Origin of the sequence: Fluviicola taffensis DSM 16823 (genome assembly GCF_943372375.1) — a bacterium.
GTDB lineage: Bacteria > Bacteroidota > Bacteroidia > Flavobacteriales_D > Crocinitomicaceae > Fluviicola > Fluviicola taffensis_A.
In genome coordinates, this window is record NZ_CALRYJ010000002.1 from 519,044 (window position 1) to 562,324 (window position 43,281).

Annotated in this window: 36 protein-coding genes (1 of these 36 running past the window's edge); 24 read left to right on the forward strand and 12 right to left on the reverse strand. The window is 40.9% G+C overall.

The window, feature by feature from the left end:
* Positions 1–405 carry the 5' portion of a GDSL-type esterase/lipase family protein gene (locus AAG807_RS05640; RefSeq protein ID WP_341901510.1) on the reverse strand. 306 nt of this gene lie to the left of the window's left edge, so 405 of the gene's 711 nt are visible here — the first part of the coding sequence; its start codon is at positions 403–405; the stop codon falls past the left edge of the window.
* A gap of 171 nt (positions 406–576) precedes the next feature.
* On the reverse strand, positions 577–1,962 hold the full coding sequence (locus tag AAG807_RS05645; protein WP_341901511.1) for a T9SS type A sorting domain-containing protein: 1,386 nt from the start codon (positions 1,960–1,962) through the stop codon (positions 577–579).
* Between the two features lie 165 nt (positions 1,963–2,127).
* Here AAG807_RS05645 and AAG807_RS05650 point away from each other — a divergent pair, with 165 nt between their 5' ends.
* The 12 genes from AAG807_RS05650 to AAG807_RS05705 all read left to right on the forward strand — a co-directional run bounded on the left by AAG807_RS05650 (position 2,128) and on the right by AAG807_RS05705 (position 14,498).
* The gene (locus AAG807_RS05650) at positions 2,128–4,146 is read left to right on the forward strand and encodes a dihydrofolate reductase (RefSeq protein WP_341901512.1); all 2,019 of its coding nucleotides are present in this window, start codon (positions 2,128–2,130) and stop codon (positions 4,144–4,146) included.
* Between the two features lie 278 nt (positions 4,147–4,424).
* On the forward strand, positions 4,425–5,528 hold the full coding sequence (locus AAG807_RS05655; protein ID WP_341901513.1) for a tocopherol cyclase family protein: 1,104 nt from the start codon (positions 4,425–4,427) through the stop codon (positions 5,526–5,528).
* Between the two features lie 180 nt (positions 5,529–5,708).
* Complete coding sequence (locus AAG807_RS05660) at positions 5,709–6,500, forward strand: WG repeat-containing protein (protein WP_341901514.1); 792 nt, start codon at positions 5,709–5,711, stop codon at positions 6,498–6,500.
* 16 nt (positions 6,501–6,516) lie between these two features.
* Complete coding sequence (locus tag AAG807_RS05665) at positions 6,517–7,026, forward strand: GNAT family N-acetyltransferase (protein WP_341901515.1); 510 nt, start codon at positions 6,517–6,519, stop codon at positions 7,024–7,026.
* A 155-nt stretch (positions 7,027–7,181) separates the two neighbouring features.
* The gene (locus AAG807_RS05670) at positions 7,182–7,709 is read left to right on the forward strand and encodes a GNAT family N-acetyltransferase (RefSeq protein WP_341901516.1); all 528 of its coding nucleotides are present in this window, start codon (positions 7,182–7,184) and stop codon (positions 7,707–7,709) included.
* A complete protein-coding gene (locus tag AAG807_RS05675; RefSeq protein WP_341901517.1) occupies positions 7,706–8,029 on the forward strand; it encodes a hypothetical protein in 324 nt (107 codons plus the stop codon). The genes AAG807_RS05670 and AAG807_RS05675 overlap by 4 nt, the downstream gene beginning before the upstream one ends.
* Before the next feature lie 37 nt (positions 8,030–8,066).
* Positions 8,067–8,642, forward strand: coding sequence for an ACP phosphodiesterase (locus AAG807_RS05680; RefSeq protein WP_341901518.1), 576 nt, complete (start codon positions 8,067–8,069; stop codon positions 8,640–8,642).
* Positions 8,643–8,679: 37 nt separating this feature from the next.
* Entirely contained in the window at positions 8,680–10,104 is a 1,425-nt protein-coding gene (locus AAG807_RS05685; RefSeq protein WP_341901519.1) for a transporter substrate-binding domain-containing protein, read from the forward strand.
* 28 nt (positions 10,105–10,132) lie between these two features.
* A complete protein-coding gene (gene miaA, locus AAG807_RS05690; protein ID WP_341901520.1) occupies positions 10,133–11,053 on the forward strand; it encodes a tRNA (adenosine(37)-N6)-dimethylallyltransferase MiaA in 921 nt (306 codons plus the stop codon).
* Between the two features lie 30 nt (positions 11,054–11,083).
* The gene (locus AAG807_RS05695) at positions 11,084–11,725 is read left to right on the forward strand and encodes an ATP-binding cassette domain-containing protein (RefSeq protein ID WP_341901521.1); all 642 of its coding nucleotides are present in this window, start codon (positions 11,084–11,086) and stop codon (positions 11,723–11,725) included.
* Between the two features lie 3 nt (positions 11,726–11,728).
* Positions 11,729–12,910: a hypothetical protein gene (locus AAG807_RS05700; RefSeq protein WP_341901522.1), complete on the forward strand. Its 1,182-nt coding sequence runs from the start codon at positions 11,729–11,731 to the stop codon at positions 12,908–12,910.
* A gap of 64 nt (positions 12,911–12,974) precedes the next feature.
* On the forward strand, positions 12,975–14,498 hold the full coding sequence (locus AAG807_RS05705; RefSeq protein ID WP_341901523.1) for a thioredoxin-like domain-containing protein: 1,524 nt from the start codon (positions 12,975–12,977) through the stop codon (positions 14,496–14,498).
* Between the two features lie 125 nt (positions 14,499–14,623).
* Here AAG807_RS05705 and AAG807_RS05710 read toward each other — a convergent pair whose 3' ends face one another.
* Complete coding sequence (locus tag AAG807_RS05710) at positions 14,624–17,140, reverse strand: PKD domain-containing protein (protein WP_341901524.1); 2,517 nt, start codon at positions 17,138–17,140, stop codon at positions 14,624–14,626.
* Positions 17,141–17,322: 182 nt separating this feature from the next.
* Here AAG807_RS05710 and AAG807_RS05715 point away from each other — a divergent pair, with 182 nt between their 5' ends.
* Positions 17,323–19,788 (forward strand): T9SS type A sorting domain-containing protein, encoded by a 2,466-nt coding sequence (locus AAG807_RS05715; protein WP_341901525.1) that lies wholly within the window; start codon positions 17,323–17,325, stop codon positions 19,786–19,788.
* Between the two features lie 64 nt (positions 19,789–19,852).
* On the opposite strand, the gene AAG807_RS05720 is transcribed toward AAG807_RS05715, so the two are convergent.
* The 6 genes from AAG807_RS05720 to AAG807_RS05745 all read right to left on the reverse strand — a co-directional run bounded on the left by AAG807_RS05720 (position 19,853) and on the right by AAG807_RS05745 (position 25,733).
* Positions 19,853–21,277 carry an MFS transporter gene (locus tag AAG807_RS05720; protein ID WP_341901526.1) on the reverse strand — a complete coding sequence of 475 codons (1,425 nt, stop codon included), beginning with the start codon at positions 21,275–21,277 and terminating at the stop codon, positions 19,853–19,855.
* 9 nt (positions 21,278–21,286) lie between these two features.
* Positions 21,287–22,510 (reverse strand): NAD(P)-dependent oxidoreductase, encoded by a 1,224-nt coding sequence (locus AAG807_RS05725; protein ID WP_341901527.1) that lies wholly within the window; start codon positions 22,508–22,510, stop codon positions 21,287–21,289.
* Positions 22,511–22,517: 7 nt separating this feature from the next.
* Positions 22,518–23,141, reverse strand: coding sequence for an HAD hydrolase family protein (locus tag AAG807_RS05730; protein WP_341901528.1), 624 nt, complete (start codon positions 23,139–23,141; stop codon positions 22,518–22,520).
* A gap of 59 nt (positions 23,142–23,200) precedes the next feature.
* The gene (gene aroF, locus AAG807_RS05735) at positions 23,201–24,199 is read right to left on the reverse strand and encodes a 3-deoxy-7-phosphoheptulonate synthase (RefSeq protein WP_341901529.1); all 999 of its coding nucleotides are present in this window, start codon (positions 24,197–24,199) and stop codon (positions 23,201–23,203) included.
* Entirely contained in the window at positions 24,196–25,197 is a 1,002-nt protein-coding gene (locus AAG807_RS05740) for a CBS domain-containing protein (RefSeq protein ID WP_341901530.1), read from the reverse strand. The genes aroF and AAG807_RS05740 overlap by 4 nt, the downstream gene beginning before the upstream one ends.
* Before the next feature lie 143 nt (positions 25,198–25,340).
* Positions 25,341–25,733, reverse strand: a complete 393-nt coding sequence (locus AAG807_RS05745; protein WP_341901531.1) for a DCC1-like thiol-disulfide oxidoreductase family protein — start codon at positions 25,731–25,733, stop codon at positions 25,341–25,343.
* Positions 25,734–25,940: 207 nt separating this feature from the next.
* Between AAG807_RS05745 and elbB the strand changes: the two genes are divergently transcribed.
* From elbB to AAG807_RS05780, 7 genes are all read left to right on the forward strand, one after another.
* Positions 25,941–26,627: an isoprenoid biosynthesis glyoxalase ElbB gene (gene elbB / locus AAG807_RS05750; protein ID WP_341901532.1), complete on the forward strand. Its 687-nt coding sequence runs from the start codon at positions 25,941–25,943 to the stop codon at positions 26,625–26,627.
* Positions 26,624–28,393 (forward strand): DNA mismatch repair protein, encoded by a 1,770-nt coding sequence (locus AAG807_RS05755; RefSeq protein WP_341901533.1) that lies wholly within the window; start codon positions 26,624–26,626, stop codon positions 28,391–28,393. The genes elbB and AAG807_RS05755 overlap by 4 nt, the downstream gene beginning before the upstream one ends.
* The gene (locus AAG807_RS05760) at positions 28,390–29,346 is read left to right on the forward strand and encodes a PHB depolymerase family esterase (RefSeq protein WP_341901534.1); all 957 of its coding nucleotides are present in this window, start codon (positions 28,390–28,392) and stop codon (positions 29,344–29,346) included. Before AAG807_RS05755 ends, AAG807_RS05760 begins: the two co-directional genes overlap by 4 nt.
* Positions 29,347–29,601: 255 nt before the next feature.
* The gene (pckA, locus tag AAG807_RS05765; protein ID WP_341901535.1) at positions 29,602–31,212 is read left to right on the forward strand and encodes a phosphoenolpyruvate carboxykinase (ATP); all 1,611 of its coding nucleotides are present in this window, start codon (positions 29,602–29,604) and stop codon (positions 31,210–31,212) included.
* A 329-nt stretch (positions 31,213–31,541) separates the two neighbouring features.
* Positions 31,542–32,285, forward strand: coding sequence for a subclass B1 metallo-beta-lactamase (bla, locus tag AAG807_RS05770; RefSeq protein WP_341901536.1), 744 nt, complete (start codon positions 31,542–31,544; stop codon positions 32,283–32,285).
* A gap of 5 nt (positions 32,286–32,290) precedes the next feature.
* Positions 32,291–32,866, forward strand: a complete 576-nt coding sequence (locus tag AAG807_RS05775; RefSeq protein WP_341901537.1) for a Crp/Fnr family transcriptional regulator — start codon at positions 32,291–32,293, stop codon at positions 32,864–32,866.
* 63 nt (positions 32,867–32,929) lie between these two features.
* Positions 32,930–33,373 (forward strand): carboxymuconolactone decarboxylase family protein, encoded by a 444-nt coding sequence (locus AAG807_RS05780; RefSeq protein WP_341901538.1) that lies wholly within the window; start codon positions 32,930–32,932, stop codon positions 33,371–33,373.
* Positions 33,374–33,569: 196 nt separating this feature from the next.
* On the opposite strand, the gene AAG807_RS05785 is transcribed toward AAG807_RS05780, so the two are convergent.
* Entirely contained in the window at positions 33,570–34,019 is a 450-nt protein-coding gene (locus AAG807_RS05785; protein ID WP_341901539.1) for a hypothetical protein, read from the reverse strand.
* 116 nt (positions 34,020–34,135) lie between these two features.
* Between AAG807_RS05785 and AAG807_RS05790 the strand changes: the two genes are divergently transcribed.
* The gene (locus AAG807_RS05790; RefSeq protein ID WP_341901540.1) at positions 34,136–34,477 is read left to right on the forward strand and encodes a hypothetical protein; all 342 of its coding nucleotides are present in this window, start codon (positions 34,136–34,138) and stop codon (positions 34,475–34,477) included.
* Positions 34,478–34,623: 146 nt separating this feature from the next.
* On the opposite strand, the gene AAG807_RS05795 is transcribed toward AAG807_RS05790, so the two are convergent.
* A complete protein-coding gene (locus tag AAG807_RS05795; RefSeq protein WP_341901541.1) occupies positions 34,624–35,223 on the reverse strand; it encodes a sigma-70 family RNA polymerase sigma factor in 600 nt (199 codons plus the stop codon).
* 324 nt (positions 35,224–35,547) lie between these two features.
* On the opposite strand from AAG807_RS05795, the gene uvrA reads away from it, so the two are divergent.
* Positions 35,548–38,334, forward strand: a complete 2,787-nt coding sequence (uvrA, locus tag AAG807_RS05800; protein WP_341901542.1) for an excinuclease ABC subunit UvrA — start codon at positions 35,548–35,550, stop codon at positions 38,332–38,334.
* Between the two features lie 363 nt (positions 38,335–38,697).
* Here the strand turns inward: uvrA and AAG807_RS05805 are convergent, their stop codons facing one another.
* Positions 38,698–40,239: a cation:dicarboxylase symporter family transporter gene (locus tag AAG807_RS05805; protein ID WP_341901543.1), complete on the reverse strand. Its 1,542-nt coding sequence runs from the start codon at positions 40,237–40,239 to the stop codon at positions 38,698–38,700.
* A gap of 200 nt (positions 40,240–40,439) precedes the next feature.
* On the opposite strand from AAG807_RS05805, the gene rho reads away from it, so the two are divergent.
* Positions 40,440–42,389, forward strand: a complete 1,950-nt coding sequence (gene rho, locus AAG807_RS05810; RefSeq protein ID WP_341901544.1) for a transcription termination factor Rho — start codon at positions 40,440–40,442, stop codon at positions 42,387–42,389.
* 48 nt (positions 42,390–42,437) lie between these two features.
* Positions 42,438–43,007 carry a DUF4199 domain-containing protein gene (locus AAG807_RS05815; protein WP_341901545.1) on the forward strand — a complete coding sequence of 190 codons (570 nt, stop codon included), beginning with the start codon at positions 42,438–42,440 and terminating at the stop codon, positions 43,005–43,007.
* The last annotated feature ends 274 nt before the right edge of the window (positions 43,008–43,281 follow it).

Genomic DNA, 43,281 nt, shown 5'->3' on the forward strand with positions numbered 1-43,281 from the left:
ATCAATCATGATCCGGACATTGGAAAGCGTTTCAGCTAACGGTGTTGACTGGCTGATATCATTTATTCCGATCATCAGGAAAATGACATGCGGTTTTTTGTTCAAGGCCAAATAAAGCGGAGCCACGGTATCCAATTCATAATGAAGGATTTCCTTGGTTTTATAGCCATCGAATCCCAAATTGAAGATATGCTTGTAACCGGTGAGCGTATTCCAATTCGTATCTGCACCCCAATAATGATTGATCCTTCTTGTTTCACTGTCTCCAAGCATCACAATCCTCAAATCGGCAATGGGTACTTTTCTTTTTTGCTCACACGAAGTAAAAATAACGATCAGACAAATCCCCATAATCAGCCTTCCGACTGACATTCCTTTGAAACACGAGCAGATTGTCTTAATCATTCATCATCGAATTGATCCCGATTTACAGGAACACTAAATTAACCAACTTCTCACTATTTCCCCTATTGATCAGGGAAAAAGTCATTCAGGCGCTTCATCTGTCTTTTCTTAAAGAACAAAAGGCTGCTCCCGGAAAAACGAAAGCAGCCTCAGGATGATTTTGGAATACCCCTAGTTTTTTATGATCCTGAAGAGTTGGTTTGAATCCACTGATCGGATAAAATAAGTTCCGCTTTTTAGGTTTTCAATAGAAATCTGCGATTTCAGCTGCACTTCAAATCGGTTGATGATTCTTCCTCCGATATCCGACAATTCAAAAGCCTGCGGATTCAAAGAAGTTGTTTGGATCGTCACCAGTCCATTGGTAGGATTCGGATAAACGGTAAACAGCGTTTCAACCGATTCATTCAATCCATTCGTTCCGTTTGTGATAACCTGGCTAGTACTTCCATAGCATACGGAAGCGTCGGAAACCCGCACTTCATAGGTTCCATTTCCGTATTGTTGCGTATCAATGGAGTTTGATTGTTCCCCATTCAAAACTACTCCATTCAAATACCAGGAAATAGTTAAAGCCGTAGATGGAATACTTAAAACAGAACCATTCTGTGTAATCGTTGGATTTGAAGGTAAGGAATACGAACAGGAAGATAAGGATTGAATGCGCGTATCCGTATCCCGTTGAGTGGTAAATACAGGCCAGCTCAGACAATCTTTCATCAGGTAAAACTTCAAATACGGATCCAAAGCATCAAATGTGATATCATGCTGAACAGGTCGTGTAATGCTGATATTTCCTCCGGAAGCTGATTCACCGAAATCACAAGTAGTGCTGGAATTGGCAAAATAGCAATGTGCGCCACCGGTGATTGAAATAAAATGTTTGCACACATTCGAAACGCTATCATACATAGGTTTGTGATTACTTACAGGAGTTGTTACAGCGTCTTCCGTTCCTGAAAAAACCAAGGTTGGAATTGAAATAGTTGAACTCACATCGATCGCAGACGGAGTTGTTTCTGCCGGAGCAAATCCTACCAGAATGTCGAAATTTGCCGTATTCTGAGCCGCCGCCAGGAAAGAAGATCCACCTCCCATGGAATGCCCCATCACCGCTTTCTTTCCATTCCATGCCTGATAGAAAAAAGAAGAAACATCCGAATGAAGAGCCTCCATTCTTGTTCCTGCAACTAACAGATCCAAAGCAAAGTCCTGATGAACAGGTGAAAATCCGCCTTCTGTTCGCGGAAACACCAGTACATAACCAAGTGGAACATAATGATCAATAAAATTCTGATACGAATCCCATGTCATTACGAACCCATGCCCGAAAACTGCAAAGGGGAATTGTCCGGAAGAAATCGTCACGTCATTTCCGGCTGTAGCGGAAGGATAATAGATTTCGCATTGGATTTGTCGTCCGGCACCTCCGCCTGAACCGAATCCTCCGGTTCTTCCCGGATCATTGAATGTAATTGTTTTATGTCCGATCTGAAAAGGTTGAGAGAATCCATAATTCAGCATGAACACAAAAAGTAGTAGTAAAGTAGTTTTCATGTGTTTTATTTTAAACGTTAAATGTTATTATTTTATCATTTAGTGATATTAATAATATGACAAGCGAAATATTTTACATTTAAGTGGTAATTCTGTTTTTTAGATTTCTCCAAATTATCCTATTCCAAAATAATTGGCTAACTTCAAGCTAGATAACAGAATGATATGAAAATACAAAATATACTCGCCTTCTCCTCTCTTTTAGCCCTGTCAGCGGCATGTGGAGACAACGCGGAAACCGGTGAAAACGACGAAAATTCAAAAGCTATGGAAACAACTGTCGAACGGTTCGCTGATGTTCAAATCCTTCGTTTTGAAGTTCCTAGCTGGAACAAACTATCCATCAAGCAAAAAGAATTGGTTTATTATCTTTCTCAGGCAGGTTTGGCCGGAAGGGATATCAATTACGACCAAAACAACCGCTTCAACCTGGAAATTCGCAGGGCGCTGGAAGCGATCCATGAGAAATATACCGGAGACAAGACGACTTCTGAATGGAAGAAATTTGATGAATGGAGTAAACAGGTATTTTTCTCCAATGGAATTCATCACCACTACAGCATGGACAAGATCAAACCCAAATTCAGTCCTGCTTATTTTGACAAGCTGATGAAATCGGTGGAGCACAACCTAAGTCCGGAGGCATTGGATGCGATTTTCGACCCGAATCTGGAAAAGAAACGGAAAGTAAAAGATTCCAATGTAGATATGATCGTTGCTTCTGCCAATAATTTTTACGGAAAAGGTGTGACACAAAAAATGGTGGAAGATTATTATTCCGCTAAGCAGGACTTAAACGATACCACACCGGTTGAATGGGGTCTGAACTCCACATTGGTCCTTAAAAAAGGAAAATTGGTGGAAGAAGTTTGGAAAAGCAAAGGAAAATATGGTTTGGCAATTGATCAAATCATCTTCTGGTTGAGAAAAGCCGTGAAAGTTGCTGAAAACGAACAACAAGCTCAGGCCTTGAAAGCGCTGATCGACTATTATAAAACAGGAAGTCTGAAAAAATGGGATGAGTACAATGTACTTTGGGCAACAGCAACTAAAGGAGATATCGATTACATCAACGGATTCATTGAAACTTATGGCGATGCTTTAGGAAAACGTGCCAATTATGAATCAGTGGTTCAGATCAACGATTTCGAAGCTTCCAAACGCATGTCTCTTGTTGCGAAAAATGCACAGTGGTTCGAGGATAATTCTCCATTGATGCCTGAGCACAAGAAAAAGAAAGTAGTCGGTGTATCCTATAAAGTAGTTGAAGTTGCCAGTGAATCCGGAGACGCTGCACCTTCCACTCCAATTGGTGTTAATTTGCCGAACAATAACTGGATCCGGGAGATACACGGTTCAAAATCCGTTTCCCTGGGAAATATCATCGAAGCTTACAACAAAGCTGGCGGACCGGCATTGGTGGAAGAATTTGCGAACGATCAGGAAGAAATTGATCGCGCAAACAAATACGGAGCAATTGCAGGTAAAATGCACACCGCTTTACACGAAGTGGTAGGTCATGCAAGTGGACAAATCAACAAAGGAGTTGGTCAACCAGCAGAAACACTTCAGAATTATGCTTCCACATTGGAAGAAGCACGAGCAGATTTGGTCGGTTTATACTACATCATGGATCAGAAAATGGTCGATTTAGGCTTGATTGAATCCCTGGAAGTTGGTAAAGCGGAATATGACGGTTACATCCGAAACGGGATGCTGACACAATTACAACGTCTTGAAAAAGGTCAAAACCTCGAAGAAGAACACATGCAGAACCGTCAATTGGTAAGTGCATGGGTTTTTGAGAAAGGTCAGAAAGAACAAGTGATCGAGAAAATCATCCGCAACGGGAAAACCTATTACGATATCAAGGACTACAAGAAATTACGCGTCTTATTTGGAGATTTATTGAGAGAAATCCAACGCATCAAATCGGAAGGTGATTACAACGCCGGAAAAAATTTGGTGGAAATGTATGGAGTAAAAGTGAATCCAAAAACACATGCAGAAGTCTTGAGACGCGTAAAACCTTTGAACATTGCACCATACAATGGATTTGTTTACCCGGTTTTTGTCCCGATCATGGATGATGAAGGAAAAATCAAGGACATCAAAATGGAAAACAAACAAAGCTTTATCGAACAAATGTTGTATTACGGAAAGCACAATAGCTTTTTGTATTGATTGAAAAGAAATCTAATCGAATAATTAAACACAGCATTCCAAATCGGGGTGCTGTGTTTTTTTTGTTAGTTTTATGTAGCTATAATAATTGGTGGAAATTGATTGATAAAAATGTGCGCAGACTGTTTCGAAAGTAATATTATGGGCTTTTCATCTCAGAATGATTTTGATAACTTCATTCGAATACTTGATAAAAAAGTTAAAAACCAAAAAATAAAGATTAATTTCTCCCTTGAAGAAATGATCGGACAAACCTCTATACAACACATCATTGAAATATGAACAAAAACGGATATAGTCTTACCAAAAAATCGGCTAAAAACGGTTATGATTGGTGGTGGCATTCTTTTATTGCAACACATGCTGTAACAGGCGAACTCAAACCCTTTTTCATAGAATACTATGTGATTAATCCGGAATTGTGGAAAGGTGAAATCATCTTCGGACAAAAAGAGGAAAATAAAATCAATCACAGAAGACCTTGCTACGCCATGCTTAAAGTGGGAACTTGGGGCGATGACAAAGTCCAACTTCACAACTTTTACAACATCACCGACTTTCACGCCTCAAAAAAGATGCTGGATTGCCGAATTGGAACGAATAAACTGACCGAAACCCATTTAAGTGGTTCTGTCGTTGTTTCAGAAAAAGAGCGTGACTTATATCCGGAACGAATGAGCGATGCCGGTTCCATTCAATGGGATTTGACCATTGAAAAAAAGGTGAAATTTGATGTTGGATTCGGTAGTTCCAAACTCATGAATCTCTTAGTCGCATTTGAAATGTACTGGCATGTGGAAGGCATGAAATGTGAACTACAAGGAGAAATCGTCTTTAATAACGAGAAGTATTTGGTTCATCCCGAAACATCTTATGGTTACCAAGATAAAAATTGGGGAAGTGATTACACAAACCCGTGGATTTGGTTGAACTGTAACAATTTCGTGTCGAAGATTTCAAATACAAAAATCGATGCTAGTTTGGATTTGGGCGGAGGATGTCCGAAAGTATTCGGAATTTCATTAAACAGACGGATTTTAACTGCCTTTTATTACCAAGGTGAATTTATGGAGTTCAACTTTTCAAAATTCTGGAAAGCATCTCGTCAACAATTCGATACGCACGAAGATGAAACCTACTTTTATTGGGATGTGATTTCGGAAAATAGCAAACATAAAATTGAAGTCCATTTCAAATGTGATAAATCAAACATGTTGCTTGTCAATTATGAATCTCCGTCAGGTGAAAAAAAACATACCAAATTATGGAATGGCGGACATGCCGAAGGTTCCGTAAGAATCTTTAAAAAAGAGAACGGTAATTTCAGACTTATCGATGAATTAGAAGGTTCCTTGGGCGGCTGTGAATATGGCGAATATTAACTAAAAACAAGGTCTTAACTATTCTCTGAACTTTTGATAAAAAAAGATTATACATCGGCTCTGAGTTCAATTAATCTTACATTTAACTTCTTGAACTATCCGGAACAGATGTTTTTCAACGAGTGTCCATAGGTTTTGTGAAAGACGAGAAGTATGAAACGAACACTAAACCAAACTAAAATGAAAATCTTAATTGTCATTGGATTACTAGTCAGCTGCTTCACCGCAGTAAGAGCTCAGGTACTGGAAACGTTCCAGGAAAATGGAAAATATGGTTTCCGGGACCGATCGAATAAAATGGTTATCATCAAGCCAAACTACGATTATGCAGACTTCTTTGAAGAAGGTTATGCGCGGGTTCAAAAGAATGGAAAAGTAGGATACATCGATATTCTGGACAATGTAGTGATCGATTTCATCTATACCCGTGGAAGTCATTTTTCTGAAGGCTTAGCCTCGGTGGATCTGAATAATAAAAGTGGTTTTATTAATCCCAAAGGGGAAGTGATTATTCCTTTTAAGTACGAGAGTACAGAGTCCTTCAGTGAAGGTCTTGCGGAAGTGAAATCCAACGGAAAATGCGGTTTTATTGATGCGAAAGGGAAAGAAGTCGTCCCATTAATCTATGACGATGCCAGTAGTTTCAATGGAATATTAACCGTTCAGTTGAACGAAAAATGGGGTTGCCTTGACCAAACTGGAAGGGTTATAATTCCAATAAAGTATCCGCAAATGATTCTCTTTGGAGAAGGTGAAAATACAACGAGAGTCGAACTGAACGGAAAAGTTGGTGTCATTGATAGAACCGGAAAAGAAACCATTCCGATCAAGTACGAAGATGTACAAGGATATGGAGACGGAGACAAATATGTCCAACTGAAAGGAAAATGGGGTGTTGTCAACGCTGCCGGCGAAATTATCGTTCCCATCACTTATCAATCATTACGGGAAGTATATGATCTGGAATACTAAATTTGTTTGAGATTCAATGAACTTAAGAAAAGCAACTCTTTCTGAGATCCCTGCAATCTGGGAAATTCTTCAACAAGCCATTGCCCGAAGAAAACAAGATGGAAGTCAGCAATGGCAGGACGGCTATCCCAATGAACAAAGCATTCGAAACGACCTTGCAAACGGTTCTGCTTATGTACTGATTGACAACGATCAACTAATTGCTTATGCGGCCATTATTTTTGATGTGGAACCTGCTTACACAGACATTGAAGGGAAATGGCTAACGAATGACGAGTATGTCGTCGTTCATCGGGTTGCAACGTCCAATGAAGTCTTAGGAAAAGGAATAGCAACCCAATTATTTCAATTAATCGAAGATCTGGCTCTGGATTCAAAAGTCTATAGTATTAAAGTTGACACCAATTTTGACAATATCCCAATGCTGAAGATTTTAGCCAAATTAGACTATGTCTATTGCGGAGAAGTATTTTTTCGTGGTTCTGCCAGAAAAGCTTTTGAAAAAGTTCTACCGAAAGAATCATAGTTTTTTGTATTGAAAATGATTGCAAGATTATTCCCCACAGATTCGCAGATGAAAAGCAAAGCTAACACACTCGCAGAACGAATTAGCGCTACCGGTAGGAGCGCAAAAAATCCGTGCATCTGTGGGAATTAAAAAACAACATGAATTACAAGTAAATGACCTTCAACATTCAGCCCATCCTTGAAAACGAGCAAATTGCCCTCTACCCGCTTCAGGAAGAGGATTTTGACGATTTGTACCTGGTAGCTTCAGATCCGAAGATCTGGGAACAACATCCGAATAAAGACCGCTGGAAGAAAGAAGTATTCCGGAACTTTTTCAATGGAGCCATGCAAAGTAAAGGTGCTTTCAAAATTGTTGACAAGTCGACAGGGAAAGCCATTGGTTGTACACGCTATTACGACTACAACGAGGAAAAGAATCACATTCTGATCGGCTATACATTTTACGCTACTTCCTGCTGGGGAAAAGGAATCAATCCAATGGTGAAGAAATTGATGCTGGATTACATCTTTCAATTCGTACCAAAAGTACAATTCCACGTCGGAGCAGGAAACCTGCGTTCTCAAATAGCGATCTCACGGTTAGGTGCAGAAAAGATTGGTGAAGAAGAAATTGCGTATTTTGGTGAACCTTCCAAATTGAATTTCATTTACGAAATCGCTAGAGAAAATTGGGTATGAGAAAAAATGCACTGATTATCTACTTGTTTGTTTTGGTTGTACTTGCTGGCGTAATAGCTCTAACTTTGGCAAATCATCCCGGGATTTTAGCCGGTATAACAGCGGGAATAGGTTTCGTAAGTGCAATCACATCTCTGGCTCCTTTTTTCATTTCCAGGTACCTGTTTAAAAAAGCGGAACCGCATACGCATTACCGACGCAGGTATCAAATAGCTGCAATCACCGTCTATTTCTTCTGTTTTCCGGTGAAGATCTGGTCAATCGTTGTGATGATGTACTTCCTCGTCAATGGAGAAGGTCCGGCATTCGGATGGAATTAATCATTCACCGAATTAAAATAATCTTACTTTTAAGTCTATGAATTACCTCGGACACATCTACTTTTCCAACAACAATACCCAATTGGCAATTGCCAACTTATTCGGTGATTTCGTAAAAGGAAAAAAGTACCTGGAATATCCGGAGTATATTCAAAAAGGTGTGCTGCTGCATCGAAAGATCGATGATTTTATTGATCACCATTTCGAAGTTCTCCACTTGATTCATGCCATTCGTGGCGAGTTGCCAAAAGTAGCACCAATTGCAATCGATATTTACTTCGATCATCTCCTGGCAAGGAACTGGGATCAGTACCATTCCACCAAACTTCCCGACTTTTTAGCAGATTTTTATTCAAAGATCGATTTAACCAACGAACCTTATCCGGCAGATTTCAAGCATTTTGTGAATTTATTGATTGAACGCAACTGGATCAGTTATTATCCGACGGAAGAAGGACTTTACAGAATGTGTCAGGGAGTGAGTAATAAGCTCTCCTTTGAAAACGCGCTAACCAAAGGACACACTGTGTTTTACGAGTTTGAGAACGAAATTACTAGTTGCTTTCATGAATATATGCGTGATGCAAATGAATATTTAATGGGCAAGGTTTAGTCTTTTTTGTCTTAATTTGTTCTTAAGTTTGATTATTATGCCGAAAACCAAAACGGGAATTCTTCACCTCTTATTTCTATCAGGACTCCTATTCTTAGTAGCCTGTTCCTCGGAAAAAATAGATTCGAGAAAGAAGCCCCTGGACGCGCATGATTTCGACTTACCCGGAATCTACAAGCGCGGAAGTTTGGTTGTTCTGGCAGAAAACAGTTCCACGTCCTTCTTTATTTACAAAGGCAAAAAAATGGGATTCGAATACGAAATCCTGAAAGAATTTGCAGAAGAATTGGGAGTTACCCTTGAAGTGAAGATTGTAAATAACCTCGATGAAATCAATGATATTCTGAATCGTGGCGAAGGAGATATTGTAGCTTGCAATTATACCGTCACACGCGAAAGAAGATCTGAAATCAACTTCTCCACCCCTTTCCTGCAAACCAACCAAGTACTGGTACAACGAAAATCAACTCCTGAAACAAAGAACCAAAAGGTAACCTTCATTACTGATCCGATTCAACTGGGAAATAAAAAAGTGGTCGTTTGGGAACGCTCCAGTTATTACACCCGACTGATTCACCTACAGGATGAGATTGGCGACACTATCATGATTCGTCCAACTCAGGCTCAGGAAGGAGTAGAAGAATTGATTGAACAGGTTTCAGATGGTGTGATCGATTATACCGTTGCTGAGCGGAATGTGGCGGATATCAATGAGCGGTTTTACGACAATCTGGACGTCAGTCTTCCCATCTCTTTCAAACAGAACATTGCTTTCGGATTGAATAAAAAATCACCGATCCTTCAAAAACGATTGAATAGCTGGTTGTCCAAATTCATGAATCGCGAAGCTTTTTCCTATATCAAACGCAAATACTTCGAGCAAATCCGAAGTTCTGTTGGTCCAGGGATTAATTTTAAATCGAGAAGAGGAAGCATTTCACCGTTTGATGCTATCTTGAAAGCTGAAGGACTAAAACACAACATCGATTGGCGTTTGGTTGCAGCATTGATCTACCATGAAAGCAAATTCAACCCGAACGCACGGGCATTTGGAGGAGCTTACGGCTTGATGCAATTTATGCCGGGAACCGGTCCGAAATTCGGCGTCTACCCTTCTTCCCCACCGGAAGTTCAGATTCAGGGAGGATACAAGTACCTGAGCCGCATTACCAAACTCTGGACAGGAATCAAAGACGAAGAGGAACGCAACAAATTCATTTTGGCCAGCTACAATGCCGGCGCCGGACATATCCTGGATGCACAACGACTAGCCGAGAAGAAAGGATTGAATCCGCATATCTGGGCAGACAATGTGGAAACAATGGTCATGAACCTGGGGAAACACTCCTACTACACAGATGACGTAGTTAAAAGCGGCGCATTCAGAGGAAATATCTGTATTCGTTACGTACGTGGGATCACTTCCCGATACGAAACCTATAAGACTATGGTGAAGCGCTAATTCCGGCGACAAACACTATCTTTACCCTATGCAACAATTGATTGTCATTGAGGGACCAACAGCTAGTGGAAAAACCGCACTTTCGGTTGCTTTAGCAAAAGCACTGAATACCGTTGTACTTTCAGCTGATTCCAGACAATTTTATAAGGAGCTATCCATTGGAACGGCAAAACCCGGCACCGGGGAAATGGAAGGCATTGCACATTATTTCATTGACTCACATCCTATCTCTTCGCCTGTAAGTGCGGCCCAATTTGGATCGGAAGCATTGGATTTGATTGAAGGAGAATTGGCTTCTCATCAAAAACTCATTTTGGTTGGTGGTTCAGGATTATTCATCGATGCCCTGTGCCTGGGACTTGACCCGATACCAACGGATGCCGCGATCCGGGAAACCTTGAGAAAAGAATTGGAAGAAAAAGGCTTGGAACCTTTATTATTGGAATTACAAGAATCCGATCCGGAATTTTATCAGCAAGTGGACAAACAAAATCCCATGCGAATCCTCAGAGCTTTGGAAGTGATCCGTTTGACAAACATTCCATTTACAACCTGGAGAAAGAATGAACTTCCCAAAAGACCCTTCGAAGTCATCCGATTTGTGATCAACCATCCAAGAGAGATCTTATACGAGCGAATTAATCAGCGGGTTGACCAGATGATGGAAGCAGGATTGATAGCAGAAGTGAAAAGCGTTTCCCAATACCGAAATCTCACAGCTCTTCAAACTGTTGGTTACAAGGAAGTGTTCGATTATCTGGACGGAACAATCGATTTACCGACTTGCATCGAGAAAATCAAACAACATACCCGAAATTACGCCAAGCGACAATTGACTTGGTTCAAGAGACATCCCGAAGCAATCTGGCTGGATGCAAAACCGACAAAAGAACTGTCTGAAGAAATATTGCAAATCATTCAACAGCAGGACTTTGTAAACTTGGAATGATATTTGAAAATGTATTGAAAAATTACTGAGATGAACATTCAATTTAATCAGGTTATGCCCTTCCCACTCGCTTCCATTTCTCATGGATCGGATAGTATCTGGGGGAATGTTGCAAAACTCGAAACCGGCAAAAAAATTCTTCTGAATGCATCTTCCGGAAAGGGGAAATCTACCTTTTCCATGACTGTCTTTGGAATTCGAAAAGATTACGATGGCACGATTCTCTATGATGGTCGGGACATCAAAACATTTTCGGTAGACGAATGGGTTGAAATCCGTCAGCGAAAAATTTCAACCGTTTTCCAGGATCTTCAGCTTTTTCATAAGTTGACCGTTGCAGAAAACTTACAGCTTAAAAATCAACTGACCGACTTCAAATCGGAGCAAGAAATCAAATCCTTGCTTGCAGAATTGGAAATCGATCACAAATGGAATGATCCGTGCGGTTTATTATCCATGGGACAGCAGCAACGCGTAGCGATCGTTCGTTCACTTTGTCAGCCTTTCAACTGGTTGGTGCTGGACGAACCCTTTTCCCATTTGGATGAGCGCAACAGTCTTCGTTGCCTTTCCATGATTGATGCGGAATGCAACAGTCAAAAAGCAGGATTTGTACTCACCTCTTTGGATGACGACAATCGCTTCTCTTATGATTACGAATTAAAGCTCTGAGCCATGTTACGCAAATTACTTTTCCAACACCAGGATAAACGCCAGTTGATAATTGCCGTTGTCGGAGCTTTCTTGGGAATGACTTTCCTGATCACATCCATTCATTATTTGATCAAAGTGAATGATTTCGGGAAAGGAGCGGATATCCTGGGACCAAATACCGTCATTGTTCAGAAAAAAGTATCCAGCTTCAACACGCTCAATATTGCAAAACCGGATTTTTCATTGAGTGAAATCGAGCAGATGAAAAAAGAACCTTTCATTTTGGATGTGAAGCCGGTTGAATCGAACAATTTCAATATCACTATAGAAACTGCAGATCCGTCAGTTCCAAGGTTTAGAGGAGATATCTTCATCCAAACTGTAGATCCTGATTTTCTGAATATCAAGTCGAAAGATTTTCATTGGAAACAAGGTGATACACTCGTTCCGATTCTTATGCCGCGCGATTTATTGGTCATGATGAACATGTTTATGAGTTCCAAAAACATGCCTCAGATCAGTGATGAACTGGCGATGGATATCAAATTCAAATTTGCTTTGATCAGTGACACCGGGAAACAATACATTTCATGTAGAATTATCGGTTTTACGAATGATATGCCTTCTGTTTTAGTACCGCAAAGCTTTATGACCTGGGCAAATAATCGTTTTGCACCGAATGCAGAACAGAAAATTACCCAAATCATGATTTCAGGGAAAGAAAATGAATTCGGTTTGGTGGAACAAATGCTGGAGAAAAAACACCTGGAATCCAAAAATGCGCAAGTTGCTATCGGTCGTTTGAAAAGCATGGTAGGAACGCTGATCCTGGTTGTTCTTGGAATCTCCATCATTGCTGTTTTCCTTTCGGGATTGGTTCTGATCCAGTATTTGCAATTGCTACTTAGTAAAAACCTATATGAAGTTCGAACACTGATGCGTTTAGGACATCACCCTAACACCTTGGTAAAGAATTTCTTCGTCTATTTCTCCAAAGTTTTTGGAATAATTGGCATGCTCAGTTTGGTCGCTTTTATCGGATTTAAACTATTTTTAGACTCGGTATTTGAATCGGGAGGATTATATATCGACACAGGTTTAAGCCTACTCAGTATTCTTGCTTTAGTATTGGCTTATTCCTTATTCGCCTTGGCTTCCTATCTGAGTGCCCGCAAAGGAATTTACGAACAGAACAATGGTTAATTTTCTGTTAAACCAATGACTTTATTAAATTTGCTACGTCATGATAATAAATAAAAACTCAAACATGAAACAACTTCTTGTAATTACACTGCTACTTGCTTCAAATTTTGGATTTAGTCAAAAAATACGCTTCAAAGTAGATGGAGCAAAAGACACAACGGTATTCCTGACAAAATACTATGGTTCCAAACTATTTTATGCAGATACGGCAGAAATGAAAGGTGGAGTCGTTGAATTCACTGCAAAGAAAGATTTAAAACCGGGAATTGTAGCACTTTTGATGCCGGGACAAAAATACTTCGAAGTAATTTACAACAACGAAGAGATTAATATTGAAACAAAAGCTCCGGACTTCGTTGCCAATATGAAAGTGAAGAAATCCGAAGAAAACAAAGTGTTTGTCGCTTATATCAATTACTTGCAGGAACAACGGAAAGCAGCTACCAAAATTTCGGATGCACGCAAGCTTTTAAAGGAAGGTGATTCTCAATACAAACGTTTGGGCGAACAATTGGATTCTGTTTCCAAATTGGTTGCTGCCTACCAAACTAATTTACAGAAAGAAAACCCAACAAAATTGGTTGCCAAAATCATCAAAATGTCCATGGACGTGGTGGTTCCGGAAGCTCCAAAAGACGCAAACGGGAAAGTAATCAATGAAAACTTCAGATACCAGTATTACCGTGCTCATTACTGGGACAATATTGATTTGAAAGATGACCGTTTGGTAAACACACCGGTTTTCGGTTCAAAAATGGAATACTTCTTCGGTAAGAACATGTTGGTTCAACACCCCGACACCGTTTTATCATTCGCTTTTCCATTCTGTGACCAATTCGACAAGAAATCCGAGCTATTCAAATACTCAGTGGACTATATCACCAATACCTTTGCTAAATCAAACATCATGGGAATGGACAAAGTGTACGTTTTCATGGTGAACCGTTATTACTGTCAGAATGATGCTACAGGAAATTCACTTGCATATTGGATGAAAGACAAAGAGAAATTGAAAGAATTGTGTGATGACAATAAGGTGAAAATGAACCTGGTTCAAGGTGTTCGTCCTCCGAATATTATTTTACGTGATACCACAGACGTTAACTGGAGAGATTTCTACAGTTTGAAAAGCGAATACACGATCCTTTACTTCTGGGATCCGGAATGTGGACACTGTAAGAAAACAACTCCGAAATTGCAGACTTTGTATGAAAAGAAATTTAAAGCCCGCAACGTAGAGATTTTCTCTGTTGGGAAAGCGACAAATGAAGATTTCGAAAAATGGAAAAAATTCATTCGTGATAACAAACTGACATTCATCAATGTAGGTTTGACTAAAAAACTGTTTGAAGATGCAACTGCAGATCCAAGACAATTCATTCCGAAATATACGACCTTGGAATCATTGAACTATCACGACACCTATGATATCTACGCAACTCCTAGAATCTTCGTGCTGGACAAAGACAAAAAAATCATCGCGAAACAATTGACGATTTCCCAGTTGGAAGATTTCATTGACCGCATGCAGAATATTAAGGATGCCGAAAAATTATTCCCTCCGGATCCGGAAGAGGAAGCTCATTGATAACTAAAAGCCCCGATCCCGTACTTATGAGATCGGGGCTTTTTCGTTCGTGTAATTTAGTGGTGCTAAAGAATATCAAATCTTAATACCTTTATTCTGTTTCCAGATCTTATTCAGAAATCCGCTCATTTCAATAAATTCAAATGACCATGAATCAGTTGGCGATCACTATTTCTTGAGGATTTAAATTCGATACGCCAGGTATAAACTCCTTCCTGAGCCGGTTCATCATGATAGGTTCCATCCCAACCTACTTCTGCATTCTGCGATTCAAAAACAACTTCTCCCCAACGATTAAACACTTGAAAATTGAAATCCGTCAGGTCGAAACCTGAAGTAAAAACCGGACGGAAAACCTGATTAAATTCATTTCCATCAGGCGTAAATGAGTTCGGAACGTAGTAAATAACTCCGGCTTCCATGTAAACCTTTCCATAGGCGATATCACTGCAACCATTGTCATCGGTGACGGTCAGACTTATCAGATATGATTCAAACCCATCAGGAGAATAACTATGCAAGGGTTCAAAAAGGTCCGAAGATCCCTGCCCATCGCCAAAGTTCCATTCGTAGTGTGTTGCTCCAATGGAATTGTTGACCATTGTTGTAGTAGTATTTTCTTCATTTAAACTAATCGGAGAAGGATAGAATGAAGCAACCGGAACCGGTGAAACGCAAACGATGGAAGGAAAATTGGCTGAATTGACACAACCGGCATTGGAAGTCACATTCATAGTCAGGTCATAACAACCGGGATTTTCAAAGACCGCAAATTGATCACCACATCCGTTTAGCATCGTTCCATTCGAAAAAGTCCAGGTACAATTAGCGCAATCGGTCGATAAATTATCAAACATAACCGTTAATGGAACACAACCTGAAGGGACGGATGAAGTTACTGAGACAATAGGCAGCGGATTTACCGTAACCTGAACGCTATCTGTATTAGAACAGGTCATATTCGAACTTGTCGCTGTGACGATGTAAACAGTCGTTGTTTGTGGTGAAAAAGACACACTGTCGACCACTCCATGATCCCAGCTAAAAGTGGCATTGGTAGCCGATGAAGCATGTAATATCACGTTTTCTCCCACACAGATATCCTGATCGGGTCCAGCGTCCACGGTTATGCTATCCAGAGTAACCAAAATAGTATCTCTCATCGAGCAAATCAGGTTTCCATATGTTACTGAAAGCCAATACTCGCCCGAAGCTGTAACGGTAAGAGTAGGTGTTGTTGCACCGGTAGACCATAAATAACCCGTTGCATTTATATTGGGGTTAACGACTACAATGGGGCTACAATCCTCGATATCAGGTCCGATATCGATTGTGGCAGGTAAGAAAGTACTTTCAGGCAAGGTCTGATTGAAAGAATAAACTGGTCCGAACTGACCTGGAGCGGCACCATACGTTTGCATATAGCAACTGGAACTGCTGTTTAAAGTCACCCCTGCATTCCCTGGAATAAACTGGGTTGTAACATTTGCAGGGATTAAACTGCCGGAAATTTGAATCAGACCTGTTCCGCCACCACCACCCGGTCCGAAACAACCGGGATAAGTAGTTTGCTGATCTCCTCCATTCCCACCGTTAACGCGCAATTGCAAAGCTCCGCTGAATGAATTCACATCAAAAACAAGCGTACCGCCTGCTCCGCCTCCACCCGAACCGTCACCGATATTATTCGGTACAACGGCAACATTCTCTCCGTTTGATTCGATATATGAATTATTGGATTGGATCATTCCTGCCCGGATAATGATTATTCCACCACCATCAGACCCGGAAGTTCCTACACCATTATTGTGATCGGAAGAACCGCCTCCTCCTCCCATAAAAATTCGCGGGAGACCGTAACCCAATGCAAAACCGCCTTCTCCTCCAAGTGGTTGCTGTCCGCAGAAATTCGCCTGATCACCGCCCCGACCTCCTTTGCTTCCATTAGACCCTCCACCACCTCCGCTATTGTGTTTATTTCCGCCACCGCCACCATTGGCCAATGCACCTCGTCCTCCATCCATCAATACATTTGTATGTGCAATTCCTTCTCCTTTCCCAGCTCCATAGCCTGATGAAACAGGATAAAAGTAATTCTGAAAACTACCACAACCTCCGTCCGGGTTTGTGCAAGCAAAAGAACCTCTGAATCCTTTTCCCGTTAAGGAAATCGGTGCATTCAAGGTAAGTGTTCCTGAGACTTCCATAACCAGCACTCCTCCTGTACTTCCATTCCAATCGGGAGCAGTAAGTGTTCCGGTAACCGTGGTATTACTATATTGAGGAACAAGTATTAACTGAACAAGCCCGGTTACTTCATAACTATTAAGGAGTCTGTATTGAAAACTGACCAAATTTCCTGAAATGGATGAAATGGTTGCAAATTCGTAATGCCCGCTGCTGTTATAATTCGTAACGGTCCCAAAAGCAGCTGTATTAGACGTGTTGATATCCGCCCCCTTCATTTGAATAATCAGTACGCGATCTCCGACAGAAAAAACAGAAGCGTCCCATACTTCAACCTCATTGCAAGAAATATTGGTTACCGGAGTATATTGGTTAATCACTCCCGATATTTGCGCATCAATTTGATTGAACAAACAACTCTGAGCAAAAGTTAGAAGTAGGAACCAGAATTTCATAGGTAATTTTTATTAAAGAACGTATTATTACCTTAAAATAGTGTGTTTAAATTATGTAATGTAAAAATCATGTTCTTATATGTTCCTTATCCGATTTATTCTGTTGAACTTCCTGTTTTGTTGTGTTAAATTACGGTGAGCAATAAGTTAATTCTGTATTTTTATAGCACACTACACTCCTTATGAAAATTACTCTTGCGCTACTCTTACCGATTCTTTTCGTCCCCTATTTTTTAATTGCCCAATGTCCGACTTGTGGAAATGGCGTTGTTGATGCCGGAGAAACAAGTGCGAATTGTCCTTCAGACGTTTCCCACACGGCAACTTGTACAAGCCCCTGCACTCAGCCTGGTTCTGCAGAATCCGCAACAGGAATTCGTCAGGCTTTTGATTTTGTTGGAACAGCAACCTGGTCTGCAACCGGTTTACCAACTGGCTGGACTTTTGGAGGTGCTCCAAGTTCAACTACTGCAGGAGCAGTCCCTGCCGCAGATGTATATGGCGCGAAAGCAGGTCTGGTTCAACCGAATTGTTCCGGAAGTTGCACGGCAACCAATGGGTTTTGCATTGGGAACTTAGCAAATACAGTTGCTGTCGGTGGAGGTGGTGCAAACGGAAAATTAGGAGCAAACTTTGATGGAAGGGCAAATATCAACCAAAATCTGAGTTACGCGGCTCTTCGCGGACAAAGCAATCCCACTTTGGTTTCCCCTACTTTCAATATGGCTTCTGTTGAAGGATTCAAGGTACAATTCTGGCTTTTCCCTTCCGAAACCTCATGCGGACAGTCCAATTCCTGGGGATCTTGTGTTGGCAATGCGGCATTTTTGGATTTTTCAGCGAATGGAGGAACAACTTGGACACAAGTCATGCAAATGGATATCAGTTCGTCGAATACCGATATGTGCACCAATAATTCCACCAATACCAAATGGTTGACGGAAAGTGCCTGGTCACGGGTTTGCCTGACCGTGTATAAATCAGCGACAGCTCCCGGAAATTATTATACCGCGGCAACCGGAACCACCGCTGCCTCAGGAATCATGGTGAATAGCGCTTATTTCACTTCGACCTTCAAATTCCGGATCAGATACTCCCAAACAGCAAGCTGTACTTCTGGAATTACTACCACCAATCCGGGGCGTTACCTGGCAATCGACTATCCGGTCATCACTTCCGGAAACGAGATGATCCCTTGTGGAATCTCCTTCTCAAACATGTGCGGTTACGGTTCCGATAATAATGATGATGGAGTCGGATCCAGTACTTTGACAACACAAACTACTGCTTTCTCAACGGTTAAAAGAAGTGTGAATCAAGCCGAAAGAGGCGTCGAGATTTTCAATTCCCAAAATACCACATTTGGAAATCAAAATTTATCCGGATCTACTTTCGCAACGAATTATGATCTTTGTAATGCGGAAGGAGGTGATCAGCAATGTATTGACTGGCAGTCTAACAACAATGCTTACACCGTTGCTTACGAATGTATTACCGATTGGGAAGCTCCTACTTCCGGAATCAATGTGAATTATTATAAGGGAACAACTCCGCAATCTTTTGGACTCTCGAAAGTAACTACAGTCGGAAAAACAGCTTCTATTGGCTGGAGGTATTCCGGGGCTCGTTTTGTGAATTGTGACGGAAGTTTGGATTTGAACCCGGGATGCAATGGTTATCTGTTCCTTTCCAACTCCTTACCGACTCAATTCAGTCGCGGGTTTTATGGATTAGCTACAAATAGTACCGGACAATCCTGGTCGTATTACGGTGCCACGAGCTGCAGTAATTATTTCAACGGTCCAACCTTTGCTCCGATTGCCATTCCAACAGCCTTACCAAGTGCAACGAATTACACAACTTGCAACGGAAGTGATCTGGTCTTCACGGCGGATGTCAATTATTGTTCCTCAAGCAGCTTTACCGGTTCTTCTTCAATCAGTATCACAGGGCCCGGCGGATTCTCCGAAACCATCCCTGGAGGCTCAACCGGAGTCAATCCGGTTACTGTTGCAGGAGAATATTATCTGACAGGACACACACCGACAACTCCCTCCCAGTGTTTGGATTGCGGACGAACCATCTGCGTAACGGTTTCTCAGTTGGAAACTGACAATTGTTTGACGGCCCTGCCTGTTGGTTTGAAGAACTTCAGAATTGAAAAATCAACCAATACTTCTCACCTGCTTTGGGAAACGGAAAGTGAGGAGAATAGTGATTATTTTGAAATTCAACGTTCCGAGAAGGGAGCGGATTTCACCTCCATTGGAACAGTTGCAGCCAAAGGAATGAGTAACCAGGTACAACTCTATCAGTTCACGGATTCGGATCCATTCATGGCAACGTCTTATTATCGTTTAAAAATGGTAGATCTGAATGGAGCTGCACGCTTATCTGCTATTGTTTCTGTGAATCATGGAAGTGAATCCGTTCAGGTGATTCCAAACCCGAATAATGGCAGCTTCCAAGTGATCGGATTGAATGGAATGAGCAAATTGGAGCTTTGTGATTTGCAAGGAAAAGTCCTTCAGGTAAAAGAAACGAATGAAGAAATGACGTCTTTTGAAACGGGGCAGAAATCAGGAGTTTATGTGCTTCGGATTAGTAGTTCAAAGGGAATTGAAACGATAAGAGTGCTGGTGAAATAGTTTCCCACGGAGGAACACAGAGGTTTAATACAGGTGACTGAGCGGAGTCGAAGTTACCAATGGATTAATCATAAACACCCTCCAAATCACTGCGCTCATTCTTAGGAATCCGGAAAAGCAATACCAGGCCAACAATAAAGAAGAACGCCACAGAAACAACCGAATAACGAATTGATTCGAAACCGATTTCCATCAGACCAAAGAAAAGGGTTCCTGTAACGATACCGATTTTCTCTGTTGCATCGTAGAACGAAAAGTAACTGGCGTGATCTTCCGTTTCCGGTAAGTATTTTGAATAGGTGGAACGAGCCAAAGCCTGAACACCTCCCATTACAATTCCCACTGCACAAGCCAACCCGTAAAACTGAACCGGTGTCTCAATAACGAAAGCGGCAGCACAAACACCCAACCAAATGACAATGGAAATTCCCAATGTTTTGACATTACCGATTCTTCCGGATAAACGCGACATGACGAATGCTCCTGCTGCTCCCAATAATTGAATCAACAAGATGGCAATAATGAGTCCGCTGTCATCCACTTTCCCGTCTTTTACCGGCCAGGCTATTTCCTTCTTAGCAAAGAAAGTCGCCATCAACATGACGGTCTGAACTCCCGTATTGAAAAAGAAAAAAGAGGTCAAATAGCGTTTCAAGCGTCTTGTTTTTCGGAATTCTGCAAATACACCTTTCAATTCTTTGAAACCTTTCCAGATATATCCTTTCTCCTTAACGCGGGTGGAGGTTGTATTCGGTAAGACGCGGTATGTAAATTGAGAAAAACCTACCCACCAGAGACCGACTAATATAAAACAGTAATGAACAGGCATTGTGGTTTCGACCTTCGTAGTTGCCGGATCATCAAAAAAGTCGAAAATAGGAACTTGTATCAAAACCAAACAAATGATCAACAAAACCATTGATCCGATATACCCCATCGAAAATCCGCGGGCGGAAATCTTATCCATGTCTTTTTTCGGCGCAATCTCCGGCAAATACGAATTATAGAATACCAAACTGTTCCAAAAACCAATGCTGGCGAAGAAAAGGGAGAGCATCGCAACTTCCAGTAAACCGTCGCGCATCAGATCTGTAAAGAAATAAAGCGACATACAGGAAGCAGCCCCCAAATAACAGAAGAATTGCAAGAAGCGTTTTTTGTTTCCACGATAATCTGCAATTCCTGACAAAAATGGAGATGAAAAAGAAACGATTAAAAACGACGCAGAAAGGACAAAACTCATCAAAGCAGAATTCGGAATGTGCAATCCGAAGAAATCCACCATTACTTCTTCTCCTTTTGCCAAAGTAACTTCGTTTGCATTTTCCCAAAGAGCACCTTTCTCCTTTACCTTGTACATTTTTGTGGTAACCGTATCGTAGAAAATCGGGAAAATGGCGGATGAAATAACGAGATTGTAAACTGAGTTTGCCCAGTCGTACATCACCCAACCTTTAATCACTTTCTTGTCGCCTTTCTGTATTGCCATAGCCGGTTTTTAAGCTGTAACCTGATTCACATAATCATTCAGATATGCGAAATAAGTCGTTAGATTTCCATTCAGATCTGTTTCAGAGCCTCTTCCGATAATGTTATCCGGATCATCCCCGAATAAATGCGGGAAAACCGATTTGATCAATTCACTTCCAAAATCTTCCGAAGCATCTTTAGGCAATTCACAAGGCAAATTATCCACTGCCATTACGGTAATCGATCCGGGTTGTTTCCAGTCACATTCCTGACCTGTTTTCGGATCATATCCATAAAACGGATCTGCAATTTTAGAAGCACGAAGAGTGGATGCAATCGGTCCCTGAATATCACAGGAAACATCCGCAACCACTTGAATCTTATTTTTATCCGACGCCAAATCAGCAGTGGTTAAGATGAATGGGGATTTATTGCTCCAGAAATGACAAGCAATGTAAACATCCGCTACCTCCGAATAACGAGCAAAACTGGATTCGTAAATCTCAGGTGTGCTGTAAAATTCGGATTTCACAAATGGTTTCCCGTCTTTTCTTCTGTAATAATCTTCAATTTCCAAATGCGTGAAAACCGGAGTTTCGAATTTTCCTGTCAGGAATTCTTCCGGACTCACTTCCGTAAACGGCAACAGGTCCATGATTTCACGGGCTCCATACCCCACTCTTCCGAATCCTGTCAACACCAATTTCATGTTCTCGGGAAAAACTGCCTTGTGCAATTCCTCTTCCATCGCTTTTCTACCGGAACATTCGTTCGCAGGTTTCAACTGGAATAGGTTCATCTTTTCTCCGTATGCGCGAATACCATTGTAAGCACCGACAATTCCGGCGTAACGGCCAAAACCGATAATGCGTTTGTTTTCCTTCGACTTGAGAACTTCGTAATCAATCAGTTGGATTTTCTTATCCAAAATTGCACGTAACAGGTTCCTATTGTATGGTTGTTTCTTTAAGGTATGCGAAAAGAAAAGGAATTTCCTTCCGGGAATCAAATCAGCGATGTTTACCTCTTTTACCCCCATAATAATGTCACAATCCGACAAATCCTTTACCACTTCTATCCCCTCAGCTACATATTCTTCGTCCTTGAACGCACGAATTGGACTTTCCTGAACAAGTACCTTCACTTGTGGAAATTTCATTTCAACCAACTTGCACTGTTTCGGGGTGAGTGGAACTCGCTTATCAGGTGGCACTTTGCCTTCCCTGATGATGCCTAATTTCACTTGATTCATGTTGTGTTTAATATTCTTTTATTGGTTCTGACAGGAGAAAGTTATCTATAAATTCTCTTACTACACCTGCCCCACCATTTTTTGTTAATACAATATCTACTTCTTTCTTGACTTCCTGAGCTGCATCTTTCGGACACGCACTCAGTCCCACTTCACGTATGATCGATAAATCATTGATATCATCGCCAATTATTGCAACTTCGTTCAAAGAAATGGATAATTCCTCACACCATTGTCTCAGAACGGTAATTTTTTGATCACGACCAACGTACACATGTTTGATTTTCAGTGTTTCAGCTCTGTTACGAATCATCTGATCTATAAATCCGGATGAAATAATCCCACACACCAATCCTTTTTCCTGTGCTTTCATAATTCCCATCCCATCTTTGGAATTATACTTTTTAATCTGATCTCCCGATTCCGTATAATACATTCCGGCATCCGTCATTACACCATCCACATCTAAAATGAGAAGCTTGATCTTTTCGATCTTACTTTTCAAATGATCAAAGATGAATAATGGTTTGAATAACAAGGAATAGAAATCAACCTCGTATTCTTCAGCGATTGCCTCCAAATCCAGGATGGATAGTTCCGTAACCCCATCGACATCGAAATCTTTCAGCATCTGATAAAAATCAACACCGAACTTTGCGCAAAGGCCTTTTATATTTTGCTCTAAAAACATCAAAGAATTTTATATCCAACGCTTGAAGCAATCGGACTAAGCGTTTGTAATAATTGTTTGAACTCTTCGTGATTCAATTGCTGAGAAGCATCCGATTTGGCCACTTTTGGATTTGGATGTACTTCAACCAATAATCCGTCAACTCCCAAAGCGATACAAGCTCTTGATAATCCAGCGACACCATAGGCATATCCCATTGCGTGACTTGGATCCAAAATTACCGGAAGATTCGTATAGTGCTTCAACCACTCCACTCCACATAAATCCAAAGTAAAACGTGTTCCGGTTTCGAATGTGCGGATTCCACGCTCACACAAAACCACATTTTCATTTCCTCCGGAAAGAACAAACTCCGCAGCCTGAACAAACTCTTGTAAAGTCGTTCCGAATCCGCGTTTGATTAGAACAGTTTTTTGCGTTTTTGCACACGCACGTAAAATTCCCTGATCGTACATTGCTTTCGCTCCAACCTGGATTACATCCGCATGTTCGATAATTTCATCGATATGTGTTGCATCACGCGCTTCCGTAACTACAGAAAAACCATACTCATCTCGCATTTTACCAAGCAATTTCAATCCTTCCAATCCCATTCCCTGGAAACTATATGGACTTGTTCTTGGTTTGTAACAGCCGCCGCGAAGCGCAGTCAATCCCAATGATTTCAACAACTCGGAAGATTCCCGGATCTGTTCTTCGGACTCAACCGAACACGGACCCGAAATCAAAATGGTGTTTCCGGTTTTACCTCCAATGGTTACATCTCCGATTTTCACTTCTCTTGTTTCAGAGCGGTAATTTCTGGATGCCAATTGCATGTCGTTCGGGAATACCCAATGTTCTTCCGTAACTGCTTCCAAAGCTGCAGGAACTTCCTTTACTCCGGATCCCGTTACCAATACATTTACTCCTTGGGAAACCAAGTGAAATGCTTTGTTTTCCGCAGCCAATCTAGCCGCATCAGCCGTACTTACTGATTTCTTTAAATGAATGATCATATTTCCCCTTTAATCAGGTTTACGAATGTTAATATCCCTTTTGCTTTGTTATTCCCATCAACAACGGGTAAATAAAGAATCGGGAACGAATATTTTTTAATTTGTTGTAGTAAGTCGTTTACTGTTGCCGTTTCGTGAATAACCAACGGTTTTGAGTTCATTATTTCAGCAATGGATTCGTGGTTTAAGTTTCCATCCGTACGGATCAGACTTTTCCGGATATCCGCATTGGAAATCAATCCGCGTAAATTGGATGTCTGGTCAACAACCAGTGTGAAACCCAACTTCCCATCCTCAATTGAATTCAAAACAGTAGAAAGCGAAGCATTTTCGTCTACTGCAGGAGATTCGGTCAGCGGAATCATGAAATCCTTTACCAAAAATTGAGAATCTACATTTCGCTTGGTCAGATCCATCAAGGCATGTCCAACACTTGGTGCATTAAACAAGTAAGACCCCGAAACAGAAGTATGAACCCCCATGTTCCGAAGAATAAATGAAACCTCTCCGTTCACTCCGCCATCCACATGAACGGACTTGGAAGGATATTTCTTTTGGAAATCGCGAATCTTCTTGAAATTCACCGCATCAAAAACTCCACCGCTCTGACCTGGTATGGTTGCCATGAACAGGATGAAATCAAAATTGCTGTATTTGTCAAATGCTTCGATGGAAGTCGGAGTAATGACAGCCAATCCTTTTTTTCCGGTAATATCTGAAGGGATTATCAGTTCTTGTTCCAGATCTTCAACCTGGAAAGTCACGTATTCCACAGGAACCTCCCGAAGCAGATCATAATAATTGGATGGATGCTTGGTGATGATATGCAAGTCAATTGGAATCGTACACCATGTTCTGATCTTACTGATGTCCTGAAAAACAGAAGGATCATCATTGCAATCAACATGCAACAGATCCACATGGTGAGCGGCCAGATCTTTTATGGTTTCCGACAGGTCACGTTTCTTATCCGAATAAATCGAAGCAGATATTCTCATAAAGCAAAAATAGCTAAAGTATTCCCTTTAGAAGGCATATTGAAAGAATGATATTAACAGAATTTACACAAAATTGGATTCGTATTTTAACATCTCGTTTTATTTTGTCGTAACTTGATGAAAATAACAATCCAACTTGTTTTTTAGGACAAAAATCGGGCAGCCTGTGCTGGAGTTGGAAGTGCACAAAAACTGGGAGCCAATCGCATTCTTCGCTTTGCAATTGCATGATAGATTCCATCACGGATAAATCGCGGACAAATCCATCCAATCTTTCCGAGTGTAAATGGGAAACGCAAATGATTCAAAACCTTCAATGCAGCAGTAGAGCGGTTATTTAGTTTTTGACCATCCCAAAAATAAAAGGTGGACAGATCCATATCCTCGATTCCCTGTCTTCTGAAAAAATCGGTTGCGAAATCTTTTTGAAGCGCACAAAATTGAATTGCTTCGTTTTTTTCATGATTCAGGACAAATTGCACCGTCTTATTACAAAAACCGCAATCGCCATCATAAAAAATTATTGGTTTGTCCATTAAAACAAAGATACAAAATAGCAGGAGAATCGTATTTTTGAGAACACAAAGAATTACAAACCGGATAAATGTCGTTTCAAAATCCTTTGCGCACTTTGCTTCTTCGCGGTTAATTAAGAATTCCACTTTTTTTAAACCGCAAAGAGTGAAAGAACGCAAAGAGTGAAACAATCTTTCTGGTTTTGTGAGTAACTTAAAAATAAACACATGAATTTTGGAATTTTACTTTCCGGATCCGGAGTATATGACGGGGCGGAAATTCAAGAAGCTGTATTGAGTATGTTGGCAGTTTCCGAATTGGGAGACACTTATACTTGTATTGGTGTGAATGCAGATCAATTCCATGTAATAAATCACGTAACGGGAGAACCCATGAATGAATCCCGGAACATGTACGTTGAGGCTGCCCGGATTGCCCGTGGAAGTATCGTTCCAATTCAGGATATTCAACCGGCAGATCTGGATGGACTGATTATTCCGGGTGGATTTGGCAATGCGAAAAATTTCACGAAATGGGCATTTGACGGTCCTGATGGAGCAATCCTTCCGGAAGTTAAATTACTGATCGTAAACATGGTGAATGTTGGAAAACCAATTGCCGCCTTGTGTGTGAGCCCGGTGGTTGTGGCTAAAGCACTGGAAGGTTCCGGTATCCATGCTTCGCTTACTTTGGGAACTACTGCTGAGTCATCTCCTTATGATATTGAAGCTTTTTCGCAAGGATTGGAAAAAACAGGCGCCACAGCAGCATATAAATCCGTGAAAGAAATCCAGATCGATCAAGCGAATAAGATTATTACAGCTCCTTGCTATATGATGGATGCTTCCATTAGCGATGTCTGGAAGAATATTCAACAAGCCGTCGCTGAGCTTAAAAAAATGGCAACGATATGATTCCTGACTATTTAGAACGATCCGGTTCTTATAAAAACACTGTTAATCAACTAAATAAACGACTTCAATTAATTGGTTGGTCGAGATTGGCAGCACTGCTGATTTCAGGAGCAGGTTTTTATTTTTCCCGGTCTGAAAACGGACTTCCATTTCTGATCGGTGGAATTGTTTTCCTTGGTTTTTTTGCATTTCTGGTTAGTTACCATTTTAAAGTAAAACGCAAACTACAAGTAGCTTCCACTTATCATTGGCTTAACGAATCGGAGCATTTGTTTGTAACCGAATCAAAGCCGTATTATGAAGATGGAAAAGAGTTTTTGGATACCAGACACCCCTATTCATTCGACATTGATCTATTCGGACCTCATTCCTTATTTCAGCATCTGAATCGAACTTCAACGGTAATCGGCAGTGAAAAACTGGCTTCTTCCTTACTTCAAACCCAAAGTACCGAATCTTTAATCCAGACCCAGGAAGCAATCCGGGAAGTAGCTGAAGATCTGGAATGGCGACAAGCTTTTCAGGTTTACGCCAAATTGGGGAAAGACACCCAGGAAATCCGCAACTACATCGAACACTGGCAGGATTCAAAACAATCGATTTCCATCATTTCAACCATTCTGGCATTTGTGTTTCCGGCTTTAGGACTGATCAGTATGATTTTCCTGTGGCAAACCGGTCAGGTTTATTGGTTCAATGTAGGTGTAATCCTTTCAGTGATCAACATGCTTCTATTCGGAGCAATCTCAGGAAAAATCCGAAAAGAAATCGGGAAAACGGAACGAATCGGAGCATCTCTTCTTGCTTATAGCGAAATGTTGAAATTGCTCGAGAACCGAGTTTGGAAATCAACCAGATTGAAAGAAATCCATGCAAAAGCCCACTCTAAAAATCAGGCTGCGAGTTCCTTGTTGAAAGAAGCTTCACGGATTTATGAAAATCTGGACAGTATTAATAATGGTATGGCGGTATTCCTTTTAAACTCTACCGTTCAATACCATGTTCACATCTTCAGACAATTGGTCAAATGGAAGAAAAGTCACCGGGAATCGATCAGCCAATGGATCGAACAGATTGCAGAAGTTGAAAGCATTCTTTCCTTCAGTAACTTCCATGTGAACAATCCGGAATACTGCTTTCCTAAGCTTGATAGCGAACAAATCTCATTCGAAGAACTGGGGCATCCATTGATTCAAAAATCAACACGCGTCTGCAATTCCATTTCATTCGACCAGGAACGCTTCATGATCCTTACCGGATCGAATATGTCCGGGAAAAGTACTTTCCTCAGAACATTGGGAATCGGCGTGATCTTATCCAATGCAGGCTCCGTTATTCCTGCTAAAAGCGCTTCTTTCCACCCTATTCCCTTACTCGTTTCCATGCGTTTAAGTGATTCATTGGAAGAAAGCACCTCTTATTTCTTTTCGGAAGTCAAACGCTTGAAACTGATTATAGACAATTTGAATAATGGTCCCGCTTTTGTCCTTTTGGATGAGATCTTGCGCGGAACCAATTCAGACGACAAACAAAACGGGACAATCGGAATCGTGGAGCAAATGGTCCGACTGAACGCAATTGGAATGATCGCAACCCACGATCTGGAAGTTTGCGAAACCACCAATGCTCATCCGTCGTACTTAAGCAACCAATGCTTTGAGGTGGAAATCCGGGATAATGATCTGTTCTTTGACTACAAACTTCGCAAGGGCATTTGTCAAAATAAAAGTGCTACTTTCATCATGAAAAAATACCAGATAATTTGAAAACAACAGCAATCATTTCGCTACTCCTCTTCCCCTTTTTCGGAAGTTCCCAATTGACTGATATTACTACAAATATCATCACAAATCCAGGAAATCTGAACGCGTATGTTCACGAACCGGTGAATAAACCGACTAAAAAAATCCCTTTGGTTTTAGTACTTCATGGATGTAATCAGGACGCCATTGAGATTTCAAGTGGCTCAGGCTGGAACATGCTTGCTGATTCTTTGAATTTCCTGGTGCTTTATGCGGAACAAAGAGGAGCGAATAACGTGTTCAAATGTTTCAATTGGTTTTCGAAAGAGGATCAGGAAAAAGACAAAGGTGAAATTGCCAGCATTCACGAAATGGTGAAATATGCCGTCTCTCACTACTCCATTGACACTTCAAAGATCTTCATTTACGGAGTAAGTGCCGGAGCGGCGATGAGTGTGAACTACATGGCTTGTTATCCGGGCACGATCAAATCAGGAGCTATTTTAGCCGGAACAGCTTACAAACAGGCGGAATCCGCTGGGAAATCTTTTTCCGAGATGAAACAACCTACTATGTTTGACGAAGCCAATCTGCGCCGAAAACTGTATTCACAAGATTCACTTTATACCGGAGAATTTCCGCAATTGATCGTCATCCACGGAACGGAAGACAAGGTGGTTCAATATGGAAACGGAGAAGTCTTGGTAAAGCAATGGAAAACCGTGTTTAACGTCACTTCAGAATCCATGAAACAAGTTGTTGCAGGTGCCACTACTCCAACGATTATGCGCACAGATTATAAAGATGCGAAAGGTCGCTCGGTCATCATTTTGTATAAGGCAAATAAATGGGGACATTACCTGATGATTGACCCGGGACCGGGAATCAAACAAGGCGGGGAAGTCTCTAAACATGCGAAGGACGGGGATTTCTTCAGCACCTATCAAATAGCCAGGGATTGGAACTTAGCGAAGTAACGGTTAATAAGTTATTAACCTAAGTTTTGGTTCAATAAATTGAAAATCAGTACATTATCACAAATCAATCAAACGATTTGTTCTTATTCTGTTAATATTTATACTAGAAAAAGGCTGATTTTTTCATGAATCCATGTACTTTTGCACCGAAATAACGTTGCCCGCAGCGCTTACGCAGTAGCTCTTCACCTTCGCTTAACCGCTTTAGTGGAGCAAGGACGGCGGAAGCGCAAGGACAAAACAAAAAGACATTGTATGAATGAATTTGGTAAGCGAGGAAAAAACGCCGATTTGAAAGCAACAATCGGATTAGAAAATCTCGGTAACGTATTCTGGAATTTAACACCAGCAGAACTAGTAGAAGACACTATCCTTGGCGGTCAAGGTGTTTTAACAGACACAGGAGCAATCGCGATTGAGACAGGTGAATTTACCGGGAGATCTCCAAAAGATCGCTTTGTTGTTCGTGATGCGAATACTGAAAACAGTGTTTGGTGGGGTGATGTGAACATTCCTCTTTCTACGGAACAGTTTGATGCGTTATACAACCGCATGAAGGCTTACTTGATTGACAAAGATGTGTATGTACGTGATGCGTATGCTTGTGCTGACGAAAAATTCAGAATGAACATTCGTGTGACAGCTGAATTCCCTTGGTCAAACATGTTTGCATACAATATGTTCTTGCGTCCTACTGATGCTGAAATCGAAAACTTTGATGCAGAGTGGAACATCGTTTGTGCTCCGGGATTCAAAGCTGATCCGACAATCGACGGAACACGTCAAGCTAATTTCGCGATTCTGAACTTCACACGTAAAATGATCATTATCGGTGGTACCGGATATACAGGTGAGATCAAGAAAGGTATTTTCTCTGTATTGAACTACGTTTTACCACACGAGAAGAACGTACTTTCCATGCACTGTTCTGCAAATGTTGGTGAAGCCGGAGATACTGCTATTTTCTTCGGATTGTCCGGAACAGGAAAAACAACCCTGTCTTCCGATCCGAATCGCCGTTTGATCGGTGATGACGAGCACGGTTGGTCAGACAATTCAGTATTCAACTTCGAAGGAGGTTGTTACGCAAAAACAATCGATTTATCGAAAGAAAAAGAACCGCAAATTTACGATGCAATCAAGTTTGGGGCAATCTTGGAGAACATTGGCTTCCACGAAGGAACTTCAACTCCGGATTACACAGACGGATCAATTACTGAAAACACACGCGTTTCTTATCCGATTGATTTCATTGAAAACATCATGACTCCTTCTATCGGGTCAGGACCAAAAAATATTTTCTTCCTTACAGCTGATGCATTCGGTGTATTGCCTCCGATCTCTCGTTTAACGAAAGAACAAGCGATGTACCACTTCATGTCAGGATACACAGCGAAAGTTGCTGGAACAGAGGTTGGTATCACAGAACCGACAACTACGTTCTCCGCTTGTTTCGGAAAAGCATTTTTACCGCTTCACCCTGCGAAATACGCAAAATTATTAGGTGAAAAATTACACGGTACAGATATCAAAGTTTGGTTAATCAACACAGGTTGGTCCGGTGGATCTTACGGTGTAGGAAGCAGAATGAAATTGTCTTATACAAGATCAATGATCACTGCAGCCTTGACAGGAAAACTGGACAATGTTGCTTTCGAGACATTACCGGTATTCGAATTGTCATTCCCTACTTCATGTCCTGAAGTTCCTGCTGAGATCTTAAATCCGCGTGAAACTTGGGCTGATAAATCGGCATACGACAAAACTGCCAACCATTTGGCTGATCAGTTCGTTAAGAACTTTGAACAGTATGCAGCAGAAACATCTACGGATATTTTAGCAGCAGCGCCGAAAGTGACTGTTTAATCAAGTTTTATTATTTAGTTCGAAAGGCTTCTCAATTTGAGGAGCCTTTTTTATTTTCATTTAACCGCAAAGAAAATAAGAACGCAAAGAGACTTCTGTTAGTCATCCTTTATCTTTGGAGGCTAATTCTAAGATTTCGTTTTACTGTATTCAAAATCTGAATTCTATTGGATAGTTTAGGTTGATTGTTCCACAAAAGTTAGGTTCAATCCTTTGCGTTCTTCGCATCTTAGCGGTAAAAAATAAAATGGGTTTAATGAACCACAAAGAATGAACGCTTACGTCGTAGCTCTTTGCTTCTTCGCAGTTAAATGAGTAAGTTTATATCTATGAAAGCACTTCTTTTTTCGCTGATCTGTTTCGTTGCACTCGGGACAAATGCCCAATTGGATTTCAAGAAAATCTCGGATAGTTCTTACGTCTTTACAACTTACCAGGTCTATAAGGATGTGAAAATATCTTCACACGGTTTGCTGAAAATCACGAGCGGTGGCGTTGTCATGATCGATACTCCTTGGGATACGACTCAGTTTCAACCCTTGTTGGATTCCATTGACTTGAAGTTTCATAAAAAAGTCCTGATGGTGATCTCCACCCATTGGCATGAAGACCGGACTGCCGGTTTGGATTATTACAAGAGCAAAGGAATCAAGACATACAGTACGTATGCTACGAAGAATTTATGTCGCGAAAACAACCTTCCTCAAGCTCAATACACCTTTGAAGGAGATACGACATTCAATATTTACAATACAATTATTGAAACCTATTATCCGGGAGCGGGACATGCTTCCGATAACATCGTGGTTTATTTCCCGAAAGACAAGTTGCTCGTTGGCGGATGCTTTGTAAAATCCGTTGAAGCACAGGATCTGGGAAATCTTTCGGATGCCAATATTGGAATGTGGCCCGTTGCAGCCAGGAACCTGATGAAAAAATACCCGAAAGTGAAAACAGTCATTCCGGGTCACCAGAAAATAGCACCTGGTAAAAAAGCACTGAAACACACCCTGAAACTCGCCAAAAAACACTACAAAGGCAGAAAACAGGATAAGAAAAAGGCGAAGCACTAAATCTCATGTCGCACATCTTCAAACAACATCTTGAAAAATTCATTTCCGTTTCCGACGAAGAGTTTGAAGCAATTTTGAGTTATTTCAAAGTGATTCGCGTTTCGAAAAAAGAACTCTTGCAGGAAGAAGGAAAGATTTGCCGTCACCACTATTTTGTTCTTACAGGATGTCTTCGAAAATTCCTGATCAATGAAAAGGGAGTCGAAGTAACTACCGAATTCGCTTTGGAAACCTGGTGGTTATCCGATAACCGGGCTTTCGAGTTTCAGACAGAAGCCCTGTTCAGTATTCAGGCAGTCGAAAATTCAGAAATCCTGACTATTGACTTTCAATCACAGGAGAAATTATACCGGGATTTCCCGGTCATGGAACGCTATTTCCGATACGTTTATCAGCGTGCCTTTGCAGCCTATCAAATGCGGATCAACTATTTATATACGATGTCTAAGGAAGACTATTTCTTTCATTTCTACGATTCCTATCCGGCATTTGTTCAGCGGGTTCCGCAATACCTGCTAGCTTCTTTCCTTGGTCTTACTCCGGAATATCTAAGTGAATTGAGACGTAAAAAGCGTTCTTAAACCAGTTTAAGATTTTTTGATTCCTTGTTCCTGACCTTTGTCTTGTAAATAAATTTCAAACAAATGGAAAAGAGAATCAACATCTTAGAAACAGAACCGGCAGCAACAAAAGCAATGTACGGTTTGGGCGGTTACATCGAAAAAAGCGCCTTGACAAAAACGCATCAGGAACTGATCAAATTGCGGGCTTCACAAATCAATGGTTGTGCCTTTTGTATCGATATGCACACAACAGATGCATTGAAACAAGGAGAAACACCTCAACGGATTGTCCTATTGAATGCATGGAGAGAAGTAAATGATTTGTACACCAAGGAAGAGCGCATTGTTTTGGCCTTGACAGAAGCTGTGACGCTTATTTCACAAGGAGGAATTCCCTCCGATTTATACAACGAAGCAAGCGAAACATTTGACGCGAATTATTTGTCACAGATCATCATGGCTATTGTGACCATCAATTCGTGGAACCGCATTGCGATTAGTGGGTTGTTTCAACCGGCGAAGTAGTTGGGAACTAAATCCCGTTTTTTTTCTTTCCCACAAATGCGCAAATGAAAAAGGCGCGCTTACCAGTCGCACCTGAGATGCACAAGAGACGACCGGTAGGCGTCTCAGAAAATTTGTGCATTTGTGGTAATATCTTTTCAATTTCCAAGATAAGTGTAAGCTTATCCTCCTGTTACCGTGATAACTAAATGCAACGCTACTCACAAAGGAATATTTTCCAGCGCAATTTAGCCCCACTCATCACCATCACTTCCATCGGTTCAAACTTCTTGGCAGCCTCATAATCCACTTCCAACATGTATATTCCCGGCTGAATATGCCTGAAATCACACCCCAATTTATCCGTAATTCGCTCGTAAGTCTGCTCCTTATTCGATAATTTCACCTTTGCACCCGTCAGGTAATCGCTGCACAAACAATAAAGATCCACATGAATGATGGCTGTAATCGTGTCCATCAAAACCGTCACCTCATTTCCTTCCAATCTGGAAACACACGAATCCAATACAAATGATTTGGTGTCTGGATTATTTCCTGCTTCGCTTTGAACGGGTGTTGAATTGGTAATGGTTGTGTTCTCTTCTTTACCCGATTCTTTCACAGGAACCTGAGTGTGGGCAACGGAGGAGAACAAGAATAATATCATGGAAGTTATGTGGAATTGTCTGAGGAGAATTTGCATAGTGAAATATAAGTGAAATTGTTTTATGAATTCCTAAAAGGTATATTTGAATATTATCTTCTATAATTTCTCTAATTAAAATGATTAATCGGTCACATTTGATTTTCCTTCTTCTTGTTTCACTTTTAAGTGCATGTCACAATACAAGTTTTGATTCTGTAAAATGGAAAAACTGGAAGGAAATCGACGGGACAAATGACCGATGGGATATGTCAGATGATTTGATTGATAATTATTTGAAAAAGGGAATAACGATTAAGGAAGTTGAAATATTACTTAGTGATAGCCTTACAAAGCAGGAAACAGGAAATATTGATTTATATTATAGCTTAGGTCCATGCAGAAGCGGAATCAGTTATGGCGGTCTAACAATTACTTTTAGGAATGGAAAGCTCGAAAAGATAAGCAGGACCTGCAGATAATTCTTTTCTGAATCAGATATCAAATTAGGAAACTTCTTGATTTGGGTATAAATGGAAGTTCATCCTTCATATACCATTATGAGAACAAAAAAATCCCTCACCATTACTGACGAGGGATTTCCTATTTTATTTGTGGTAGCAAATAATCAATCGAGATCTGTAACTAGTTGATGTTTCTCGATCAATTTCCTTAAATTAATCAACGCATAACGCATTCTTCCCAATGCAGTGTTGATCGAAATATTTTCTGCCTCAGCGATGTCCTTGAATGAAAGATCCTGGAAAATGCGTTTCTCAATGATCTCTTTCTGACTTTCCGGCAAATGCTGGATCAACTGGATCATCTGTGTTTCCAATTCTGTTTTGGAAATGCTTTGCTCCACATTCAGTTCATCCATTTTCAGAACGGAAAAAATGTTGAAGTCGTCACTTTTTGCATTGCGCTCACTGATCAGTTTCATTCTTCCATGTTTACGGAAGTAATCAATTACCAGGTTTTGTGCAATACGCATCGCCCAGGGTAAGAATTTACCTTCTTCATTGTAATTACCCAACTTCAATGTTTGGATGATTTTTACGAATGTTTCCTGGAAAATATCTTCCGCAATTTCTCGTTCACGAATCTTGTGATAGATGGAACGATATATTTTATCCTTATGACGTAACAATAGAACTTCGAATGCTTGTTCGTTACCTTCTAAATAATAATGTATAAGGACTTGATCGTCTAGAAATTTCATAGCCATAACTCTACTCTTAAAGGTTTAACCAGTTGTTTATTAACAGTTTAAAGTAGAATTCTTTCTATAGGCGTTATGAATTATTTTTGGAAAGATAGAACTTTTCATTATAAAATCAAAAAAAAGCTTAAAAAATTACGAATTCCAAGTAACGAATCTTGAATTAGTGACTTAAGCTTCGAGTTTCTTCCACCATCTGAATCCATCTATTGATCCGTTGAAACACCTGATAACTTAGCATTTATAAAGTCACCATTCTTTTATGAAATACTAGCTACAAATTCGGCATTCGGAACTCGTAATTCGGAATTAATTCCCGAAATTTGTACTATGTCCGAAAGATACATTCACATCAAAGGCGCACGCGTCAATAACTTAAAGAATTTAGAAGTCAAAATAGAACACGGGAAGTTTACCGTCATTACCGGATTATCCGGTTCCGGGAAATCATCCTTGGCATTTGATACGCTTTACGCAGAAGGACAAAGACGTTACATTGAAAGTTTATCTTCTTATGCACGTCAATTCTTAGGGAAGCTGGACAAGCCTGAAACGGACTTCATCAAGGGAATTGCTCCGGCCATTGCAATCCAGCAAAAAGTCATTACAAATAATCCGAGATCCACCGTTGGAACAACCACTGAGATCTACGATTACCTGAAGATATTGTTCGCACGGATCGGTAAAACCTTCTCTCCTGTTTCAGGAAATGAGGTCAAGAAAGATACCGTGACGGACGTCATCAATTACATCGCAAGCTTAGAAAACGATATTCGACTATTAATTGCGGCACCGTTTCCTTCATTGGAAAAATACGGAATTGAGAAAACATTGAAATTGCTGAAAGAACAAGGATATGTGCGCATTATGCACAATCACGAACTAAAGCAACTGGAAGACCTGAAACCAAAAGACCTTGCCTTTTCAGATACCATCCAAATTGTAATCGACCGCGTCGTAACTCAGGCTTTGGACACCGATTTCTCCGGTCGACTGGGAGATTCGATCCAACTCGCTTTCATGGAAGGTCACGGAGATTGTTCGGTGATCCAAATGGGAAGCATGGAAGAACGAACTTTTTCCAATCGTTTTGAATTGGACAACATGACCTTTGTGGAGCCATCTCCTCACCTATTCACCTTTAATAATCCGTTTGGAGCTTGTAAAACTTGTGAAGGTTACGGTTCCATTATTGGAGTTGACCCGAACCTGGTGATTCCGGATGCAAGCCTCAGTGTTTACGAAGGTGCTGTTGTTCCTTGGAAAGGTGAAGTGATGGGCGAATACCTGCAAGAACTTGTTCAAAAGGCCCGGAAATTAGACTTCCCTATTCATCGTCCGGTAGAGGAATTGACAGAAGAACAAATGGATTTACTTTGGAAAGGAAATTCGGAATTCGGAGGAATCAATGGTTTCTTCAAATTCGTTGAAAGTCAATCATACAAAATCCAATACCGCGTACTTCTTTCCCGATACAGAGGAAAAACGGAATGTCCGGAATGTCATGGGACGCGCCTGAGAGAAGATGCCAATTACGTGAAAGTTGGCGGGATCAGTATCAAGGAATTGGTTCTGATGCCTATCGAGAATGCATTGACCTTTTTCCAAAATCTGGAAGTAGATCCGTTGGAATTGAAAATCACCAATCGGATTCTTCCGGAGATCACGCAACGACTTTCGTTCCTATGTGAAGTCGGATTGGGTTATTTGACATTGAACCGAGCCGCAAACACGCTTTCAGGTGGAGAATCGCAACGCATCAACCTGGCAACGTCATTGGGAAGTAGTTTGGTGGGATCCATGTATATATTGGATGAACCAAGTATCGGTTTGCATCCACGGGATACGGAACGATTGATCGGAGTCTTGAAAAAACTGCGTGATATCGGGAATACCGTAATCGTTGTGGAGCACGAAGAAGACATGATGCTTCATGCGGATGAAATCATCGATATCGGTCCGGCAGCAGGAAAATTTGGAGGTGAAGTCGTTTTCCAGGGGAAATTCGACGCGCTTAAAAAGAACAATGCCAGTCTTACCACACAATATTTAACGGGTGTTCGCACCATTCCTGTTCCAGCCAAACGCAGAGGCGGAAAAAATAAAATTTCCGTCATCGGAGCGAAAGAACACAACCTCAAAAATGTTTCTGTCGACTTTCCCTTGAATCGGATTGTTGCAGTTACCGGCGTGAGTGGTTCCGGAAAATCCACCCTGGTGAAAGAAATCCTGTATCCCGGAATCCGCAAATATTTAGGTCAATTCGGAGATCATCAGGGAAATGTGAAGCGCATTGAAGGGGATTTGTCTACGATTGCTGAAGTCGAATTGATCGACCAGAACCCAATCGGGAAATCATCCAGAAGTAATCCGGTGACTTATGTGAAAGCTTTCGATGATATCCGTGAATTGTTTTCCAGACAAAATGCGGCAAAACACAATGGCTACAAACCCGGATTCTTCTCATTCAACGTGGAAGGTGGTCGTTGCGAAATGTGCGAAGGCGAAGGAGTTGTAACGGTAAGTATGCAATTCATGGCTGATGTTCATTTAGTTTGTGAATCCTGTGGAGGAAGTCGTTACCGACAAGAAGCCTTGGAAGTTCATTACCGCGACAAGAACATTTCAGACATCCTGAATATGGATATTTCTTCTGCATTGGCGTTCTTTAAGGAAAACAAGGACAAACTGGAAGAAAAGATCATTCAAAAGATCCAACCCTTGGAAGATGTCGGTTTGGGTTATTTACAAATGGGTCAATCCAGCAGTTCACTAAGTGGTGGTGAAGCTCAGCGTGTGAAATTGGCTTCATTCCTGATCAAAGGTGCACAAAAAAGCAATAAAACCTTGTTCATTTTTGACGAACCGACAACCGGACTTCACTTCTTTGATATTGAAAAACTGTTGATTGCATTTAACCGCTTGGTTGACGATGGACATTCCATCATTGTAATCGAACACAACATGGATGTAATCAAAGCTGCAGACTGGATTATCGACATTGGTCCGGAAGGTGGACTTAACGGTGGAAACATTGAATTTACCGGTACTCCGGAAGAATTGGTTCAGGTGAAAAACAACTACACCGGAATTCACTTAAAGCATAAGTTGAAGTAGGTTTAAAGCATTTCTTTAAGCATGTTTTATCAATCGACGAAACTAGCATTTCATTCGACGAAATTAGCAAAGAACATAATCCATCTTTCGGAAGAAAGTGGAATCTGCTATATTCGTTCTATGATTACGAGGTTAAAAACAATTTGCTTCACACTATTTCTTGTTAACGGGCTACAATCCTGTTCTACGGAATCAGAAGTACACGACCAGACAGTTTCTTCGCTTTCCTCTAAGGACTATATCGCCGAAGAAGAAACGAATGGTCAAATGGCTTCGGCTGAGGATTTAAAAATTCAGTTTCACGGTTGTAAAGCGCATCAATAGAACCTTAACCAAACGAATTGAAACGATGGGTAACTAGTGTTATTCGTCGTTTTTTGCGATTAACAGCTCCCCTTCACTTTTCGCAATCACCGCAGATGCCAGGCAATTCCCCAATACATTCACTGAAGTTCTGGCCATATCCATCAACGCATCGATACCGAGTATGATTCCTGCTTTTTCGACACTGATTCCCAAATGCTTGTAATCCATCAAGGTAGTTGTCAGAATCACAAAAGATGCTCCTCTCACTCCTGCCACACCTTTACTGGTCAACATCAAAGTCAGACAAATAGAAATCTGTTGTCCGATAGACAAATCCACACCACTCATTTGAGCCACGAAAACAGTTGCCATGGAAAGATAAAGGGTTGTTCCGTCGAGATTAAACGAATATCCGGTTGGAATTACAAATCCTACGATCTTCTTCGAAATCCCGAATTTCTCCATGTTTTCCAAAGCTTTTGGTAAAGCTGCCTCGCTGCTCGCAGTTGCAAAAGCCACCGATATCGGTTCCGTTACAGCCTTCATGAATGCCCTGATCGGAATCTTGGACATCAATGCAATTGGAAGCAAGACCACTAAAACAAAGATGATCAAGGTGACATATAATGTGCCGACCAATTTCATCAGGTTCCCCAGAACTTCTGTTCCGGAATTGGCGACAGTGTAAGCAATCGAACCAAAGACAGCAAGCGGAGCCACATACATCACAATATCGGTAAACTTGAACATGACCTCTGATAGACTTTCCATCCAATTCAACATCGTTTCCTTGTGCTTCAGGTTTTGGACCAGGCTCAAGGCAATTGCAAAGATCAAAGAGAATACGACGATTTGCAATACCTGGTTCTCTACAATGGATTTAGCGAAATTCTCCGGGAAAATATCCACCAGGTGATCTTTCGGCTTTTCCAATTGTGCCAATAGCTCCGTAGATTTCTCCTTCATTTTTTCAGAAACTTCCACTTGTTGAACACCTTTCCCCGCCTGAGTGAGATTGATTGCAGCCAATCCCAGAAACAAAGCAAAGGTCGTGACAACTTCAAAGTAGATAATACTCTTCAATCCGATCCGTCCGACTTGTCTTAAACTACTATGTCCGGCAATCCCTACCACCAAAGTCGAAAACAACAAAGGAGCAACTAACGTTTTGATCAATCTTAAGAAGATATCTCCGAAACGTTTCAATTCAAGTGACATTTCCGGGAAATCCAAACCGATCTCCACTCCGATGATCATGGAAGAAAAAATCCACAATGAGAGCTTTTTACTGCGCATGGAATAGGCAATCAGCATCCCCATCAAAGCGTATTTCAGAATATGACCTGTCACAAAAAGTCCGTCTCCCCTCAAACGTTCAAAGTAAAACAAGGACGCTGTCAAAGCATATAATCCAATGTAGATCAATAAATTTTTACGTGTCTTGAAGAAATACCATCCTCCGATGCAACCGGCGACAATTGTTCCCGGAGCAATCAGGGTCATCGGATCAATTTCTTTATAAGTCACTTTTACTGCTACAAGAACAGCGTAAAACAAGGCTATTAGGATGCGGAGAATGAGCGTTTGATTGTTTTTCATGGGGAAATTTTAAACAAATTTTTGCAGTGAGCACAAATTTAACAGGATAATGGTGAAAACAAAACGGTTTTTTTTTCGAAAAAAAGTGAATAGATAGTGTTCGTCTAAGGAATATTTGTAATATTGCAACATCGTTATTAAAATCACATTGCTTTTCGCAAGTATTCATTCGAATACAAACAACTAGTCCAAAATTTTATATGAATAATAAAGACTTAGACGGTAAGTTATTACCAGAATTAAGGGAAATTGCTAAATCTCTTGGAGTTAAGAAAGTGGAATCATTCAAGAAAAATGAATTGATCGAGCAAATCCAGGTAAATTCGGCGAGTACTGCAACTACTACTGAAACTGAAAAAGCTCCGGCAAAGCCAAGAGCAAAAAAGGTCTCCGAGCCAAAAGCTTCAGAGACAGCACAGGCTGCGGCTACCGATCTGTTTTCTGCTGAAGCTCCAAAGACAGAAGTTTCATCTGATCAGGTCGAAAAGCCGAAGGAAAGACATACCCCTAATTCATCCAAAGAAAAACGCAAACGAATCTCAACCTCAGATGAGGCTCCTGCTGAAATCAAAGCAGATGCTGAAATCAAAGCGGAAGTTTCGACTCCTGAAGCAACTGAATCCGCCGCAGTAGAAAAAACGGCTGAAGTAACAACTACTCAGGAAGAGAAAACAGATAAACCGAAACCTTTCGAGCGTTTATTGAATAAAAAAGCTCAGAACCCGAATCAAAATCCGAATCAGAATAAACAACGATTCAACAATGCCCCGGGTGAAAATCAAAATAACCCGAACCAAAACGCTCCTCAAAATCAGAATCAAAATACCCCTCAAAACCAAGGGAACCAGGAGCGTCAGAACAATAACCAACAACGCAACCAGAATAACCCGAACAATCAGGGAAATCAGGAGCGTCAAAATAACAACCAACAACGCAATCAAAACAACCCGAATCAAGGGAATCAGAATCAGAATCGTCCACAACAGAATCAAGCTCAACAAGAAGAGAAAATTGATGAAGAAGCATACAACCTGGTTGGTATCGTTACCGCTGAGGGTGTATTGGAAGTGATTCAGGATGGTTACGGATTTTTGCGTTCTTCAGATTATAACTACTTGCCATCTCCGGATGATGTGTATGTTTCACAAAGTCAGATCAAATTATTCGGTTTAAAAACCGGAGATACCGTAAGAGGAACAATCCGCCCGCCAAGAGAAGGAGAAAAATTCTTCCCATTGGTGAAAGTGGATTCCATTAACGGAAGAGACCCAAGCTATATTCGTGACCGTGTTCCTTTTGAATACCTGACTCCATTATTCCCGGACGAAAAATTCAAATTGACGGGTCACAAGGACGAATCCATGTCCACTCGTGTAATGGATCTGTTCGCTCCGATTGGAAAAGGTCAACGTGGAATGATCGTGGCACAGCCTAAAACGGGTAAAACCATGTTATTGAAGGATGTGGCAAATGCAATCGCTGCAAACCATCCGGAAGTTTACCTGATCGTATTATTGATCGATGAGCGTCCTGAAGAGGTGACAGATATGGCTCGTAGTGTAAAAGCGGAGGTAGTTGCTTCCACTTTTGATGAGCCTGCTGACCGTCACGTGAAAGTTGCGAACATCGTATTGGAAAAAGCGAAACGCATGGTTGAATGTGGGCATGATGTGGTAATCCTTTTGGATTCCATCACCCGCTTGGCTCGTGCATACAATACTGTTTCTCCTGCTTCCGGTAAAGTACTTTCCGGTGGTGTGGATGCAAACGCATTACACAAACCGAAACGTTTCTTCGGAGCTGCACGTAAAATCGAAAACGGTGGTTCATTATCCATCCTTGCAACTGCATTGACAGAAACAGGATCCAAAATGGACGAGGTGATTTTCGAAGAATTTAAAGGAACAGGTAACATGGAGCTTCAGTTGGATCGCAAGATCTCCAACAGAAGAATTTATCCGGCTATCGATATTATTGCTTCCGGAACAAGACGCGAAGATTTATTAGTTGGAAGAGATGTTCTACAACGAATCTGGTTACTTCGCAAGTTTATTGCAGATATGAACCCGGTAGAAGCTATGGAGTTCGTAAAAGGACACATGGAGAACACCCGTTCCAATGAAGAGTTTTTAGTATCAATGAATTCATAAATTTCAAATCCTCTCGGTTCATTCGAGAGGATTTTTTTCTTTTATCACATGAGAATTTCTTTAAAAATTGCAATCCTATTTGTCGGTATCTGGTTCACTGGGAAAATGGTTTTCTTTAAAACTCAAATTTTACAAGATGAAGCTGGAGTAAAATACCAGGTTATGTGGAATATCCTTTGCTTGTTGTTAGCAATGTCAATTGGAACAATTGCAGAAAAAAGAAAAGAAAACAGACAGGAAAGCAGCGCATTGGGAGATATCAAAAACACGCTGGGCGGAGGAATGCTTTACACTGTCCTTGTAGCCGGATTGATCTATTTGTATTACGCTAAAATTGATCCTTCATACAATGCCTCACAACTAGCCAAAGCTGAAATGATGGTCAATAAAATGTTGGATGATCCGAAAGCGATGAAAAAACTAAGGGATACTCCTGAAAGTGAGGTTATGACAAGAGATGAAATTTATAAAAGTCAGATGGATAATTATAAAGCAATATTTTCACCCACTGCGACAATGACCATATCTCTTTTGGGAATGTTGTTATTATCAACCATTAATGCGATTGTTCTGACAGTAATCTTCCGACGAGTTCTATTTAAACAGCGTACACTTTAGAATTAAGCCTCAACAAAAACTCTTCGTGTTCTTCGTGTACTTTGTAGTAATATAAAAGCAACGAAGTTGCCAATCTGAACAACACTATCAGGCTATCAAGCACATCAAAATAATCCTCGTGTTCCTCGTGTATTCTAAGGTTTCGATATATCCAAATATTATCTCATTAAATTGACATACGGTTCCTCTCTTTTCAGCACAGCAAAGATCCGATAGACCATTTTGCAGGCAACAGCGTTGATTACAACCATTCGGTGTTTTCCTTCTTTGATCT

Coding starts and splice junctions, on each gene's coding strand:
- pckA (WP_341901535.1), top strand. CDS start 29,602: ATGAATGAATTTGGTAAGCGAGGAAAAAACGCCGATTTGAAAGCAACA.
- AAG807_RS05665 (WP_341901515.1), top strand. CDS start 6,517: ATGAACTTAAGAAAAGCAACTCTTTCTGAGATCCCTGCAATCTGGGAA.
- AAG807_RS05815 (WP_341901545.1), top strand. CDS start 42,438: ATGAGAATTTCTTTAAAAATTGCAATCCTATTTGTCGGTATCTGGTTC.
- AAG807_RS05720 (WP_341901526.1), bottom strand. CDS start 21,277: ATGGCAATACAGAAAGGCGACAAGAAAGTGATTAAAGGTTGGGTGATG.
- AAG807_RS05670 (WP_341901516.1), top strand. CDS start 7,182: ATGACCTTCAACATTCAGCCCATCCTTGAAAACGAGCAAATTGCCCTC.
- AAG807_RS05715 (WP_341901525.1), top strand. CDS start 17,323: ATGAAAATTACTCTTGCGCTACTCTTACCGATTCTTTTCGTCCCCTAT.
- AAG807_RS05805 (WP_341901543.1), bottom strand. CDS start 40,239: ATGAAAAACAATCAAACGCTCATTCTCCGCATCCTAATAGCCTTGTTT.
- AAG807_RS05695 (WP_341901521.1), top strand. CDS start 11,084: ATGAACATTCAATTTAATCAGGTTATGCCCTTCCCACTCGCTTCCATT.
- rho (WP_341901544.1), top strand. CDS start 40,440: ATGAATAATAAAGACTTAGACGGTAAGTTATTACCAGAATTAAGGGAA.
- AAG807_RS05705 (WP_341901523.1), top strand. CDS start 12,975: ATGAAACAACTTCTTGTAATTACACTGCTACTTGCTTCAAATTTTGGA.
- AAG807_RS05685 (WP_341901519.1), top strand. CDS start 8,680: ATGCCGAAAACCAAAACGGGAATTCTTCACCTCTTATTTCTATCAGGA.
- AAG807_RS05650 (WP_341901512.1), top strand. CDS start 2,128: ATGAAAATACAAAATATACTCGCCTTCTCCTCTCTTTTAGCCCTGTCA.
- AAG807_RS05680 (WP_341901518.1), top strand. CDS start 8,067: ATGAATTACCTCGGACACATCTACTTTTCCAACAACAATACCCAATTG.
- AAG807_RS05675 (WP_341901517.1), top strand. CDS start 7,706: ATGAGAAAAAATGCACTGATTATCTACTTGTTTGTTTTGGTTGTACTT.
- AAG807_RS05700 (WP_341901522.1), top strand. CDS start 11,729: ATGTTACGCAAATTACTTTTCCAACACCAGGATAAACGCCAGTTGATA.
- AAG807_RS05755 (WP_341901533.1), top strand. CDS start 26,624: ATGATTCCTGACTATTTAGAACGATCCGGTTCTTATAAAAACACTGTT.
- AAG807_RS05775 (WP_341901537.1), top strand. CDS start 32,291: ATGTCGCACATCTTCAAACAACATCTTGAAAAATTCATTTCCGTTTCC.
- AAG807_RS05710 (WP_341901524.1), bottom strand. CDS start 17,140: ATGAAATTCTGGTTCCTACTTCTAACTTTTGCTCAGAGTTGTTTGTTC.
- AAG807_RS05730 (WP_341901528.1), bottom strand. CDS start 23,141: ATGCTGAAAGATTTCGATGTCGATGGGGTTACGGAACTATCCATCCTG.
- AAG807_RS05790 (WP_341901540.1), top strand. CDS start 34,136: ATGATTAATCGGTCACATTTGATTTTCCTTCTTCTTGTTTCACTTTTA.
- AAG807_RS05655 (WP_341901513.1), top strand. CDS start 4,425: ATGAACAAAAACGGATATAGTCTTACCAAAAAATCGGCTAAAAACGGT.
- AAG807_RS05785 (WP_341901539.1), bottom strand. CDS start 34,019: ATGATATTATTCTTGTTCTCCTCCGTTGCCCACACTCAGGTTCCTGTG.
- AAG807_RS05725 (WP_341901527.1), bottom strand. CDS start 22,510: ATGAATCAAGTGAAATTAGGCATCATCAGGGAAGGCAAAGTGCCACCT.
- AAG807_RS05645 (WP_341901511.1), bottom strand. CDS start 1,962: ATGAAAACTACTTTACTACTACTTTTTGTGTTCATGCTGAATTATGGA.
- aroF (WP_341901529.1), bottom strand. CDS start 24,199: ATGATCATTCATTTAAAGAAATCAGTAAGTACGGCTGATGCGGCTAGA.
- bla (WP_341901536.1), top strand. CDS start 31,542: ATGAAAGCACTTCTTTTTTCGCTGATCTGTTTCGTTGCACTCGGGACA.
- AAG807_RS05745 (WP_341901531.1), bottom strand. CDS start 25,733: ATGGACAAACCAATAATTTTTTATGATGGCGATTGCGGTTTTTGTAAT.
- AAG807_RS05660 (WP_341901514.1), top strand. CDS start 5,709: ATGAAAATCTTAATTGTCATTGGATTACTAGTCAGCTGCTTCACCGCA.
- elbB (WP_341901532.1), top strand. CDS start 25,941: ATGAATTTTGGAATTTTACTTTCCGGATCCGGAGTATATGACGGGGCG.
- AAG807_RS05780 (WP_341901538.1), top strand. CDS start 32,930: ATGGAAAAGAGAATCAACATCTTAGAAACAGAACCGGCAGCAACAAAA.
- uvrA (WP_341901542.1), top strand. CDS start 35,548: ATGTCCGAAAGATACATTCACATCAAAGGCGCACGCGTCAATAACTTA.
- AAG807_RS05795 (WP_341901541.1), bottom strand. CDS start 35,223: ATGGCTATGAAATTTCTAGACGATCAAGTCCTTATACATTATTATTTA.
- miaA (WP_341901520.1), top strand. CDS start 10,133: ATGCAACAATTGATTGTCATTGAGGGACCAACAGCTAGTGGAAAAACC.
- AAG807_RS05740 (WP_341901530.1), bottom strand. CDS start 25,197: ATGAGAATATCTGCTTCGATTTATTCGGATAAGAAACGTGACCTGTCG.